This window comes from Flavimaribacter sediminis, from assembly GCF_019492055.1.
GTDB lineage: Bacteria > Pseudomonadota > Alphaproteobacteria > Rhizobiales > Rhizobiaceae > Flavimaribacter > Flavimaribacter sediminis.
The window spans coordinates 567572-612028 of the sequence record NZ_JAICBX010000004.1 but is presented as its reverse complement, the minus strand read 5'-3'; the positions used below and the strand labels follow the sequence as shown (position 1 = coordinate 612028).

The following is a 44457-nucleotide window of genomic DNA, read 5'->3' as shown; positions in this document are numbered from 1 at the left end:
CCGGAAAACCGAAAATGGTCATCCGCATTGCGCTTGCACGCAAACTTCTCGTCATCCTCAACGCCAAAGCGCGCGATGCGAGAACAGAGTTTGCAAATGCAACTTGACAGCACAGATAGTCGCTCATTGCGGGCTTCACCCGCGATCCAGCGGCCACGCGTCTGCGTGGCCAGAGATGACAAGCCTAAAAACACAGAATCCCGAAACAAAGCCAAATCATACGGGAAAAAAGCATTCTTATTATTATTATTTATTTCAATATCTTACATTATTATCTTTCACCATAATCTCTCATCTGCAACCGAATGCGCCAAATCCATCCGTCAATACTCCAATCGCCCGAACAACTCGTCGAACGGAACCATGACGGCGTCGCGATAAGCCGAACGTTGCTTCAACCGCTCATACCAACGCACGATATTGGGGATATCCGGCCGATCGATATCGACCTCGAAATAGCGATAGAGGTGCGTGCCGATCGTAATGTCGGCGAGAGTCATCGCCTCTCCAAAAAGCCATGGCTTGTCGGCCATCACGGTGTCCAGCAGTCGAAAATGGTCGGCGCAGCGCGCGACGCTCCGCTCAATCGACTGCGTATCGCGCTGTGCTTCTGGCGTGCGGTAGTAGCCCCAGAAAACGCCCGTGAGAAAAGCCACCTGAAGCGTCGTCTGCGACCAGTCCATCCAGGAGTCGACATTAGCGCGTTCAGCGATGTCTTCGGGCCAGAGAGCGTGGTTCTTCGCATGAAGGGACGCCAAATATCTCAGAATGGCGTGGGATTCCCACAAAACAGTATCGCCGTCTTTGAGAACAGGAACCTTCCCGTGCGGATTCATCAATCGGAACTCGGGCGTATCCAGCCCGCCAAACGCGCCGCCAAGTTCTATGTGACGATGCGGCAGGTCAAGTTCCGCGAGCAGCCACGCGACCTTTTGAACGTTGAAAGAACTGCGCCGGCCGATAAGTGTAAGCATGGCGTCCTCCCCCTTGTTGCGCCCGGAGCTTCCGGACAGCAAAGATTCGATATTGCTTTTTCGCAAAAAACAATGGGAATATCGTGGACAGGACGGAGCACGCCGTCTCCAATCGCGTTTCGGCGCCAAAGACAAACTGCAGAATAAAAGGGAACTGACACATGCGTTTCTCCAAATATATCACTTTCGGGGCGGCCGCCCTCGTGGTCGCCGTCGGCATGGGCGCCGCTCAGGCGCAAATGAAGAAAATCAAGATCGGGACGGAAGGCGCCTACCCTCCGTTCAACAACCTGACGTCCGACGGCAAGCTCGAAGGCTTCGACATCGACATCGCCATCGCGCTCTGCGAAGAGATGAAGGTCGAATGCGAATTCGTGACCAATGACTGGGACGGCATGATCCCGTCGCTGATGGCAGGAAAATTCGACGCCATCATCGCGTCCATGTCGATCACGGACGAGCGTCTCGAGCAGGTCGATTTCAGCGAGAAGTATTACAACACGCCGCCGGCGATCGCCGTGCCGAAGGATTCCGACATCACCGACGCAACGGACGCTGGCCTCGACGGAAAGGTGCTCGGCGCGCAGAGCTCGACCACCCATTCCAACTACGCGGAAGAAAAGTTTCCTTCCACGGATCTGCGGCTCTATCCGACGCCTGACGAGTACAAGCTGGACCTTGCAAGCGGCCGCATCGACGCCGCCATTGACGACGTCGTCGTCCTCAGCGATTGGCTGAATTCGGACGACGGCGCCTGCTGCATGATCCTGAGCACGCTTCCGACCGACCTGGTGATCAATGGACCCGGCGCGGGCATTGCCGTCCGCAAGGGCGAGGAAGAACTGCGCGACGCCTTCACACAGGCAATCGCCGCTATCCGCGCAAACGGAAAATACGAGGAAATCAACGACAAGTACTTTGAATTTGATGTGTATGGCGACTAAGCCGCGCCTCAAGCGCCATTTGCTGCGGGATGCTTCATCCTGCAGCACAGGTTCTGCATGATCATTCAATCAGCGCCTCATCCGGTCTGACGTCATGGATCGGACCTTGACCCTTCTGAGTTTCGGGCCGAATGGCTGGATGGACCAGATCATGTATGGTTTTCTGGTCACCGGCGGCCTGGCGCTCGCCACTCTTCCATTCGGCTTGTTCATCGGATTTCTTCTCGCGCTCGCCAAGCAAAGCGAGGTGAAGCAGCTGCGGCTTGCCGCGGAAATCTTTACGACCATCTTCCGGGGATTGCCGGAACTCCTCACGCTGTTTCTGGTCTATTTCGGCCTGCAGATCGGCTTCAGACAAACGTTGTTGTTTTTTGGCGTCGAGGGCGGCATCGAAATCAATTCGTTTCTTGCCGGCATGATGGCGTTGGGCGTCGTCTTCTCAGCTTTCTCAAGCGAAGTCCTTTTGTCCGCCTTCAAGGCCATTCCGGTCGGGCAATATGAAGGCGCTTATGCACTTGGGCTCGGCAAGGTCCGCACGATGACGAAGGTCATCCTGCCTCAACTGGTGCGCATCGCTCTCCCCGGCCTCGGAAATCTGTGGATGATCCTGCTCAAGGACACCGCGCTCGTGTCGGTGATCGGCCTGCCGGACATCCTTCGCCAGGCGGGAATCGCCGCCCGCGTCAGCAAGGAGGCCTTTCTCTTTTTCGGCATCGCGTGCCTGCTCTACCTGCTGCTTGCAATCGTCTCCTCGATATTCATCAGCGCCGTCGAGCGACGCGTCAGGCGATCGGAGGTTCGGGTATGAGTTTCGCCGAGCAGATGATCCCGCCCCGCAGTCCGCCGCCGGCAGTCGCGCCGGGCTGGTCCGCCGCCAAGACAACCGGCGCCATCGCCATGGCGTTCTGGTTGATCGTTGGCGTAGGCCTGATCTACTTCCTCTTCAGCGCCTGGGATCCCGCCAAGGTCGCCCGATACGGCCCGAAATATCTGTCCGGTCTTGGCGTGACACTGACGCTTGTCAGCATCTCGATCGTTCTCGGCGCGCTTGTCTCGATACCGGTCGTCGCCGGGAGAATGAGCCGTAATCCGCTGTTTTCCGGCGTCGCCTACGGCTACGTATATTTCTTCCGCGGCACGCCGCTGATCGCGCAACTCTTCCTTTTCTACTACGGTCTCGGCGAGTTCCGGCACCAGCTTGAAGCCGTCGGTCTATGGGGATTCTTCCGCGAACCGTGGAACTGCGCAATTCTGGCCTTCACGCTGAACACCGCAGCCTATCAGGCCGAAATTCTAAGAGGCGCCATCCAGAGCGTTCCGAAAGGACAAGTCGAGGGCGGTCAGGCGCTGGGCCTTAACCGCGTCCAGATCTATCGAAAGGTCGTGTTGCCCCAGGCCATGATCGTGGCGTTAAGGCCCTATGGCAACGAGATCATCCTGATGATCAAGGGATCGGCTGTCGTAGCCATCATCACCGTTCTCGACCTGACAGGCGAAACAAGACGCGCCTATTCCCGCACATTTGATTTCCAGACCTACATCTGGGCGGCTATTTTTTATCTGTTGATTGTCGAAGTTCTTCGCAATGTCTGGAACTGGCTGGAACGCCGGCTGACGCGGCATTTGAAGCGGTAATGAAAAACCGGGCGCCCTGTGCAAACGCCCGGTTTTCCCCCAGCCGGCCGACATTTGCGGGTTTGGCCGGCCCTCTCCGGCGTTCAGATTGCAGTTTGAATCTGAACGCCGGATGAACAGCCGCCCGGCTGACGACGACGAAACATTCGCTGACGGATTCCTGTCATTGCACGCCTGCGTTTTTGTGCTTATTCATTGAACCAACACACTCATAACAAGGGAACACGGGTGGTTTTCATGATCTCGAAAAAAGTACTTCTCAGCGCCGGTGTCGCTTTTGCGATTCTGGCCATGGGCGCCAACGCCCAGGACCGGGTCGTCAACGTCTACAACTGGTCCGACTATATTGCCGAGGACACACTGGACAAGTTCACGGAAGCAACGGGCATCAAGGTCGTCTACGACGTTTACGACAGCAACGAGGTCCTGGAATCCAAGCTTCTGTCCGGCAATACGGGATATGATATCGTTGTTCCGACCGGCGACTTCCTGCAGCGGCAGATGCAGGCCGACGTCTACCAGCCGCTCGACAAGTCAAAGCTTCCCAATCTCGCCAACATGGACGCCGGCTTGATGAAACAGGCTGCCGAATACGACGCCGACAACGCGCATTCGGTGATCTACATGTGGGGCACGACGGGCCTCGGCTACAATGAGGACATGATCGCAGAGAGGCTTGGAGACGATTACGTTGTCGACTCCTGGGCCGTTCTTTTCGATCCGGAGGTTGTCTCCAAACTGCAAGACTGCGGCGTCGCCGTGCTTGACGCGCCGACGGAGCTTTTTCCCGCCGCCCTCAACTATCTCGGTTACGATCCGAATTCCTTCGACAAGAAGGAACTGGAGGAAGCAGCCGATTTGATGAAATCGGTTCGTCCCTACATCCGCTACTTCCACTCGTCGCAATATATCAACGACCTTGCCAACGGCGACATTTGCCTCGCCATGGGCTGGTCCGGCGACCTGTTTCAGTCACGCGACCGGGCGGACGAAGCCGATAACGGCGTCAGCATCGCCTATGTCATTCCGAAGGAAGGCGCGCTTCAGTGGTTCGACGTCCTCGCCATCCCGGCCGACGCCCCGCACCCGGAAGAAGCGCACGCCTTCATCAACTTCATCATGGATCCGCAGATCACGGCCGACATCACCAACTATGTCTGGTACGCCAGCGCCAACAAGGCGGCCATGCCGCTGATCGACGAGGAGATTACGTCCGATCCGGGCATATTCCCTCCGCAGGAAGTCCTCGACAACCTCTTCGCCGACAAGCCGCAGCCGCCTTCCGCCGATCGTCTGGTCAATCGTTTGTGGACATCGGTCAAGACCGGTCAGTGAAGCCCGCCCTGTCGCCGCCGGAGGATGGCAGGCATGAATGAGCGCCAGTCGCCTTCGGATATGCCGTGGCGCAACGGTTCGGAACCGTTCGTCCGTATCGTCGATGTCTCGCGAAGCTTCGGACCCGTTGTCGCGGTCAACAACGTTTCGCTCGACATATACAAGGGCGAATTGTTCTGCCTTCTCGGCAGTTCGGGCTGCGGCAAGACAACCTTGCTGAGGATGCTGGCCGGATTGGAAACTGTTTCCTCCGGCCGCATCGAAATCGACGGACAGGACATGGCCGGCATCTCGCCTTGGGACCGGCCGACCAACATCATGTTCCAGTCCTATGCGCTTTTTCCTCACATGAATGTCGAGCGAAACATCGCCTACGGCCTCTATCGCGACGGCATTCCCCGCTCCGAGGTCACAGACCGCGTTGCCGACATGATCAAGCTGGTCCAGTTGTCCGGGATGGAGCGGCGAAAGCCGGACCAGTTGTCCGGCGGGCAGCGCCAGCGTGTCGCGCTTGCGCGCTCCCTGATCAAGCGGCCCAAACTTCTGCTGCTTGACGAACCTCTTGCCGCGCTCGACAAGAAGCTGCGCGAAGAAACCCAGTTCGAACTGGTCAACATCCAGGAAAAGCTCGGCGTCACATTCGTAGTCGTCACGCATGACCAGGAAGAGGCAATGACGCTGGCGACGCGTATTGGCGTCATGCGCAACGGCGTCATCGAGCAAGTCGCAGAGCCCCGAGAGATCTACGAATATCCCCTCAACCGCTTCGTCGCGGATTTCATCGGCTCGGTGAACATGTTCGAGGGCGTCGTCGCCGAAACCGATCCGGACCGGACGCTCATCCGTTGCGAGGACGCGGACATGACGATCAATGTCTCCCACGGCGTGAGTTGCTCGCCCAGTCAGCGCCTGTGGTTTGCGCTCCGACCGGAAAAACCGGAGATCAGTCGCCATCGGCCCGACGGCGTCGACAACGTTGTCGAGGGCGTGGTCGAGGAGATTGCCTATCGCGGCAATCTGTCGATCTTTCGTGTGCGGCTGAAAACCGGAAAACAGATCGACCTGATACGCACGAACCAGGAGCGCTCGGCACAGGAACCGATAACCTGGGACGATCCTGTTTTCGTTTCATGGGACGCCGCGTCCGGCGTGGTGCTGACGTCATGACAGCGGCGGTCGGCAGTTTTTTCCTGAAGCACCGCCGCCTTCTGGTGATCGCGGTGCCGATGGTCTGGCTGCTGATCTTCTTTCTCGCCCCGTTCCTCGTCGTCTTCAAGATCTCGTTTTCCGAAGCCGCGATGGCTCGACCGCCTTATCTCCCCCTGACATCCTGGGAAGACGGTCGGTTGCTGATCACGCTCAACCTGGGCAACTACCAGTTCCTTCTGGAAGATCCGCTTTATCTGCTCTCGCTGATATCTTCCGTTCAAATAGCAGCGGTCTCGACCATATTCGCCCTGCTCATCGGCTATCCGATGGCATGGTATATCGCACGCTCTCCGGCCAGGCGACGCAATATACTTCTGATGCTCGTCATACTGCCTTTCTGGACTTCGTTTCTGTTGCGCGTATACGCCTGGATCGGGATCCTGAGAAGCACCGGCGTTATCAACAATACGCTGATTGCAATGGGGATCATCGACGAACCGCTGGTCATGCTGCAGACCAATTTCGCGGTCTATATCGGCATCGTCTACACATACCTTCCGTTCATGATCCTGCCGCTCTACGCCAATCTGTCGCGGCTTGATCCGGCGCTGCTGGAAGCCGCCGCGGATCTCGGCGCAAAGCCCGCAACCACATTCCTCACGGTGATTCTGCCAATGTCGCTGCCAGGCATTATCGCCGGCTCCATGCTCGTCTTCATTCCGGCGATCGGCGAATTCGTCATTCCCGCGCTGCTTGGCGGGCCCGATACGCTGATGATCGGTAAAATTCTGTGGACGGAATTCTTCAACAACCGCGACTGGCCGGTGGCGTCTGCTGTCGCCATGGTGCTGCTGGCGATCATTGTCCTGCCGCTCGTGCGCTTCCGCCGGGCGCGCGGATAAGGGGGGACGATGAAACGCAGCCCCCTTCTCTCGATCATGGCGCTCATCGGCTTCATCTTTCTCTATGCGCCGATCCTGTCGCTTGTCGTCTACAGTTTCAACGAGTCCCGCCTCGTCACCGTATGGAGCGGGTTCTCGACGAAATGGTACGGCGAATTGTTGCGTGATCCGCAAATCCTCGGCGCCGCGTGGATCAGTCTGAAAGTGGCTGTGGCGAGCGCGACCATTTCTCTCGTTCTGGGCACGATGGCCTCGCTGGCGCTCGTTCGATATGGCCGTTTCCGGTTTCGCGAACTCTTCAGCGGCATGACGACCGCCCCGCTGGTCATGCCGGACGTCATAACCGGCATTTCCCTGCTTCTGCTCTTCGTCACGATGGAATCGCTTTTCGGGTGGCCGGCGGGTCGAGGATTGCTCACGATCATCATTGCCCACACGACGTTCTGTATGGCTTATGTCGCCGTCGTTGTCGAAACGCGCCTCATCAATGTCGATCGCTCGGTCGAGGAAGCCGCCGCCGACCTTGGCGCCAAACCCTTGCGCATCTTCTTCGACGTGACACTGCCAAGCATCGCGCCGGCGCTCGTATCAGGCTGGCTTCTCGCCTTCACGCTGTCGCTGGACGATCTCGTTATTGCAAGCTTCGTCGCCGGGCCTGGATCGACCACCTTGCCCATGCTGATCTTTTCGAAGGTCCGCCTGGGGGTCAGTCCCGATGTCAACGCGCTCGCCACCATACTGATCGGACTGGTTGCAATAGGCATCGCAATTTCGGCGTTCGTTATGACCCGCAACGGCAGATCATCCGAATCCGGCGCGTGATGTCTCATCCGGATATTTGATCGCGAGAAACAGCCGTTTCTCCGCAATATGGTCATAGTTTCTTCCATTATGACAGTTCGGCGACACTGTCGGCGTCTTCGCCGAAGCTGGAGTAGTGCGTAGTGAGTTTGAGCGTATTGTTTGTCGGCGGAACCGGTGAAATTTCGTGGGCCTGTGTTCATGAAGCGGTCCGGAAGGGCTTCGACGTGACTGTCCTCAATCGCGGGCGATCCGGTGAACGGCTCCCCCTGCAAGTCAAGCACATTGACTGTGATTTTTCCGATGACGCAGCCTATCGCGCGGCGGTCGAGCAAGGCTTTGACATCGTTTGCCAGTTCCTGGTCTTCCATCCTGAACAGCTTCAACGCGACATTGACGTCTTCAGGGACAAGGTCGGTCAGTACGTTTTCATATCCACCGCCTCGGCCTACGCAAAACCGGTCAGCCGTGTCCCAATTGTCGAGACGACGCCTCTGGTAAATCCCTATTGGGAGTACAGCCGCCGGAAGGCGGCCTGCGAGCAGTTGTTGCAGGCGGAAAAAGCCCTTCCTTACACGATCGTTCGTCCCAGTCACACGATCAGGAAGCGATTTCCGACCGCCATGTCGGAGGGCGACACGGCTCTGCATCGCATGCTCGCCAACAAACCGATCATTGTGCCCGGTGACGGCGCAGCGCTTTGGACGCTAACCCGCAGCGAGGATTTCGCCGTTCCGTTCGTCCGTCTCTTCGGCAAATCCGCGGCGATCAACCGTGATTTCCACATCACCTCCGACCATGCCTGGCCGTGGGATATGATCTACACGACAATAGGAAGCCTGCTTGGCGTGCAGGTCGATCTCGTCCATGTTCCGACCGACACTCTGGTTCGGTTCCGGGAAGAATGGCGCGGCCCCCTTTTGGGCGACAGGGCCTATTCCGTGATGTTCGACAATTCCAAGGTGAAGTCTGTCGTCGGCGATTTCACTTGTGAACCGGACCTTTCCAAGATGCTCAGAAGTCCATTCGAGCACTTGCTGGACAAGGGCGGTCCTTCAGGCTTGCAGCCTTCGGAAGAACTCGGCGCCCTCTTTGACAGGCTTGTCGCCGCCCAGCGTAGGGTCAAGCCCAAGGTCCACGCTCTGTAGCCACCGGGCAAACGCCATGCAGCTACACCAGACTTGTGACCCAGCGCATGTCCGCCTATATCAGCGGCAGCTCAACCATAATCGTTAAAAAGCTAGAGGATTTGTCCCACCATGAGCGAAACGGCTGCTAAGGAAACATACTCGTTCCAGACCGAAGTCGGTCGGCTTCTCGATATCGTTGCGGGCTCGCTCTACTCCAATCGCGAGATCTTTCTTCGCGAACTGGTCTCCAACGCATCGGACGCATGCGACAGGCTGCGCTATCTGGCGATCACCGCGCCCTCTCTCGTCGAGGGCGATCAGCAATTCCGCATCGACATCAGCCTTGACGCGAAAGCCAAGACCATCACGATTCGAGACAATGGCGTCGGCATGAATCATGACGACCTGCTGGAAACACTGGGCACGATCGCCCGCTCCGGCACGGCCGCCTACCTTGAGACGCTGGACAAGGGCGACAAGAAGAACGGCAAAAGCGATCTCAGCCTTATCGGCCAGTTCGGCGTCGGCTTCTACTCCGCATTCATGGTTTCCGACCGGGTTGACGTCGTCACCAGAAAGGCAGGCGAGCAGGAGGCCTGGCTCTGGTCGTCGGACGGTAAAGGCGAATTCTCGATTGAACCTGCAGAGCGAGACGAACGCGGCACGACTGTAACGCTTCACATCAAGAAGGACGCCAAGGAGTTCCTTGAAGAGACGCGCATCCGCCACATCATCAAGACCTATTCCGATCACATCGGCTTTCCGGTCAAACTCGGCGACGAGACCCTCAACGAGGCCTCGGCGATCTGGACCAGGCAGCCGAAGGAAATCACCGAAGAGCAACACAGGGAATTCTATCATCACATCGCTCACGCCTTCGATGATCCGTGGATGACGATCCACAATCGCGTGGAAGGCGTGGTAAGCTACATCAACCTGCTCTACATCCCCTCCACCCAGCCTTTCGATCTGTTCGAGCCTGAACGCAAAGGTCACGTAAAGCTTTATGTAAACCGGGTCTTCATCACCGAGGATACAAGCGGCCTGTTGCCGACCTGGCTGCGCTTCCTGCGCGGCGTCGTGGATTCGGAGGATCTCACCCTGAACATCTCGCGCGAGATGCTGCAGACCGATCCGAAACTGGCGAAGATCCGGACAGGTCTGACGAAGAAGGTCCTCACCGAGATCAAGAAGAAGGCCGAGAAGAAACCGGACGAGTACGAAACGTTCTGGAGCAATTTCGGCGCCGTCGTGAAGGAAGGCCTGATCGAGGACGCAACCCTGCGCGACCGGATACTGGAAATCTGCCGGTTCACCTCGACGCAAGGTAGCGGGCAGGTCAGCCTCGCAGACTATGTGGGTCGAATGAAGGAAGGCCAGGAGGCGATCTACTACATCGCCGGCGAAGACGCTGCAAAGATCGCCCATTCGCCGCATCTCGAAGGCTTCAAGGCAAAGGGCATCGAGGTTCTGTTGCTCTCAGATCCAGTCGACGAATTCTGGATGCAGCACGTCACGGAGTATGAAGGCAAGCCATTCAAGTCGATCACGAGAGGCGCTGCGGATCTCGACGCGATCAAGGGCGAAGAGACTGCGGATGAAAAAAAGGAAGACGACGACGCGGCGTCGATCGACAGCCTGATCGCTGCGATCAGACAGGAACTCGGCGCCGAAGTGAAGGATGTCCGTTCGTCCAAGCGTCTGACCGAAAGCCCTGTCTGCCTGATTGCCGATGAAGGCGACATGGACGTCAACCTTGAGCGTCTGCTCAAGCGTCACGGCCGGCTGCAGGGCGGCGGCATGCCGCGCATTCTGGAGATAAACCCGGGCCACGCTATGGTGAAAAAGCTTGCGAACCGGGCCGGACAGGCTGATGCCGAAAACGATTCCCTGCTCAAGGACGCCGCGCACCTCCTTTTCGATCAGGCGCGTATCGCCGATGGCGAATCGCCGGCCGATCCGGTCGAATTCGGCCGGCGTTTAACGGCTGTCATGGAAAGCGCACTGTAGACTGCAAGGCCGGCGGCTACACCGGCCTACATCAGCTGCACGAACATCATGATCAGGCCGGCAATTGAAATCAACCAAAGGCCGGTGCGCAGGAATTTTACGCCGGCCAGATAGGCTGGAAAGTAAAGTATCCGCGCGATGATCCAGATCGTAGCGCCCATGCCGCCGACGTTGCCAACAGCAATCAGCGCCAGATCGAGCGCTACAAAAGGAACAAGGTTCTGGACATAGTTCTCCAGAGCCCGGCTGGCGCGCCCGCACACTGTTCCCTTCGGCTGCTTCTGTTCGTCGCGTGACGAAAACAGATAGTCGTCACCGAACTCCGAGCGTGCGACGAGAACCTGGACAAGCACATGAGCCAGCCAGAGGGCCATAGCAATTTGAAGGCAAATCAACTCACTCATTCGTCTCCCCTCCTCTGAGATAGACGCAGGTGTCTGAACACAACGAGTGTTACGTGCCAAGAATACTTCACCACGCCAAATGATACAAACTGGCGGTCTATGGACCGAGCATCGCTTTACTGTCAGGCCGCAAGCGAATTGGAAGCCGAAAGACTAGGCATTGGCCGCTTTTCGGGTTTTGCGATCCGGCAATCCCGCTTTCAGAATGCGATTGATCGTGCGCGCGCAGGCAATCGCGCGCTTCTCTTCAAAAGCCATGTGATTAGCTTCGAGCTGTTCGAGATCGTAGAGATAGTTGGCCATGACGCCACAGGATTGGCGGATACCGTTGGCCGAAATATCGGCCATGGGCAGAATGTCGTGAATGAGCGCACCGTTTCCAAGATGAAAGCGCGCGACGGGGTCGAACGGGAGGCCATTGGCTCGTTTCTCCTCCACCAGATACAATGCGGCGAGGTAGCGCAGGCTGTTTGACACCGGTTCAAGAGGCTTTGCGCCCTCTTCGCCCTCCGCCGCTTCCACTGCTGCAAGGATTTCGGAAATGCGCGAACCTTGTTCCGCGCTTACCTGCCTTTCCAGCCATGCGCGGAAACCCGGAAGCGGCGAAAGCGTCACATAGGTATTCAAATTCGGAAGGTCCCGGGAAAGGCTCTCGATGACCTGCTTGATCAGCAAATTCCCGAACGAAATTCCGCCGAGCCCCTGCTGAGAATTGGAAATGGAATAGAAGACCGCGGTATCAGCCTCGGATTCTGCGAGGATCCGCCGTTCCTTGGCAAGGATGTCCTGAACCGAAGCAGGTATCCCTTTACACAGGGCGATTTCCACGAAAATCAATGGTTCGTCAGGCGCCATGGGATGGAAGAATCCAAAGCACAGCCGGTCTTCCGGCTCAATGCGCCGTCGAAGATCATCCCAACCGTCGATCGCGTGGACAGCCTCATATTCAATGATTTTTTCCAGGATGTTGGTCGGCGCTTCCCAGTCAATTCTGCGGAGCACGAAAAATCCCCTCATGAACCAGGATACAAAGCGTTGAAAGAAATAAATGTCGATCCCGCCGCGCGACGAAGTTTCCTTCATGGCTCGGTAAAGATCAAGTCACATCATGTCAGGTTTGAAGGTGCGCCTATGCGTAGCGGCGCCGAAAATGGTTGGCGGCGCACCGGACAAAAATGTGTTTGCAGTGGAAACAGGTATCCGCCTCACCGCAAACGGTGAGGCGAAGTTGTCGCAGGTTACAGCGAGGGAAGCGGCGGAAGCTTCTGGCCCAGCCACTTTTGCGAGAGTTCGTCCAGTTGGCCGCCAAGCTTCTTGTGCAGAATGAAGACATTGACCCACTGGAGAAGATCGAGGTTCCCCTTCTTCACACCGATGAACGCCGGCGATTCCTTGATGATGAACTTGGTTTCGATATCGAGATCCGGATTGTCGGCGGAAAGTTGCGCGGCGACGGTGTTGCCTGTCACGAGTACGTCAACCTGCTTTGAGAGATAGGCCGACAGCGTCGCTGCATTGTCGCCGAAGCGGACGATCTCAAGCCCTTCCGGACCATTCTCTGTCAACTCGAGGTCCTCAAGCGTGCCGCCAGTTACGCCGATCTTCTTGCCGGCAAGATCGTCCATGGATGCAATCGTCATGTCTGAAGCGGCAAATGCGCCCGAGAAAAACGGGGCGTAAGCACTCGAAAACCAGATGGACTTGGCGCGTTCCGGATTGGCGCCCATGGAAGAAATAACCAGATCGACGCGATCCGTTTCGAGGAACGGGATGCGCTGCTTGGAGGTCACCGGCACCAGTTCGAGTTCGACGCCGAGATCCTCTGCGATGAGATTGGACACATCGACATCGTATCCGACGTGTTCGCCTTCATCCCCCAGCGATCCGAATGGCGGGAAATTTTCCGGTACTGCGATCTTGATCGTTCCGGCGCTCAGGATGTCCGAAAGATCGGCGTGAGCCACGCCAACCTGCATCATCATTGACGCCAGCAATCCGACCGCTGCGGCCTTGAGTTTGTTCGTCATGTCTTTTCCTTTCCTCTTCACATAATATTCTGCGTTTAGGCGACTGCCGGCTTGTCCCTGGCCTTGACGGCGCCGAGCTTGCGTTCGAGATGACGCGACCAGGCCGAAAGCGGAAAACAAAGGCAGAAATAGATGAGCGCCATCAGCGGATAGATGACGAAGGGCTCCGTGTCGGCCACCGGCGCGTTCGCCCAGCGACGTCCGACGGCCATGAGATCGTGAAAGCCGATAATGTAGGCCAGCGAAGTTCCTTTGATAATCTGCACCATGAAGCCCACGGTCGGCGCAAGCGACAACCGAAAAGCCTGCGGGACGATGATGAGACGAACAATCTTCAGAAAACGCAGTCCGAGCGCCCTGCCGCCTTCCCACTGCCCTTCCGGGATGGCCTCCACTGCTCCGCGCCAGACATCGGAAAGATAGGCGCTTGCATACAGTGTCAACGCGACGCCGGCTGCGATCCAGGAATTGATGTCGACGCCAAGCAGCCGCGGCACGCCCAACCCGAGCAGGAAGAGGAGCATAAGCAGCGGGATAGACTGAAACAGCCAGATATAGGCGCTCGCGGCCGCCTTGGCCCGCTTCGATGGCGCGATCCGCACCAGCATGACGGCGAGCCCGATCAGACCTCCCCCGATAAAGGCAATCGCAGACAGGTAGATTGTGAATTGCGTGGCGTCGAGCAGTTGGAAAATGACGATGCCAAACGGTTTGCCGAGTATGGATACGAAGAAGTCTTTCATCGCACTGTCCGCCACTTGAAAGCTGAGCGGTAGATGGCGTTCAACACGGCTTTGAAGCTCAGCGCCATTACTATGTAAATCACCGTCAGCGCGGTAAATACCTCGAAACTGCGGAATGTTCTGCTGTCGATGTAAAGGCCCGCATGGGTCAAATCCGTCACACCGATTTCGGCGATCACCCCGGTCGTCAGGAACAGAAAGATAAACTGGCTGTTCAAAGACGGATACATGGCGGCCACGGCCTGGGGGAATACGACCTTGCGAAAGATCGTCGCCTTTCGAATGCCTAGAGCTGCGCCCGCCTCCAATTGTCCCGAAGGGATTGAACTGAATCCGGCGCGCAGTATTTCAGCGAAATATGCGGAAAAATTCAGGGTTAGCGCGAGGAGCGCGTGCGCCCAGAATGGCCAACTGTAACCGAGCAGCAGCGGCAACCCAAAGGCTACGAAGAACAGTTGAACGATCAGCGGTGTGTTTCGGATGAACTCGACATAGGCCGCGGATATCCTGCCAAGAACGGGAACCTCGGCATAGCGGCTGACGGCAAGAAGCGTCGCGAGCAGAAATCCCACCAAACCGCCGCCAATTGCAAGCGATGCGCTGACGCCGGCGCCCTTTGCAAGCAGCAACAGATATTCGCTGCTTCGGTAGATTTCGAAGAACCTGAATTCCAAGCCTTATTCCTCTGGCGATGAAAATTGCCATGCAAAAAAGGCGCCATACGATTTAATGCTCTAGGCCGGAGTCCGTGATTGTCAGGCTTCCGAAGGCGCCCAATTCTTCAGCAATGGCGCCTTTATTTACTCCGCCGAGCCTGGAACAACCAGATTGCGAAGGCAGTCACAGCCGCAATCGCGAACAATGATACAATCGTGTGAAACGGGGACGCGGTGATGTGACTGGCCAGCTTTCCCACCGGCAGATGGTCATGATTGCCTGGATGCGCAAACGCCTGTCCGCTCGACACCAGAACCATGGCTGAGACGACGGTTCGATTGATCATGAGTTTATCCTTTCTCTGAATGAAAACGCGCTTTTAAAAGCGTGACGAGATCCACGTCGTCCCGTTCGGTCAACGAGACATAGGTAAATGTCATGTTCTCGCGCTCGCTGATCATTTCACCGGGAAACGGCATGTAGACGAGTTCGCGCGATGCAAAAGCCGGAGACGCGGTTCCGATCTGCCAGTTCGAGACGATCGAGGCGTCGACAAGGTTCAGCGTCAGCCCGTCGGACCCCTTCCTGGTAAATGGTATTCCCGAAAGCCTGAGATACGAGCTCTTGTCGTCCGCCTTTCTGAATGCATCGATGAAACTTGCGGCCAAGGCCTGTAATTCATCCATCCGCTCGCGGTCCGGCGTGCCATGAACGTGCGAATGCAAGTGGTCGACAGGATGATTATGCCCGGCGCCATGATGATGATGATGGTGGTGGTGGTGGTGGTGGTCGTGGTCGTGGTCGTGGTCGTGGTCGTGGTGATGATGGTGTCCCATGAGCTCTACTCCAAATCCGGTCCGGCCGGAATTGTGACGGGCTTGTCTATGATCGCCTTGTGCGATCCCATCTTGCCGTGGGAAACGAGTGTGCCCAGCACGTCGACGATGACGCGCGTCGCCAGCAGCGCAGTGATGTCGGACGTGTCGTATGGCGGCGAAACCTCTACGACCTCGAGACCGCAAATGCCCTCAGCGGCGACCAGTGAAACGAGTTCAAGCGCTTCTCTCGGCAGAAAACCGCCAGGCTCCGGCCAGCCGGTTCCGGGCACGAAGCCGCAGTCGACACTGTCGATATCGAACGAGATATAGACGGCGTCGGCGTCCTTCCAGGCAAGCTCCAGCGCCCGGGCGGCGGTTTCCGCCAGACCCAGTTCCTCGACATCGCGCATGGTAAAGATATTGGTGTTTCGCTTTCGGGCTATCTCGACGCCCTCGCGCGGCACCTGCCAGCCGCCGATGCCGACCTGCACAAGGTTGACGGCCGGCACATTGACGAGGTCCGTCGCATGGAACCACGGCGTGGTGTGCATGCGCTCGTCGAGATCCTTCTCCTGGATATCGATGTGGCGGTCGAAATGGACAATGCCAATCCTCTTCGATGTGCACTCCGCAATGCCGCGCACGCATGGAAAGCCGATTGAATGATCGCCACCGATCATGATTGGCAGCGCGCCGGAAGACACGACGTGACTGACGGCCCGGGTGATCTGGTCGAATGTTTTTTCGATATTGGCGGGAATCGTGAACACGTCGCCAACGTCGCAGAGCGTCATCTGCTCGCGCAGATCGATGCCCATCTCATAATTGTAAGGCGTGTAGAGCGCCGAGATCCGGCGCACGCCCTGCGGGCCGAAACGCGTGCCCGGTCGATAGGTCGTGCCGCCATCGAACGGAATGCCGATAACAGCTGCGTCATAGGCGCCAACCATGGTGACGTCTTCAATATAGGGAGCCTTCAGAAAGGTGTTGATGCCGGCGTAGTGGGGCAGTTCGCCCCGCGCGAATGTGGGGATCGATTTGTCCTCAAGGCTGTCCGATCCGGTGAGCCCCATGCGCAACGCCCACTGCTTTTCCTTTTCCCACGCCGCCGTTGGCAGCGTTCCTTCCTTTTCGGCTGCCTTCCATCCACGCAATTGCAGTTTGTCGAAGTCGGGATGATGGTGGCGCACAGGCGCGCCCCGGCAGACCGTTCCCGCTGCCCTTTGCTTGCGGGCAGGTCCTGTCGCAAATATGTCCTTCATGCGCTTGCTCCTGTGCTTGTGTCGGCGTTCATCGCCAGTCCGGCCAGTTCCGGCGGCGGTCCCGCGTCTTTTCTGGTTAGTGGAAGGTCGTAGGTGATCGTCGCGCCATAGGCGTCCGGCGCCTGGGGATCATGCCTGATCTTGTCGAAGACGAGAATCCGCGTTCCCAGTTTGAAGGCTTCCCGAATGTCATGCGTGACCATGAAGACGGTCATTTGGAGCTCTTCCCAGAGACCAAGAAGCAGGTCGTGCATATCGGCGCGAATGCCCGGGTCCAGCGCCCCGAAAGGTTCGTCGAGCAGCAGCACCTTCGGGCGCTTCAATAGCGCCTGAGCGATTGCGAGGCGCTGCTGCATGCCGCCAGACAATTGAGCCGGATATTTCAGGCGCGCCGAGCCAAGGCCGATCTTTTCCAATGTGTCGTCGATTTCGGCGCGCGCCGCCTTTCGCGATGAGCCGAAGGAGCGTCCGAAAAGGCGAGACCTCTCGAACTCCCGGGCGAGAATGAGATTGTCCTCGACCGTCAGATGCGGAAACACCGAATATTTCTGAAATACGATGCCACGGTCCGAGGTCGGTTCGCCCGGCAATGGCGCGCCGTCGAGCTCGATGCGTCCACGTGAGGGCGTTTCTTGCGACAGCAGCATGCGAAGAAAAGTCGACTTGCCGCAGCCCGAGGCTCCGACAATCGTGCAGAACGCGCCCTCCTCCACGTCCAGATTGAGACGCTCAAGCACAGTCATGTCGCCATATGTCTTCGCCACATTGCGTGCGGAAATCTTTGGCCCCGCGCTCACAGGCTTTCCCCGCCGAGATGATGCCAGGGGAATGCGCGCTTCGACAAAAGCAGGAGGAGCCGGTCGATGATGAAAGCAAGCAGCGTGATCCAGACGACATAGGGAAGGATCACGTCCATGGCGAGATAGCGTCGTACGAGAAATATCCTGTATCCGAGACCGGAAGTCGATGCGATCGCTTCCGCCGAGATCAGGAAGATCCAGGCTGGAACCAGTCCCAGCCGCATGGCGTTGACCAGCTTGGGAAGAGTTTGCGGCAAGACCACCCGGAAAATCATCTGCAGGACGCTCGCGCCGAGCGTCTCGGCCTTGATGATCAATTCGCGAGGGATGTTCATTACCTCCTGCGAAACCGATCGGATCATGACGGGCGCCGTCCCTACAACGATCAGCATGATCTTCGATGTTTCCCCCAGACCGAAGATGATGAACAGGATCGGCAGGATGGTGATCGGCGGAATCAGCGAGAAAGTGGCGATGTAGGGCGCAAGAGTGCTGCGCGCGTGTGGAATGAAACCAATCAGAATGCCGAGCGACAGCGCAAGGATCGTCGCCGCGCCCATGCCCATCCCGAGCCGACAGAGGCTGTCATAGGTATCGAGCCACAGCAGCAGATCGCCGGATCGCTTATCCGGCACAAAGGCCATGCGCCAGAACGTTTCGCCCATCTGCTGGAGCGACGGCAAAAGCTTGTCTGCGGGATTATCGAGCCGGCGATAATGGCTCGCCAGCGCGTAGGCGCCGATCGTCGCCACGAAGGGCAGCGCCGTCAAAGTGATGCTCGTTACGCGCGATGGCTTGCGATTGATGATGCGCACGAAGAATACCTCGGTGCGACCGTCCGGCGGAAACATCCCGCCGGACGATCGATTGCCGTGGTTAGAGTTTGTCGCCGGCGGCCATCTCCATGTAGGAGGTGTCGAAGCGCAGCTTCACATTGTTCGCGTCGCCATAGACGCTCCCATCGGGAAACTCGACCCCAACGAATTCAGGACTTGGCGCGCCTTCACCGAGAATTCCGTTATCGAACAGAAATTCTGCGACGAATTTGGAAGTCTCCGCAAGTTCCGGAGATTTGGTGAACTCGACGGCTGCATCCGGCGTGTAGAACATCTTGGTCGTAGCCAGCTGTGCGTCATATCCGGGGAGATCGGTGCCGGAAGCTTCGGCCATCGCCGTGCGCGCCGCTTTGCCCTCTTCGCTGTCGGAAGACATGATGCCCATCAGTTCGTACCAGGCGCCGACAAGCGCTTTGCCGAAATCCGGATTGTCCGCCAGCGTTTCGGTGTTGACCATCATGATGTCGATGATCTCGCCCGGAATGCCGGAGCTGTTGAATACTTCGGTGGCGTTCGGCTGTGCGACAATCTCCGACAGCAGCGGATTCCACGTAACAACCGCCGTTACGTCCGGCGTCGCATAGGCCGCAATCATGTCGGCGTCCGAGGTGTTTACGACAGTAATGTCCTTTTCGGACATGCCGACGCTGTCGAGAGCGCGCGCCAGCAAATAGTGCGAAACTGACAGCTCAACCAGATTGACGTTCTGGCCCTTGATCTCGTCCAGCTTCGTCTTGTCCTTGAGGACAATGCCGTCATTTCCGTTTGAATAATCGCCGACGATCAGAGCCGTCGTGTCGACGCCGCCGCCAGCGGGTATCGACAGTCCGTCCATATTCGTCATCGAGCAGCCGTCATAGGCGCCGGCCGTATACTGATTGATCGATTCGACATAGTCGTTGATCTGAACGATATCGACCGTGATGTCGTATTTGTCGGCCCATTTCTTCATGAGGCCTGAATCCTGCAGGTAGCCCCAGGGCATCCAGCCGACATAGATCGACCAGCATACTTTGAAGTCCTTTTTTTCTTCGGCATTGGCAATCGTCGCGGCAGACAACGCGGCGGCTAGCAGCGCGGTCATTCCAAGAGCTTTGATGGGTGTTCGTATCATGTCTGTACGCCTTCCTGATTTGCGCCAATCGATGACTGGCTTTCAAAACCTGGGCTCTGCGCACAAACCGGGAGAAGGTCTGCGCGCGCAAACCTGTGCAGTTGTCTCCCGGGATTTTTTCCCGCCGTGTCACCGGCTATGAATGTCGCCGGCTTGCGCCTCTTGGACCAGCGTTCCGCAATTTTTGGTCGAATCGCGGAACCGGAACCCTAGGCGCGCTGCACATCATTCAGGAAAGCAAGGGTTGTGCCAGTCAATTCACGATACAGGGAATCGAAAATAAAACAGCGCGTTTTCTGTTGTTTAGCGAAAACTTCGGAGAAACAGAATCCAGTCGCGCGCCAACTGCCTTTTGGCGTAAAGAAGCAAGTTTAGGCCATTTGCATAATTATTGGTCAGCGTTCGGCTGCTGATCAGCAAGAAATGGCCAAATCGTATCGGCCAGTTTATCGGGGGCGCTCAGTTGCGGTGCATGCCCCGTTTCAAGCGTCCGGACTTTAGCGCCCGGCACCAGTTCCTGCATCCTTCTTTGCAACGAAACGTCGATCGACCGGTCCATGGAACACTCCACATACAGACGCGGCGCAGTCCCGTAGCGTTCCTCGGTCCAGTTCGCTGCGACTGCGCGCCCGGACTCCGGTTGCGGCGTCAGTTTGTCTGCGGCCTTGCGCGCGGCTGCGGGCTCCGCGTCATGGTAGAAAATCTCAATCGCCGCATCAGCAGGCACGCTGCTCATCAATCCGTCGGAGGACCAAAGGAGATGGTCGCCAATCCCGATCAGGCCTCTGTCCCGCGCATATTCCTGTGCCAGCAGGTCACCGAACGACATCCCCGACGGCAGCATCATTCCTGCAAGGTAAACGATGCGGGCGACACGGTCCGGGCGCGCCTCCGCCACCGCGGTCGCGACATTTCCCCCGCCGGAATGCGCTACAAGGCTGACGGGCCTATCGAGACCGTCAATGAAATCCTCGACATGGCGCGCGTAAAGCTCGAGGGTGACACTTTCCGGAGGCGTGGCGTCCGTTCCGTTTCCGGGCAGATCGACGGCGTGACACGCCAGCCCCCTCGCCTGCAGCAGTCCGATCAGATCCCGCCAGGCCCAGCTTCCCTGCCAGGCGCCGTGTATGAGAATAACCGGATCGAACATCGTGACAGCAAGTCTCCCGCGCGAGGTCCCCCGGGGTGGGCGACAGTTTACTTTGACAGGCAAAACGTCTAATCGGTGAGCCGCATCGGTGCAACGGTGCAGAACCAACGTGGCGCCCGATCCGGATGCGGAATAGCGGCGCATGCCAGCAGACCCTAGTTGCGTCATGAGAATATTGCTGATCAATCTGGATCGGTCGCCGGATCGGCTGACCTGGATGCAAAAGGAAATGGACGAACGCGGACTGACCTTCGACAGGATCAGCGCCGTTGATTTCCAGTCATTATCTCAGGAAGAGATAAGCCGACATCAGATCGATCGTGAAATCATCATGACGATCAGCCCGGGCGACGTTGCCTGCTTCCTCAGTCATCGCAAATGCTGGAATGACATGATCGAGCATGGCGACGATTATGTCTGCATTCTTGAAGACGACATCTATCTCAGCCGGGACGCTGCACAATATGTTTCTTCTGCAGACTGGATTCCAGACGGCGTCGACATCGTCAAGCTGGAGACCTTCCGCGACAAGGTCGGATATCTCGCAAAGGACCCGATCGAGGTCGGCGACCGGATTCTGGCGCCTCTTCTCGGCCGTCATATCGGCGCCGGCGGCTATATCATTTCACGCGACTGCGCCGAACGCCTGCTGAAAACAACTGAAGATTTCCACGACCCCGTGGACGAAATGATGTTTAACCCGAAACTTGGTTTGTTTCAGACCCTGGATATCCTGCAGATGGTTCCGGCGATCTGTATTCAGACCATGCACTATTATGCAGAAGCGTCCGATCCGCTTCCTGGCAGCACGATCCATACGGTGCGTCTGGAGATGCTGAAGCCGAGACAGGGATGGAAGAAGTTCAAACGTGAGGTGACGCGGCCCTTCATCAATTTCGGCGAATGGCTGCGGATGACCTATGTTCGATTGACGACCCCCAGCGTGTGGGGCGAAATCCCCTTCAGGGAATGATCATGCGTCTTCTGGTCATCAATCTGGAACGGTCCCTTGAACGGCGAAAATGGATAACTGACAGCTTCGCCGCCCAGACGCTCGTCCCTGAGTTCGTGCCGGCGATAGACGCCAATGAAATGAAACCAGTCGAGATCGACGCCTGGAATGAATCCAGCGACGGGCCTCCCATGATGGCTGCAGAAATCGCGGTCTTCAAAAGTCATCGCAAGTGCTGGGAGGCCGCAGCCTCCGGCGACAACGATTACGTATGCGTATTCGAAGACGACGTCCATCTGTCCAGCGACGCGCATCTTTTCCTGAAAGACGACAGCTGGATTCCGGACGGCGCCGATATCATCAAGATCGAGACATTCAGAAACAGCGTGCTTTGCTCCAGGCCACCGTTGCCGCCGGTTCACGGACATCAGCTCCTGCGGCTTCATACGCTGCATTGGGGCGCAGCCGGTTACATCCTGTCGAAATCCTGCGCAGCGCGTCTTCTTGAACTCTCCAAGACCCGGCTATACGCTGCGGACGAATTTCTGTTTTCGCCCACGTTCAGTATTTTCCGGGGTCTCGACCTGTACCAGGTCAGTCCGGCCCTGTGCATCCAGGATATGCAGCTCGAAGAAATCAACAGGGCGGGCAATCTTCAGAGCGTCAAGGGCGTGCGCGACGACCATCACCTGATGCAGCAGCCCCAGGCGCCCGTTCGCGGCTGGAAAAAAGCTCGAAGAGAAATCGAAAGGCCCTTTCGGAAACTTGCCTCGTCCATCGATCGCAAGGTCAAAGGCAAATTCAGCACAGTGATCGACTTCGAGGCCTGACAGCCTCACCCATTATAGGTTCTGCGATACATTTCCTGCAGATGATCTTCCACCTTGACCGGAGCGTATTTGGGCGTCTGACCGTCGCTCAGGCAAGTCGGAATGCACGACACCTCGAAATCGGGGTTCCCGGTGAAGAAGAACGGAACCGAATATCGCTCGCGTCCGGAATGATTGATCACGCGGTGCAGGGTGGAGCGATAGGCATCATTCGTCCAGCGGGCGATCATGTCCCCGAGATTGATGACGAATGTTCCGGGAATCGGCGTCGCCCGTATCCAGATTTTATTATCCTGATCGTAGACCTGCAGACCACCATTGTCGTCCTGCAGGAGAAGCGTCAAGCCGCCGAAATCCGTGTGGGCGCCTGCGCCAAGCTCGTCCGGGTCCGATTGGGGTTGTTGCGGCGGATAATGCAGCAGGCGCAGAATGGCGAGCGGATCCCGCACGAAACCGTTGAAGTAGTTCTCGTCCAGATCCAGCGACAGCGCCATGCCGCGCATCAGCCGCTCCGCGAGATCGAGCATGGCCGCATAGTAGGCGCGCATGGCCGGCTTGAAGCCTGGCAGATCCGCAGGCCACTGGTTCGGACCGTGATTGAACTTGCCGGCCAGGACGCGCGGATCATCCTCCGGCAGTTCGTAGCCTATGTAATAGCCTTCCTTGCGATCCGGCTTGGCGCCGGCCTGCAAGGTCTGTCCGCCCAGATGCTCGTAACCACGATTGCAGGGTGAATGCGCCTTGTCCACTGCGAGCTTTGCCTCTTCGGGCAAGTCGAAGAATGCCTTCGTCTCCGCGAAAACGGCGTCGATCAGGCCTGAAGGAATTCCGTGCCCGGAACAATAGAAGAAACCCTTGTCGAGACAGGCGGCGCGCAACGCCTTGCCCACCCCACGGCGTTCATCCTCTTTCGAAGACGACATTCCGGAAATATCGATAACGGGAAGCTGCGCCTGATCGACCGCCACAGCGCTGAGTTCTCCGGGCATCTACTGGTCCTTTGTGAAAAATTGACCACGCTACTATGCGGACATTTTCCGGCGCCGACAAGTTGAATGCCGCTGGCGACAATGCGGCGGAATCTCGCAGATCGAATCAGAAATCAGCGCCATTGATCTGAAGCAGAAGGCTAATCGGTTTCGTAATTTTCCGAAAAGGCGTTCGAAAGCTGATCAACGAAGCGCGCCGCCGCGACAGGCAGCGTGCGACCGCGGAGATGTCCCATATAAATCATCCCCGCTGGAATATCGCGTGTATCGATCGGCCGATGCACGAGATCGGCGTCGAGACTGTCAGTCGGCAATCCGATCGGGATCTGCAGGCCGATCCCGGAACTCACTCGGGCGAAGCTTCGCAGAAACTCGAAGCTGTCTGACTCGATCGACGGCAGCGCCTTGAGCGTCGAACGCTCCGTGCCGGCCTCAAGCAGCGCGCGCACGCCGTATGGCGCCGTTGGCAAAGCCAATGGCCAGGCCGCACAATCGCGCAGCCGAAGCACCTTATGCGAGGCGAGCGGATGCCCCGCGCGCATCACGGCGTGCACCGGCTGCTTGATCCGCAATATCGTCTGGAAGTCGGCGAACCGCACCGGCTCGAAAACCAGCGCCAGATCGACGCTGTAATCCATCAGGGCTTCTTCCGCCGTCCGGCGATCGCGGACATATACGCCGAAAGTGACGCCGGGATGTTCGTCCCGGTAGATCGAAATCTGACGCGGCAGAAAATATGGAACCAGGGCCTGGCTGCAGGCGACATTCACGTTTCCGCGCCGGATGCCGGTCAAATCGGAAATCTGCGACCGCACGCGTTCGAGATCGAAAATCTGGTTGCGAATGTGATTGATCAGAATTTCGCCGGCCGCATTCAGTCGAACGCCACGCGGCAGACGTTCGAAAATGGGTTCGCCCAGTTCTTCCTCGAAGGCAAGGATGCGCCTGTTGAGCGCCGATGACGTAATCGAGAGGGCTTCCGCCGCGCTTCGGATGGAACCGACGCGCGCGACCGTGTCGATGTACCGGAATGTCTGGAACATCCGCATGAAGACATACTCCAGTGGTGCAAAAAGTGCAGCGATGCGATGAAAAGATAACAGATGACCGAATATGTCACCACGACTAATAGTCACGCGTCCGGACGTGTATAGTGGAGCTGCGCGACAAGCGGGAATGAAATGATACAGGACTTGCCTTTCGATATCGCCAGGCTTCGGGAAGCCTATCAAAATGGTGAGGCTGCGGAAAACGTCGTCTCAGAATGTTACCGCAGGATCCGCCTCGCCGACGATCCCGGAATTTTTATAAGCCTGAGAGACGAAGCCGACGTCGTCGCCGAGGCGCGTGCTCTTGGACCTTTCGATCCTGAGGAAAAGCCGCTCTATGGCGTTCCCTTTGCAGTCAAGGACAATATTGATGTCGCCGGCGTTCCAACGACGGCGGCATGCCCCGCATTTTCCTATAATCCACAGTCCGACGCCTTTTGCGTCAAGAAGCTTCGCGAGGCCGGAGCGCTGGTGATCGGCAAGACCAATCTCGACCAGTTCGCGACAGGTCTCGTTGGCGTAAGATCCCCCTACCCGATACCTCGAAACGCCATCGATCCGGAGATCGTGCCGGGCGGCTCGAGCTCGGGGTCGGCGGTCGCCGTGTCGCGCGGCATCGTCAGTTTCGCGCTCGGAACGGATACGGCCGGATCGGGCCGTGTGCCGGCCGCGCTCAACAACATTGTCGGACTCAAGCCAACGCTGGGCGGAATATCGTCGTTCGGCGTCGTTCCGGCCTGCCGTTCTCTGGACACGGTGTCGATCTTTTCGCTGACGGTCGACGACGCGTGGTCCGTCTATCGAACCGTCTGCGCCTACGACGCGGAAGACGCATATTCGCGGGAGCTGGCGTCGCCCGGGCTTTCCGAAATGCCGCCATCACTCACCGTGGGAATCCCCGACAGTTCTTCCATCGAGTTTTTCGGCGACGCTCTGCAGGCCAAATCCTTCGCCGCCTCAGTAGAGACTTTGCGACGGAAGGGAATGGAGATCGTGGAACTCGACTTCACGCCATTCTATGACATTGCGAAACTGCTCTACGAAGGCCCGTGGGTGGCTGAGCGTTACGCCGCGATCCGCCGGGTCATCGAAACGCAACCGGACGCTCTGCTACCGGTAACGCGCGGAATTATCTCCAAGGCGGAGGCTTTCAGCGCGGCGAATGCTTTCGAAGGCGCTTACCGCCTGAAGGAACTCGAAAGAAAAGCCCGCGCATTACTGGGTTTGGCGGACATGCTCTGTGTGCCGACGGTTCCGACATTCTACAGCGTCAGCGATCTCAAAAATGATCCCGTCGGGCCGAACTCCAATCTCGGGACTTACACCAACTTCGTCAATCTGCTCGACCTTTGCGGGATCGCTGTTCCGATGACGGCGCGACAGGACGGGCGACCGGGCAGCGTCACGCTGCTCGGAGGCGCGGGACGTGATGCGTTCCTGGCGTCAATCGGCGCCTGGCTCCACCACGACGCCAAGGTTTCTCTGGGCGCTACAGGCTGGGGACTACCGGAGCCCGCAAAGCGCCTCCCCGCCGCGCAGACAGATGAAATCGCTGTCGCCATGGTTGGGGCGCATATGTCGGGATTGCCGCTCAATGGCGAAGTTACGCGGCTTGGCGGCCGGTTTCTCTCCGCTACCAGAACTGCCCCGAGCTACCGCTTTTACAGCCTTGCAGGCGGCCCGCCGGCGAGGCCGGGCCTCGTGCGCAGCGAAGAAGGCGGATCTATCGACCTCGAAATCTGGGCTCTGCCGATATCCTCTTTTGGCGCGTTCATGGCCGGCATTCCCCAGCCGCTTGGCATTGGCACGATCGATCTTGTCGACGGGACGTCGGTCAAGGGTTTTCTGTGTGAACCCGCAGGACTTGAAGGCGCGGAGGAGATCACCGGCTTCGGGGGCTGGCGCGCTTATCTCGCGAGCCTGAACTGATCAAAATGCTGCTTGCTGGCGCGCCGGGTTTGCAGAGGTCGTCCTATTCGATGAACTCCACCGGTTTTTCCCACTGGATCAGGACGACGCATCCATCCTCCGACCACACGCGATGGTCGGAGCCCTTCCTGTTTACGACGAGCGAACCGGCGGCGTAACGGCCGTGGTCGTCACTTTGCGATCCTTCGAGAACGAGGATTGACTCCATGCCATGGTGGATGTGACGCGGCGCTTTCGCGCCTGCTTCGTAGCGAAGCAAGGCGACTTCGGGATCCCCCTCGACCAGCCGGCATATCTCGATGCCTTCGTGAAAAGGACCGAACGTCACATTCTTCCAGCCGCCTCCAAGAAGGGCTGTGAACTCGAACGGTTTAGGCATGAAGCGCATCCACAATTTTTGAAGTCGGCGCGGTCCAGCCGACGATCGCTCCCTGCGCGCGGATCATGTTGAGCACCGCCTGCTTGAATTCCGGGAAGTAGCTCTCGGTCGCGTCCTCCGCGAGAAGACAATGATAGCCGCGATCATTGGCTTCGCGCATCGAGGTCTGCACGCAGACTTCCGTGGTCACGCCCGCAAACACGAGATGACTGATGTCGCGTTCCTCCAGCCATCCCGACAGGGGTGTGGCGTAGAACGCTCCCTTCCCCGGCTTGTCGATGACGAGTTCGCCGGGATGCGGAGCAAGTTCGGGAACGATCTCCGCGCCGGGCTCGCCGGACACCAGAATACGGCCCATCGGACCGTAATCTCCGATGCGCAGCGCCGGATTTCCACGCTCGCGCTTGGCCGGCGGACAATCCGAAAGGTCCGGCTTGTGGCACTCGCGCGTGTGAACGATCGTCAGACCCGCTGCGCGAAAACCGTCAATCAGATTTCTGACGGTGGGTACGATTTTCTGAAGCAGTTCGACATTGTTGCCGAGGCTGGCCCCGAAGCCCCCCGGCTCGACGAAATCACGCTGCATGTCGATGACGACAAGCGCGATCTTTTCCCGATGGAAGGGAAAATGAAAGGGATCTGCATCAAGCAATTTCATGCGTGACCTGCCATGTGTTTTCCGATATCGACGACACTCGCCTGTTCGATTGACGCCTGATATACAATCGCGCCCTCTGACATTACCAGAACACGATCCGACAATTCGAGAATTTCGTCCAGATCCTCACTGATCAGAAGCACCGCGGCGCCGGCGTTGCGCGCGGCCATGATGCGCGCCCGGATTTCGGCCACAGCGGAGAAATCCAGCCCGAAACAGGGGTTCGAGATGATCAGAAGATCCACCTCGCCTGTAAGTTCCCTGGCGAGCACTGCGCGCTGCACATTGCCGCCGGACAGCGAATCGATGGGGCTCGCCGGAGACGCCGTCTTGACCTTGAAGGCTGCGATCAGTTCACTGGCCGCCTCGCCCATTCGGCCGCGGTCGATCCAGAAACGTGTCTTGCCGGCGTCGTTGACGTCAAATGTGCGGAAGGCGAGATTTTCGGTGACGCTCATGCGCGGCGCGCAGGCGTTGCGCAGCGGCTCCTCGGGCAGATACCGCACGTGAAATTCACGCGCCTCGGCGCGGGTCGCGGAAAACGGTTCGTTCTCGACCCGTATCTCGCCCGCCGAATAGGGCCGCTGGCCAGCGAGAATCTCCATCAACTCCATCTGCCCGTTGCCCGACACGCCCGCAATGCCGACGATCTCCCCGGCGCGAATGGTCAGGTCCTCGATCCGGATCGACTTCAGTCCTGACCGGTCGCTGGCGTAAACCTTGTCGACCGTGAGGATTGGCTCGCCGACTGTGCCGGACCGCTCAGCCGTCTTTTGCAACTCTTTCTCCCCGATCATCATCGCGGCCATAGCCGCGTGATCCAGATCCGAAACCTTGCCGCCTCCGACGAAGGATCCGCGCCGCAGCACCGAAACGTCATCGGCGAAGGCGGTGACCTCGCGGAACTTGTGGGAGATCATCAGGACCGTCAGCGCGCCGGCCTCTGTCAGACCGCGAACCATACCGAGAAGTTCGTCGGCTTCCGACGGAGTCAGCACCGAGGTCGGCTCGTCGAGGATGAGGAAGCGGCGCCCGAGATAGAGCTGCTTCAGCAACTCCAGCTTCTGCTTTTCGCCTGCAGCAAGCCGGTTCACAGGCTGATTCAACGGAACTCGGAAAGGCATTGTTTCCATGAAGGATTCCAATTTTCCGTTCTCTCTGCGCCAGTCGATCATCTCCGGCGCATCAGAGCGACTGATGACCAGGTTCTCAGCCGCTGTAAGCGACGGCACGAGGGTGAAATGCTGATAAACCATGCCAAGGCCTTGCGCGTGGGCGGTCTTCGGATCCCGTATCTCCACCTCGTGATCGTCGATCATGACCTGGCCGGAGGTCGGCTGATAGAAACCCATGATGCACTTCACCAGCGTCGATTTTCCGGCGCCGTTCTCCCCCAGGAGTGCGTGGAAACTCCCCGCCTTCACCTTGATGGAGACATTGTCGAGCGCTGTGAAGGCGCCGAACCGCATCGTCATACCGACCGTCTCGACGCCGATCGCAGCTTTGTCCTTGCGCCCCGACGTCATGGCAGTGATTCAACGAAGGCTTCGGAATTGCTGACGGATCCGAAGACACCGCCCTGCATCTTGATCATCTTCACCGCCGCATCGTGATTACCCCTGTCCGTCGCGGCGCAACAGTCTTCAAGAAGCAGGCATTCGAAGCCGCGATCGTTGGCCTCTCTCATCGTGGTGTGGACGCACACATCCGTCGTCACGCCGGTCAGAACGATGTTGTGAATGCCGCGCGTACGCAAAAGCAATTCGAGATCCGTCGCGTAGAAACTGCCCTTGCCCGGCTTGTCGATGATCGGCTCGCCATGTTGCGGGGTGAGTTCCTCGATGATTTCCCAGCCCGGTTCGCCGCGCACGAGAATTTTTCCGAAAGGTCCCTCATCGCCGATGCCCGCGCCTATCTGACGGGACCGCCATCGCTTGTTATGCGGCAGGTCGGCGAGATCCGGCCGGTGCCCCTCACGCGTGTGCATGATGTGATAGCCCCTCCTGCGCATCGCCTCGAGCACCTTCCTGATCGGCTCGATCGGCGCACGCGTGAGACTGAGGTCATAGCCCATCCGGTCGACATAGCCGCCCACGCCGCAGAAATCCTTCTGCATGTCGATAACGATCAGCGTCGTGTTTTCAGGGCGCATATCGCCATGATGAGGCCAGTCATAAGGGTCGGATGCGATAATGGTCATTTACGCAGCTCCTTGGTCGACAGACATGTTTCTTTCATATCGCTTCCTACTTCGTTATCGAGAGTGCGCCGGGTGCGCCCGCCATGTCCCGCGTTGTCGAACTGGTTGCGATCAGGACGCCCAGCGTCAGGACGTAGGGCGCGGCGTAGAACAGATAATAGCCCTGCGTGACGCCGATGGACTGTAAAGCCGGGCCGAGCGCCCCTGCCCCACCGAACAGCAGCGCCGCCCATATGCAGCTTACCGGGTTCCAGCGGGCGAATATCACCAGCGCCACGGCCATCAAGCCCTGGCCGGATGAAATCCCCTCGTTCCAGCTTCCCGGATAATAAAGCGACAGATAGGCGCCGCCGACGCCGGCTAGCGCGCCGCCAACGGCAGTTGAATAAAGGCGCACTCGGTCAGGATGGAAACCGAGTGCGCGCGCGGCGTCGGTGCTGTCGCCGACGACGCGAACCATGAGACCGATGCGCGTGGAGCGGAACATGCGCGCCATCAGGATTGCGACGATGATCGCAAGCAGGAACAGGACGTTGATCCTGAGAGCCGCCTGCACCTGCGGAAGGTCGGACCACCAGCCGAAAGGTATGGAGGGCAGATCCGGGGCCACCGGCTGGATGTACGGTTTGCCGAAGAAGAAGGCGAGCCCCATGCCAAGGATCATCAGGGAGATGCCGATGGCGATGTCATTAACTCTGGGAAGCTTGCACATCCAGCCATGGGCAAGGCCGAAGGCGGCGCCGGCAATCGCCGCGGCGATGACGCCGAGCCAGGGCGAGCCTGTTTGGTACGCGATGGCGTATCCGCTCATCGCGCCGAAGACCAGCGTGCCCTCGAGCCCGAGATTGATGCGGCCCGATCGTTCCGTCAGACACTCTCCGACGCTTACCAGAAGGAAAGGCGTGGAAACCCGAATGGCGCCGCCGAGAATGGCGAGCGGTACGCCCCAAAGGCCGATATCGGTCTCGTTCATGCGCGCCTCCACAATTCAGGTTGAAACAGCTTGAAGCGGCCATAGAGCGCATCGCTGAGCAGGATCGCGACGAATACAAAGCCCTGCAACACGAGCACGGTGGCGTCAGGCAGATCCATTCGACGTTGCACCAGACCGCTCGAGGCCTCGAAACCGGCGAGCAGAATGGCGACCGGGATGATGGCGAGCGGATTGTGCCGGGCGAGAAAGGCGATCAGAATGCCGGTATAGCCGTAGCCGGCGGCCAGTGAGCCGTTGGCCGAGCCATGGACAGCGGCGACTTCGATCATGCCGGCGATCCCGGCGAAAGCGCCGCCAAGCGCTGTAAAGCCGATGATCAACCACCCAACGGGCAGGCCCTGAATTTGCGCAGCGCGCACATTGCCGCCTGCGATTCTCGCGGCGAAACCCCAGCTCGTGCGCTCGATCAGAACCCAGGACACAATGCATGCGACGACGCCGACGGCCAGTCCCCAATGCACGTCGAAACCCGGCATCGATCCGATCCGCCAGCTTTCTGCGAGCGGCGCTGTCGACGGTTTGTTGAGACTGGCGGGATCGCGGAACGGGCCCTCGACCAGATGGTTCATGATGGCGATGGCGATATAGGCCATCAGAAGGCTGGATATGGTTTCGTTGACGCCGCGCAAATGGCGAAGCGCGCCGACGAGACCAATCCAGATCCCGCCGGCGCAAGCCGCGAAGAGCGCCATGCCCGCCATGCCGGCCGGGCCGGGCAAACCCGGCGCGAACATCGCGAATGCGCCTGCCGCGACGCCTCCCAGCACGATCGCCCCCTCTCCACCAATGACGACAAGTCCGAGTCGGGCCGGCAGCGCAACGCACAGGGCCGCCAGCAGCAGAGGCGCAGTGCGCGACAGCGTATTCTCCCATGAGAATGCGGTGCCGAAACCGGCCTTGTACACCAACGCGTAGAAGTCGAAGGGCGACTTGCCGAGAAACAGAAGAAACAGTCCGAATACCGCGAGGCCCGCCACCAGCGCGCCAACGGGGATGACGAAACCTTCCGCGTTACGAGCGGCCTTCTCCAGCCACTCGCGAACCGCTGTTTCCGATCCCGCGCCCGATGCCAGATCGACGCTCATTGATGGTCTCCTTCAACAGTAGGCCCGGCCATCGGCCGGGCCAGACCGCGGGAATGCTCAGCTTGTGGAGCCGACCACCCCTTCGACCAGGTAATCCATGCTCTCCAGCTCGACATCCGTCTCGGCGAAGCTCTGGCCTTCCGTGGCGATTACGTTGCCCTTGTTGTCCTTCATCGGACCCTTGATGACGGCGTAGTCGCCCTTGAGGATCTCTGCCTTCGTCGCCTCGAACTGGTTGCGGGCCGCATCCGACACCGCCGGCCCGAGCGGACTCATCTTGATGAAGCCTTCGGCCAGTCCGCCGCGAACGAAATTGTCGATCTTTTCGCCAGCCAGCGTCTTGTTGATCATGTCCGTATAGACGTTGCCCCAGGCCCATTCGGCGCCCGTGAGGTATTTGTCCCCGGCGAGCGGTTGCTGGTTTGCGTGGTAACCGCAAACGAAAGCGTCGCGGCCAGCCGCCGTTTCCATGACAACCTTCGGACCGTCAACGTGACAGGTAATGACGTCGACACCCTGGTCAGCGAGGGCGTTCACCGCCTCGGCTTCCTTGACGGCGAGCGACCATTCGCCGGTGAAGATCACCTGGCAGGTGATTTCCGGATCGACCGAGCGCGCGCCCAGCAGGAAGGAATTGATGTTGATAAGAACCTGCGGGATTGGCTTTGCAGCGACGAAGCCGATCTTTTTCGTCTTCGTGGCGTGCCCGGCGGCGATGCCGTTCAGGAACTGGCCCATGCCGATATAACCGAAATAGGATCCTGCATTGGCCGGATGCTTGTCAGCGCTCCACAGACCGCCGCAATGCTCAAAGCGGACGTCCGGATTGTCCGGCGCAAGCGTCAGGATATGCGGATCAAAATAACCGAAGGACGTCGGAAACAGCAGCGACGCTCCGTCAAAATTGATCATGCTCTCCATGGACTTCTGGACGTCCACGGTCTCGGCGACGTTTTCCTCTTCAACGATCGTCACCCCTTCGATGCCCTTGACCACCGCAGCCCCTTCGGCGTGCGCCTGGTTGTAGCCGAAGTCGTCTTTCGGTCCGACATAGATGAAGCCGACCGTCAGGTCCGCGGCGCGCGCAGACGTCAGCGGCAATGAGGCGCCGAGCGTCGCAAGACCGGCCAAGCCTGCGGTCGATTTGAGAAAGTCACGACGCGATGTGTTCTTGATGATAGCCATATTCGCAATCCACCTCTGAAATTTCCAACCGGCAATAAGGCCGGTCTCTTCTGCCGCCTCAGCCCCGATGATCGGCATCCCGAAGATGGTATGACGCGCTACCGCTTCTGTCTTGTGCTCAATTTTTGGCACAGCGCTGCAAAAACTGCAGCATAAGAAATGCTCTTTATTCGTGTGATACTAGCCGCACCCCACGTCATTGTGGCATGATCTCTCCGAAAATGCGGAGGAGAATGCATGACAAACGCCGGGCCCGACCACATCATGCGCGTCGCCATCGGCTACGGCGTGTCCAAGGCGCTGCTGACCGCCGTCGGCCTCGGGCTCTACACGCGGCTCGCCGAAAACCCGATGACCCTTGACGAGATCATGGCGGAATACGGCCTGCGCCGGCGACCCGCCATGGACTTCCTCGACCTGCTTGTTTCCGTCGAAATGCTCGGACGGGACGGAGACGGACCGGACGCGCGTTACTGCAACACGACGACCACCGGCGCCTATCTCGACCGGAACAAGCCGGACTATATGGGCGGCATTCTCGAACTGTGGGAAGCGCGCAACTACCGTTTCTGGGCCGATATCGGAGAGGCCTTCAAGACCGGCGAACCGCAGAACGAATCGAAAGCGGCTGGCACGCCTTTCTTCCAGACGCTCTATTCCGAACCGGCCCGGCTCGAAGCCTTCATGGATGCGATGAACGGCTCGTCCCGCCACAATTTCGAGAAACTCGCGGAGGTTTTTCCGTTTGAATATTATAAAACCCTTTCGGACATTGGCGGTGCTGACGGGTTGCTGTCGCGATGTGTCGCCGCAAAGCATCCCCACATCTCATGCACGAGCTTCGACCTGCCCAATGTGACTGAGATCGCAAGGAAGAAGATCGCGGCAGACGGCCTTTCGGACCGAATCGAAGCCGTTTCCGGCGACTTCTTTGCCGACCCTCTGCCGCCGGCCGATATCATAACGATGGGCATGATCCTGCACGACTGGAACCTCGAACAAAAAAAGGCTCTGGTGAAGAAGGCCTATGACGCGCTTCCCGAAGGCGGCGTTTTTATCGCCGTCGAGGCCCTCATCGACGACGCGCGCCGCGAAAACACCTTCGGTCTCTTCATGTCGCTGACCATGCTGATGGAATTCGGCGACCGGGCTTTCGACTTCACCGGCGCCGAATTTCGCGCGTGGTGCGGCGAAGCCGGGTTCAGGCGTTTCGAGGTCATCCCGCTTGTCGGACCTTCCAGCGCAGCCATCGCCTATAAGTGAATTGATCTAACATTCTCTTCTAAATTGCTGTTATTACTTATATATTTTCAATTCGACAAATTCCGTTGCAAATCTGGCTTCGTTTCGGGAAATGAGGTCTCGGGCCGTTTGGGTTTGTTTCGGTAAACCGGGTTCGTTTCGGGAATTCGCCTTTTCACACGTTTGGCTTCGTTTCGGGAATTCGGTAACTGCGGCAATTCAGAGCGGTTCTGCGGCAGTCAATCAAATCTGGCTTTGTTTCGGGAAATTGCCTTTTCTTCAATCTGGCTTTGTTTCGGGAATCTGCGTTTTCCGGCCCCCCGCGCTCGACGGCAGGTGGATTTCAATGCGCTTTTATAGCACAGATCAGAGTAAAAATCAGCAATCTGTTCTTCTTTTGTTCCAATCGTGTTCCCAGCCCGATGCTTGGCCCCCGATTCCGGCTCATGTACCCTTCCAACCAGCGGACTACATGAACAGGAACCTATCCATGGACAAGCAGCGAATCCGTATTGAACAGCACGGCGGTCTCGGCCTGATCTGGTTGGCGGGCTGGCTTTTCACCATCGGCTATCTCGACCTTGGTTTTTGGCGCGGCGTGCTCGCGCTGATCGTCTGGCCGTATTTTCTCGGCGTCGACATGGCGGCGATTGATCCACCCGCCTGAGCATCCGGCGCTTTCGCCTGACCCTAATTCTGCTATGAATTCGACGTTGAAGCGACGCCCAACTGGACACAACATTTGATCTGGATCGATACGGATATGGGATTCGACGACATGCTCGCCGTGATGATGGTGGAGCAGTCGCTGGTCGACATCGCAGGCGTTTCCCTTGTCTATGGAAATACGAGGCTGGAACAGGTCGTCCGCAACGCATTTGACGCCTCAAGCTTCCTTGGCTGGACCATGCCTCTGTTTGCAGGCGCTTCCCGTTCGATCCTCGGATCTGTCGAGACTGCTGAACGGATCCTCGGCCCGACCGGCATGCCGACGCTCGGCAAGCGGCTTCCGAAGAATGCGACCACCGATATTCCCTCCGCCCTCAGCGGCCTGACGAAATGGCTTGAAGGCCTTGATGATGCGGAACCTGTGCTTGCGCTCGGACCGCTCACCAATATCGCCATCCTGCTGCTGGCACGCCCCGATCTTGCCCCGCAAATCAGCCATGTCCTGTGGATGGGCGGCGGCTCCGGTCCGGGCAACCACACCGCCTCGGCGGAGTTCAACGCCTTCAGCGATCCCGAGGCGGTCGCCATCGTTCTTGCAAGCGGCGTCGAACTGCGGATGGTCGATCTGGAGTGCTGCAGGCAGGTGCTGGTCGGTCCTGATTTTGCTGCGCGCCTGGACGCGGGAGGCGATGAGAAAACTTCCGTTCTGAAGGATCTCCTGGGCGGCTACATCGATATCGCGATACAAAGGGGCCGTCCCGCCATGGCGCTCTACGATCCCGTCGCGGCGGCGATCGCAATCGAAGACAGCGTTGCGACGCTCGAGGCGGTTTGGATCGACGTAGAGTTGGCTGGCGGCCTGACGCGCGGCCGGACAGTCGTCGACCGCCGCACCTCAGCAGGCGCAAACGCCAGGATCGCCGTTCGACCGGACGCCGATCGCATCCGGTCCATGACGCTCGACGCCCTCGAAAAGGCCACACGACAATGACTTCTGCCGCCCTCGAACCGGATGATCTGAACGACAGAACGCTGCGCGATCGCGCCGTGGCGGCGGCGCGCGGCGATGCGCCTTTCGATCTTTTGATCGTCAATGGCGACATGCTCAGTTCCGCGACCGGCGAAATCCGCAAGGCCGATATCGGCATCACAGGTCCGATGATCGCCAGCGTGCATGCGCCGGCAAGCAGAACGGACGCGGCAGAAGTCATTGACGCCACGGGGAAGATCCTCACGGCTGGTCTGATCGACGCCCATATGCATGTCGAAAGCTCGATGATCACGCCCGCGACCTACGCCGAAACAATCCTGCCGCGTGGGGTGACGACGGTTGTCTGGGACCCGCATGAGTTCGGTAATGTCCACGGTCTCGCCGGCGTCGACTGGGCTGTCGAAGCAACGTCCAGCCTGCCGATGCGCTTCATTGTCCTGGCGCCGTCCTGTGTTCCGTCCGCGCCGGGTTTCGAATGCGCGGGCGCGGCGTTCGGCGGAACAGAGATGGAGGCGATGCTCGCCAATCCCGGGATCGGCGGCGTTGCGGAAGTGATGAACATGGCCGGCGTGGTCAGTCGTGACGCACTGATGACGGATATCGTCCAGGCGGGACTTGCGAGCCGAAAGCCGGTGTTCGGACATGCGCGGGGCCTGAGCGGGCGGGATCTGAACGCCTTCATGGCCGCCGGCGTCACGTCGGACCATGAACTTACCTCCGCAGAAGACTTTCTTGAAAAACTCCGCGCGGGATTGACGATCGAGATCCGCGGTTCGCACGATCACCTGCTTCCCGAGATCGTCGAGGCTTTGAACAGGATTGGGCATCTGCCGCCGACCGTAACGCTTTGCACCGACGATGTCTTTCCCGACGATCTGGACAGAAATGGCGGTCTCGACGATGTGATCCGCAGGCTCGTGCGGTATGGCATGCCGCCTGTTTGGGCGATCCGCGCGGCGACGCTCAATGCCGCCATGCGCCTGGGGCGCAGCGATCTTGGCCTGATCGCAGCCGGTCGCCGCGCCGATCTGGCGGCTTTCGACAACCTGCAGTCACTGAAGGCGGATTTTGTGATCGGCAATGGCGAGGTTGTGGCCCGCAATAATCGACTGAATTCGCCGCCTCACCGGATCAAAACCGATTTGCTTGAGAACTCCGTCAAGGCGCCTCAATTCAAACCGGATGATTTCAGAATAAAGTCGCGCGGCAATCGCGTGCGTGTAGCGACTATCGACCGGCCGCGCTTTACGCGCTGGCGCGAAACGGAAACGGAGGTCAGGGATGGCCATGTTGTTCCGCCTGAAGGCGCAACCCTGATCGGCGTTTGTCATCGTCACGGACGCCTACCGGCCGAAATGAAAGTCGGCTATCTCACGGAATGGGGCGCGTGGGACGGCGCTGTCTGCACGACGGTTTCCCACGACAGCCATAATCTGACTGTGTTCGGAGGCAACGAGGCGGACATGGCGCTTGCGGCGAATACCGTCTGCGCCATGGGCGGCGGCCTGGCCGTTGTCTCGGGAGGCGTGGTTCTGGCCAGCCTGCCGCTGCCGCTTTCAGGCCTTGTCAGCGAAGCGCCGATCGCCGATGTCGGCGCGGGCTTCACCGCGATCAAACAGGCGATGGACAAAGTCGTCGCATGGCAACCACCCTATCTTGTCTTCAAGGCCTGTTTCGGCGCAACGCTTGCCTGCAACGCCGGCCCGCACCAGACCGACCTCGGCCTCTCCGACCTTACCCTGGACGGTCCGCTCGAAAGCCCGATTCTCGAAGTCACAGGTTGAGGGTTCTCGAGGAAGCGGGAGCGCGTGGTATCAAAGAGCAAAAAAGGAACCGAAAGCCGCAGCCTCTGTTGTTCCACAGGCAGTCCTCCGCGTCGCCGCGGGAAACGCGCTCCCGAACAAATCCTATCCAACAAGCCCTAGCGGCGCAAGTTGCGCAACGCGACGAGAGAGACGAGTCCCATCTCCTCACGCAGACGCTTGGGCGGTATCTGGCGAAATCCCCTGTTTCCCGCACGGCCTGTAGCGGCCTGGACGATCTTTCTGGCGATCCTGAAATCCATATCCTTCAAGGCGCCGCGATTTGAGGCGACCCTTAGAACCGTCGCCAGACCCGGCGCGGCGAAAGGGTTTTCGATATCCAGCATCACATTGGTTGCCGAGACGAGAATTTGCGCCCTGTCCGAGGACGTTTCTCCGGCAAACCCCGCCGCCAGTCCGTCAATCCTGGAGCAGATGCGTTTGACGAAACGCGCCTGCAGATGTGGAGCAGGACTTAGTCCACCGTTGTAGGCAATCGAAATACCAAGAAAATCAATGCTGGCGCCACCTTCATAGGCCGGATCGGCTGTTGATGGCATTCCGTTTCCGCAAAGCGCCACACGGCGCTCCTTTTCCATCTTCCTGCTGACGCCAAGTCGGGCGAGGATCGGCTCCAGATCGGCGTCCACCTGCTTCAGCGTCTGCAAATCGGCATGGGCCAGAATGAAGTCGTCGTTGTAACGCGCATAGAAGAGGCCCTCGACTCCGTTCAGGTAGACGTCCATTTCATGAACCGACAGATTGGACACCAACGGCGTCAGCGGCGTGCCCATAGAGACGCCGTGCGTGCGCGTGAAGGACGATCCATCCGGAGTTTTAATGACCGGTCGAACCAGATCAACGATAAGGGACCAGGTTTGGTCATTGACGTCGCCGCGCGGATTTCCAAGATTGGCCACCTCTCGCATCGTCTTCCAGAGCGGCGCTGCTGGCCCCATGGGCAGGGACTCGCCAAACTTGCTGAAATCGGATTTGAGAACGTGGAGCGCCGGCGGTCTTGGACCCGCCTGCTTGCGAAACCGATGGATAAAGTTTGAAAATCCAATCGCTGCGGAGAGATTGCTGCGTCCTGGCAGATAGGAATGTACGCCAGGCAGGCCATAGGCGCGGGCGTTGCGGGTCAGCAACTGGAACAGCACCGCCCCGACAACCTGATCGACGAAAACAGGCCGATGCGCGGGCCGAACCTTGCCGTGGCGCTCCAGGAACCAGAGCGCCACCGGGCTTATGCGATACTCTCCGGCGGCAATGGTCTTTGCGATCCGGGACGCCAGCGCCCGACGGTCGGCGGCCGCGCGATAGTAGCTCACGCCGGGCGCCGCGTCCGCAGCTATTCGACCGCTTCGCACGCGCTTGGAAAACATCTTCAGTATTTCCGCCTCATAGACGGATCGGTCCTGAAGACTTGCCTCGATATCGACCGGCTCAACCATCGGCGCTGACCGTTTGCTTCTGTTCTGCGACAGTGGCGCTCGCGCGCTGCGCCAGGGATTGTCGCCATCTCTTCAAGGCGTCCCGGCCCGCTTCCGGGGGCAGCACGAGCAGTAAGCGCAGCGCGCCCTGGCAAAGCACAGGGACCAGCACATGATCGCGGATCATGGCGGCGTGCTTTCCATATCTGTAACTTTTCAAACCGGTTGTCAGCGCAAGCCGTGTGATACCGGGATCGAGGCGTTTCATGCCGACGCTGCCCTCCCCGGTCGCCAGATCGACGAAGCCGCCATTTTCGAACATCGCTGTGAAGAGCGATTTCTGTTCATCAATCGGGCGTCGCGCGACCTGTTGCTGCATGTCAGGCCAGCGCGACAGCAGGACGGTTGCGGCCGACACGCCGTCGGAAAAAACCGGATCGCCGTGGCGCGTCGCGGCTGTTGCGCCGCCCGACATCACGGAAAGATCGATATCCAGATCTTGCGCCTTCACCACATCGCGGTGAAAGAAAAGGAGTGAGTCCTGATTTCGGAACGCGTAATGACCGTGTCCGGAAAGCCGCGCGCGAACGGCGCTGATCACCTGACGACGCTGTATCTCGGGAATGTGCGGCGCAAACCGCAATTCGCCGACGAAGACAGGTCGCTCAACCGCCCGCAGCGTTTCGAACCATGCCGCCAGATCGAGCTGGACGGGCAAGACCTGCCTGCGGTTTCTGAAGTGATGCAGATTGATGAGGGCCACCAGCACGACGATCATGACCGCAGTGACTTCCAGCAAATCGGAAGCCGGCTGCGGATCAAGCCATACCAGCCACAAACCGAGAGCGAAGAGGCCCACGCTGCCAACCACGGAAAGGAGTCGCTCGTCCGCAAACATGCGGAACTGGTAAACGCCGATCAAGGAGCGCAGCAGAAATAGCGGCAACAGCGCCAACTGCAATGTGAACGAGAAATCAATCATTTGCAGCACACCAAGCGAGAAGCCCAGAAGCCAGAACCAGGTTGCAATCATCATTGCCGTGATGATGACGCGCTTGAAGAAAGAGCGACGTAACGCGTGATATTCCTCCGTCCGGCGCAATCGCACGAAATCGAAATAGAAAACCCTTGCCCAGCTATAGCTGCCGGTCAGGGCCGGAAGCAGGAGATAGAAGAAGGCGAACGCATTGATTATGTGCCAAGCCGGATCGGCGGCGGTGAAATCTATCTCGCGCGCGCTTCCCGACACGGAACCGAGGAGAATCAGCACAAAGATCGCGTCGAGCTGGAGACACAAACCCGCGAGCAGGGAAAGCGCCGCCCGCCCCGCAGGCAGGCCTTTGAGGAATGTCGAAAAACCGACCGGTTTCAGGACCGACCCCAACGTGCGACCGGACAGTTCATAGACTCTCAGCGTATAGCGCAGACCGAGCACGATTGAGGCTACCGACGCGGCGAGGATGGAGAGGAGCAAAGCCGCGGTGGGCAAAATGGCGTATCCGATCGCAAGAATTGCGATCTGGATGACAAGCGGCGCAAAGATCGACCAGCTAGGACGAAATATGCGCCGTGTCGCGTACATGCCGGAATGAATCGTGGTGACCGGCAATTTGGCGACCGTCTGCAGGAAGATGAAGAAACTGTAGATCGCAACGATGGCGCCGCCTTCCAACGGCAATATCTCGATAACGATGAAGAGGATCGCCGCGCACAGGAACGTTGCCGCCACCAGGCCCGTCAGGGCTATCCAGTTGCCGACCTCCTGATCTCTTTCCTGCGACCGCCCCTCTTCGGTGAGATCGCGCAGGCGCTCGCGCATGACTTCCAGAAATCCCCACCAGGCCCCGTCGACCAGAAGCGAGCCGACCCGGAGCGCGAGAACGATAAAGGCGTCGACATGACCGAGAAGCCGGTAGACAAGGAGAAATTCGGCCGCCCGGGCCACAAACATCAACGTGTCGAGAATGACCACATTGCGCAACCGGTACAGGAAGTAGCGTCCCATGGAACCGGTCACCACGCACTGGAAGAAGGAAACCAGCTTGTCTTCGCTTTTTGCCGCCCGCTCGAACCAGGGGTCGATGCGCTTCATGAGCCGCCTCGCAAATCAGGATCTCCCGTTTCACCCTCTTTAGCACCTGGTTGTAGCGCAAAGAAAGCAACACGTCCCTCATATCAGCATAGCGCAGAGCTTGTTTTATTTCGGGACCTCGCCGATAGTATGTGCCTTGACGACCACGCGGAGACAAGGCGCTGACACGCCAGGATTTGACAGTTTTGGGCCTATCGGCGGGGCTTCTGACGGTGGCCGCCGCCTGCGTGATTTTCAGCGTATTTGTCGTCGACACGCAGTCGAGCGCGACTATGCGCCGGTCGGAGGAAGCAGCGCTCAGCAAAAGCAGCGTGTTCACGCTGAACTGGGCGCCGGCTTTCTGCAAGACCGATCCGGAGAATGAAGGCTGCAGCAGCGGGCGCCTCGCCCGACTGGGCGACCAGTTGATCATTCACGGTCTGTGGCCGCAGCCCTACGAAAACGACTATTGCGAAGTTCCCGAAAAGGAAAAGCTGGCGGCCGAGCACGGCCACCTCGATCAATTGCCGCCGGTCGATATCGCTCAGCCCATGTTTGACCGGCTATTGCCGCATTATTCGCGAAAAGAAAACCTGGCCTATGAGTGGCTCAAGCACGGCAGTTGCTCGGGCGTTGGCCAGGACGAGTATTTCGAGGACATCGAAGATCTGTTTGGACAGGTCAGCGGTGTCCTCGAACCGTTGTTCCGGGACGCGGCTGGCGGAATGCTGAAGGTGGAAACCATCCAAGAAAAACTGGATGCGACGCTGGGCCATCGCGCCGGTTCGCGCTTCAAGCTCGTATGCGGCAAGGCGCATGGAATATCCGGAGACGTCATCGTGGAAGCGGAACTGTCGCTACCGCGCGTCGAGGATCTGCGGCGGGACGGCGCGCTGAAGCCGCTGAAGGACCTCTTGACGCATGCGCCGCGAATTGAGGCGGGATGTCCGGAAGGCCTCGTAGTCGCGTCCGAAAGCTGACCGGCGCGCTGGACCGGTTTCAGGCCGGAAGCCGCCGCTCCACCAGCCGCGCCCAGAAGCTTGCGCCGGTGATGATGGCCTCGTCGTTGAAATCGTATCGGGTGTTGTGGTGCAATGCGCCGTCTTTTGCAGGCCCGTTGCCGAGCCACACATAGGCGCCTGGAACTTCGCCCGAAAAAAACGCGAAATCATCACCGGCGGTGGATGGGGGAAACTGCGTGCGCACCGAACCGCAGACGTCCCGCGCCGCATCCAGCGCTACCTCGGCGGCGCTCGCATTGTTGACCACCGGCGGTATGCGCCGCTGAAAATCGTAATCCGCCTCGACGCCGTAAGCCATGGCGACGCCCCGGGCCAGCCGTCCGATTTCCTCCTCGAGCTGATCGCGAACCTGGGGCGTGTAGGCGCGCGCGGTGCCGCCGATATCGACGATATCCGGTATGACGTTGAGCGCTTCCGGATCGCCCGCCTGCACCGAACAGGCGCTCACGACAGCCGGCTGCAGCGGATCGACCACCCGGCCGACAATCGTCTGGAGCGACGTGATGAACTGACCGGCGGCGGTCACCGGATCGCGGCCGAGATGCGGCTTCGCCCCATGCGTGCCGATACCTTTGAACGTGACGCGCCAACTGTCGGAGGACGCCAGTTGCGGACCGGCCACGACGGCCATCTCGTCGACAGCCAAGCCCGGCATATTGTGCAGACCGAAAACCGCGTCACAGGGAAACTGACGGAAAAAGCCTTCGTCGACCATGCGTTTGGCGCCGCCTCTTCCCTCTTCGGCCGGCTGGAAGATGAAATGCACCGTGCCGGAGAATTTGCGCGTTCTCGCCAGATGGCGCGCGGCCCCGAGCAGCAGCACCGTGTGCCCGTCATGCCCACAGGCGTGCATCTTGCCGTTTATCGTCGACTTGTAAGGTCGGTCCGCCTTTTCCGGCATGGCGAGCGCATCCATGTCGGCGCGCAAGCCGATTGCGCCGTTGCCTTCGCCGACCTGAAGCGACCCGACGACGCCGGTTTTGGCGAGCCCGCGATGAACGGTGACGCCTGCCTCCTCCAGAATGTCGGCGACGATGGCGCTCGTGCGCTCCTCCTCGAAGCCCAGTTCGGGATGGGCGTGCAAATCACGCCGCAGGTCGATAAGAAACGGCAGGTCATCGCGTATGGCGTCAATGGTCGGCATGTATCACTCCGTAGGAATAGTCCCGAAAACATAGTATCGGAAATGAGCGACGAACAGGACCTTGAACCACTCATGCACGCCATAGATTTCTGGCAGACAATCGAGCCACCGGGGACATGGGACTGCTCGCGGCAGGCCCGGTTCGACGATCTCTATCCCGCAGCGTTGCCCGATGGACGCCAGATCGCCTTGCCGGTGCGCGTTCGTTCAGGCGGAGAGGAGGCCCTGCCCTCCCTCATCCTGAACCAGGCCGCCTTTGCAGTCGTGGATGCGCTTTCCGAAGCCCTGGCTGATCGTCTGAAAGTCCACCGACCGGAGGTGATCGTCGGAATGCCGACGCTGGGTCTGACGCTCGCCGCCGAAACGGCGCGCAAACTCGGCCATGACCGCTATGTGCCGCTCGGCACGTCAAGAAAGTTCTGGTACGACATTGCCCTGTCGGTCCCTTTGAACTCGATCACCAGCCCCGGACAGGAAAAACGGCTCTATATCGATCCGCGCATGCTGCCGCTTCTGGAAAACAGGCGCTTCGTGCTCGTCGACGACGTCATCAGCACCGGCGCATCGATGGCCTCCGGCTATCGTCTTTTGCAAAAAAGCGCGGGCGAACCGGTCGTTCTGGCTGCAGCCATGCTGCAGACCCGTCGCTGGGTCGATTGTCTGGACTCTGCCCGAACAGGGCTTTCGCAGAAAGTCTGCAGCGTGTTCGAGGTCCCCCGGCTGGTTCCCGATGGCGCCGGAAAATGGATGGCGGACGCTTGAATGATTTGGGCGGCGCGTTACGGCGCCGCCCAAAAGACAGTCCCGTTCAAAGACGGATCATTTGGGCTGCGCGACGACCCTCAAGTAAGGTTTCAGGGTCTTCCAGCCATCCGGGTATTTGGCTTTCGCTTCCTCGTCCGACACGGCCGGCACGATGATGACGTCTTCGCCATTTTCCCAGTTGGCCGGCGTCGCCACCTTGTGCGCCGCCGTGAGTTGCATGGAATCGATCACGCGCAGGATCTCGTTGAAATTGCGTCCCGTGGTCATCGGGTAAATCAGCATCAGCTTGATCTTCTTGTCCGGCCCGATGATGAAGACGGTGCGGACCGTCTGGTTATCGGCGGCTGTCCGGCCTTCCGACGTGGAGCCTTCCTCTG

The 44457-nt window shown here is 58.9% G+C and carries 44 protein-coding genes, 1 pseudogene and 1 riboswitch (1 of these 46 running past the window's edge); of the genes and pseudogenes, 19 read left to right on the top strand and 26 right to left on the bottom strand.

Features of this window, described 5'->3' with window-relative positions; all coding sequences use genetic code 11:
• A pseudogene (locus K1W69_RS21955) lies at window positions 1-107 on the top strand (IS110 family transposase); the annotation flags it as partial.
• Window positions 108-323: 216 nt separating this feature from the next.
• Here the strand turns inward: K1W69_RS21955 and K1W69_RS21950 are convergent.
• Entirely contained in the window at window positions 324-974 is a 651-nt protein-coding gene (locus tag K1W69_RS21950) for a glutathione S-transferase family protein (protein ID WP_220230572.1), read from the bottom strand.
• Between the two features lie 161 nt (window positions 975-1135).
• Here K1W69_RS21950 and K1W69_RS21945 point away from each other — a divergent pair, with 161 nt between their 5' ends.
• The 9 genes from K1W69_RS21945 (at window position 1136) to htpG (ending at window position 10880) form a co-directional block, all read left to right on the top strand.
• Window positions 1136-1918: an ABC transporter substrate-binding protein gene (locus K1W69_RS21945; protein WP_220230571.1), complete on the top strand. Its 783-nt coding sequence runs from the start codon at window positions 1136-1138 to the stop codon at window positions 1916-1918.
• Window positions 1919-2012: 94 nt separating this feature from the next.
• A complete protein-coding gene (locus K1W69_RS21940) occupies window positions 2013-2726 on the top strand; it encodes an ABC transporter permease (protein WP_220230570.1) in 714 nt (237 codons plus the stop codon).
• Window positions 2723-3553 (top strand): ABC transporter permease, encoded by an 831-nt coding sequence (locus K1W69_RS21935; protein ID WP_220230569.1) that lies wholly within the window; start codon window positions 2723-2725, stop codon window positions 3551-3553. Before K1W69_RS21940 ends, K1W69_RS21935 begins: the two co-directional genes overlap by 4 nt.
• Before the next feature lie 237 nt (window positions 3554-3790).
• A complete protein-coding gene (locus tag K1W69_RS21930; protein WP_220230568.1) occupies window positions 3791-4888 on the top strand; it encodes a polyamine ABC transporter substrate-binding protein in 1098 nt (365 codons plus the stop codon).
• A 33-nt stretch (window positions 4889-4921) separates the two neighbouring features.
• A complete protein-coding gene (locus K1W69_RS21925; RefSeq protein WP_220230567.1) occupies window positions 4922-6055 on the top strand; it encodes an ABC transporter ATP-binding protein in 1134 nt (377 codons plus the stop codon).
• Window positions 6052-6939, top strand: coding sequence for an ABC transporter permease subunit (locus tag K1W69_RS21920; protein ID WP_220230566.1), 888 nt, complete (start codon window positions 6052-6054; stop codon window positions 6937-6939). Before K1W69_RS21925 ends, K1W69_RS21920 begins: the two co-directional genes overlap by 4 nt.
• Before the next feature lie 9 nt (window positions 6940-6948).
• Window positions 6949-7761, top strand: coding sequence for an ABC transporter permease subunit (locus K1W69_RS21915; RefSeq protein WP_220230565.1), 813 nt, complete (start codon window positions 6949-6951; stop codon window positions 7759-7761).
• Window positions 7762-7883: 122 nt separating this feature from the next.
• Window positions 7884-8888 (top strand): NAD-dependent epimerase/dehydratase family protein, encoded by a 1005-nt coding sequence (locus K1W69_RS21910; protein WP_220230564.1) that lies wholly within the window; start codon window positions 7884-7886, stop codon window positions 8886-8888.
• 111 nt (window positions 8889-8999) lie between these two features.
• Window positions 9000-10880: a molecular chaperone HtpG gene (htpG, locus tag K1W69_RS21905; RefSeq protein ID WP_220230563.1), complete on the top strand. Its 1881-nt coding sequence runs from the start codon at window positions 9000-9002 to the stop codon at window positions 10878-10880.
• Between the two features lie 26 nt (window positions 10881-10906).
• Here htpG and K1W69_RS21900 read toward each other — a convergent pair whose 3' ends face one another.
• The 12 genes from K1W69_RS21900 to K1W69_RS21845 form a co-directional block, all read right to left on the bottom strand.
• A complete protein-coding gene (locus tag K1W69_RS21900; RefSeq protein WP_220230562.1) occupies window positions 10907-11284 on the bottom strand; it encodes an MAPEG family protein in 378 nt (125 codons plus the stop codon).
• Between the two features lie 153 nt (window positions 11285-11437).
• On the bottom strand, window positions 11438-12286 hold the full coding sequence (locus tag K1W69_RS21895; protein WP_370688287.1) for a malonyl-CoA decarboxylase domain-containing protein: 849 nt from the start codon (window positions 12284-12286) through the stop codon (window positions 11438-11440).
• A gap of 236 nt (window positions 12287-12522) precedes the next feature.
• Window positions 12523-13311, bottom strand: coding sequence for a transporter substrate-binding domain-containing protein (locus K1W69_RS21890; RefSeq protein WP_220230560.1), 789 nt, complete (start codon window positions 13309-13311; stop codon window positions 12523-12525).
• A 35-nt stretch (window positions 13312-13346) separates the two neighbouring features.
• On the bottom strand, window positions 13347-14054 hold the full coding sequence (locus K1W69_RS21885; RefSeq protein ID WP_220230559.1) for an amino acid ABC transporter permease: 708 nt from the start codon (window positions 14052-14054) through the stop codon (window positions 13347-13349).
• Window positions 14051-14728 (bottom strand): amino acid ABC transporter permease, encoded by a 678-nt coding sequence (locus tag K1W69_RS21880; protein WP_220230558.1) that lies wholly within the window; start codon window positions 14726-14728, stop codon window positions 14051-14053. The genes K1W69_RS21885 and K1W69_RS21880 overlap by 4 nt, the downstream gene beginning before the upstream one ends.
• A gap of 122 nt (window positions 14729-14850) precedes the next feature.
• On the bottom strand, window positions 14851-15057 hold the full coding sequence (locus K1W69_RS21875) for a hypothetical protein (RefSeq protein WP_220230557.1): 207 nt from the start codon (window positions 15055-15057) through the stop codon (window positions 14851-14853).
• Window positions 15058-15061: 4 nt separating this feature from the next.
• Complete coding sequence (locus K1W69_RS21870) at window positions 15062-15547, bottom strand: hypothetical protein (RefSeq protein ID WP_258571258.1); 486 nt, start codon at window positions 15545-15547, stop codon at window positions 15062-15064.
• Between the two features lie 5 nt (window positions 15548-15552).
• A complete protein-coding gene (locus K1W69_RS21865) occupies window positions 15553-16791 on the bottom strand; it encodes an agmatinase family protein (RefSeq protein ID WP_258571257.1) in 1239 nt (412 codons plus the stop codon).
• Window positions 16788-17588 carry an ABC transporter ATP-binding protein gene (locus tag K1W69_RS21860; RefSeq protein WP_370688286.1) on the bottom strand — a complete coding sequence of 267 codons (801 nt, stop codon included), beginning with the start codon at window positions 17586-17588 and terminating at the stop codon, window positions 16788-16790. Before K1W69_RS21860 ends, K1W69_RS21865 begins: the two co-directional genes overlap by 4 nt.
• Window positions 17585-18406, bottom strand: a complete 822-nt coding sequence (locus K1W69_RS21855) for an ABC transporter permease (RefSeq protein ID WP_220230611.1) — start codon at window positions 18404-18406, stop codon at window positions 17585-17587. The genes K1W69_RS21860 and K1W69_RS21855 overlap by 4 nt, the downstream gene beginning before the upstream one ends.
• A gap of 61 nt (window positions 18407-18467) precedes the next feature.
• Window positions 18468-19538 (bottom strand): putative urea ABC transporter substrate-binding protein, encoded by a 1071-nt coding sequence (locus tag K1W69_RS21850; protein ID WP_220230610.1) that lies wholly within the window; start codon window positions 19536-19538, stop codon window positions 18468-18470.
• Window positions 19539-19644: 106 nt separating this feature from the next.
• A riboswitch (guanidine-I (ykkC/yxkD leader) is annotated at window positions 19645-19765 on the bottom strand.
• A 164-nt stretch (window positions 19766-19929) separates the two neighbouring features.
• Window positions 19930-20691, bottom strand: a complete 762-nt coding sequence (locus tag K1W69_RS21845) for an alpha/beta fold hydrolase (RefSeq protein WP_220230556.1) — start codon at window positions 20689-20691, stop codon at window positions 19930-19932.
• A gap of 142 nt (window positions 20692-20833) precedes the next feature.
• On the opposite strand from K1W69_RS21845, the gene K1W69_RS21840 reads away from it, so the two are divergent.
• Window positions 20834-21664, top strand: a complete 831-nt coding sequence (locus K1W69_RS21840; RefSeq protein WP_220230555.1) for a glycosyltransferase family 25 protein — start codon at window positions 20834-20836, stop codon at window positions 21662-21664.
• 2 nt (window positions 21665-21666) lie between these two features.
• Window positions 21667-22473, top strand: coding sequence for a glycosyltransferase family 25 protein (locus K1W69_RS21835; protein WP_220230554.1), 807 nt, complete (start codon window positions 21667-21669; stop codon window positions 22471-22473).
• A 5-nt stretch (window positions 22474-22478) separates the two neighbouring features.
• On the opposite strand, the gene K1W69_RS21830 is transcribed toward K1W69_RS21835, so the two are convergent.
• Both K1W69_RS21830 and K1W69_RS21825 read right to left on the bottom strand, forming a co-directional pair.
• Window positions 22479-23462, bottom strand: coding sequence for an isopenicillin N synthase family dioxygenase (locus K1W69_RS21830; protein WP_220230553.1), 984 nt, complete (start codon window positions 23460-23462; stop codon window positions 22479-22481).
• A gap of 140 nt (window positions 23463-23602) precedes the next feature.
• Window positions 23603-24511, bottom strand: a complete 909-nt coding sequence (locus K1W69_RS21825) for a LysR family transcriptional regulator (RefSeq protein ID WP_220230552.1) — start codon at window positions 24509-24511, stop codon at window positions 23603-23605.
• A 132-nt stretch (window positions 24512-24643) separates the two neighbouring features.
• Here K1W69_RS21825 and atzF point away from each other — a divergent pair, with 132 nt between their 5' ends.
• Window positions 24644-26440, top strand: a complete 1797-nt coding sequence (gene atzF / locus K1W69_RS21820) for an allophanate hydrolase (protein WP_220230551.1) — start codon at window positions 24644-24646, stop codon at window positions 26438-26440.
• A 43-nt stretch (window positions 26441-26483) separates the two neighbouring features.
• Here the strand turns inward: atzF and K1W69_RS21815 are convergent, their stop codons facing one another.
• From K1W69_RS21815 to K1W69_RS21785, 7 genes are read right to left on the bottom strand one after another with little or no spacing between them, the layout of a single operon-like run.
• Window positions 26484-26819 carry a cupin domain-containing protein gene (locus K1W69_RS21815; RefSeq protein ID WP_220230550.1) on the bottom strand — a complete coding sequence of 112 codons (336 nt, stop codon included), beginning with the start codon at window positions 26817-26819 and terminating at the stop codon, window positions 26484-26486.
• A complete protein-coding gene (locus K1W69_RS21810) occupies window positions 26812-27477 on the bottom strand; it encodes a cysteine hydrolase family protein (protein ID WP_220230549.1) in 666 nt (221 codons plus the stop codon). The genes K1W69_RS21815 and K1W69_RS21810 overlap by 8 nt, the downstream gene beginning before the upstream one ends.
• Entirely contained in the window at window positions 27474-29003 is a 1530-nt protein-coding gene (locus tag K1W69_RS21805; protein ID WP_220230548.1) for an ABC transporter ATP-binding protein, read from the bottom strand. Before K1W69_RS21805 ends, K1W69_RS21810 begins: the two co-directional genes overlap by 4 nt.
• Entirely contained in the window at window positions 29000-29677 is a 678-nt protein-coding gene (gene biuH / locus K1W69_RS21800; protein WP_220230547.1) for a biuret amidohydrolase, read from the bottom strand. Before biuH ends, K1W69_RS21805 begins: the two co-directional genes overlap by 4 nt.
• 46 nt (window positions 29678-29723) lie before the next feature.
• Window positions 29724-30650 carry an ABC transporter permease gene (locus K1W69_RS21795; RefSeq protein WP_220230546.1) on the bottom strand — a complete coding sequence of 309 codons (927 nt, stop codon included), beginning with the start codon at window positions 30648-30650 and terminating at the stop codon, window positions 29724-29726.
• A complete protein-coding gene (locus K1W69_RS21790) occupies window positions 30647-31756 on the bottom strand; it encodes an ABC transporter permease (RefSeq protein ID WP_220230545.1) in 1110 nt (369 codons plus the stop codon). The genes K1W69_RS21795 and K1W69_RS21790 overlap by 4 nt, the downstream gene beginning before the upstream one ends.
• A gap of 57 nt (window positions 31757-31813) precedes the next feature.
• Window positions 31814-32941, bottom strand: coding sequence for a BMP family ABC transporter substrate-binding protein (locus K1W69_RS21785; protein WP_220230544.1), 1128 nt, complete (start codon window positions 32939-32941; stop codon window positions 31814-31816).
• A gap of 237 nt (window positions 32942-33178) precedes the next feature.
• On the opposite strand from K1W69_RS21785, the gene K1W69_RS21780 reads away from it, so the two are divergent.
• From K1W69_RS21780 to K1W69_RS21765, 4 genes are all read left to right on the top strand, one after another.
• Window positions 33179-34204 carry a methyltransferase gene (locus K1W69_RS21780; RefSeq protein ID WP_220230543.1) on the top strand — a complete coding sequence of 342 codons (1026 nt, stop codon included), beginning with the start codon at window positions 33179-33181 and terminating at the stop codon, window positions 34202-34204.
• Window positions 34205-34673: 469 nt separating this feature from the next.
• Window positions 34674-34850 (top strand): hypothetical protein, encoded by a 177-nt coding sequence (locus K1W69_RS21775; protein ID WP_220230542.1) that lies wholly within the window; start codon window positions 34674-34676, stop codon window positions 34848-34850.
• Window positions 34851-34925: 75 nt separating this feature from the next.
• Entirely contained in the window at window positions 34926-35843 is a 918-nt protein-coding gene (locus K1W69_RS21770) for a nucleoside hydrolase (RefSeq protein ID WP_220230541.1), read from the top strand.
• Window positions 35840-37627: an adenine deaminase gene (locus K1W69_RS21765; RefSeq protein WP_220230540.1), complete on the top strand. Its 1788-nt coding sequence runs from the start codon at window positions 35840-35842 to the stop codon at window positions 37625-37627. The genes K1W69_RS21770 and K1W69_RS21765 overlap by 4 nt, the downstream gene beginning before the upstream one ends.
• A gap of 137 nt (window positions 37628-37764) precedes the next feature.
• On the opposite strand, the gene K1W69_RS21760 is transcribed toward K1W69_RS21765, so the two are convergent.
• Window positions 37765-39099, bottom strand: coding sequence for an RNA-dependent RNA polymerase family protein (locus K1W69_RS21760; protein WP_220230539.1), 1335 nt, complete (start codon window positions 39097-39099; stop codon window positions 37765-37767).
• Window positions 39092-41170 carry a hypothetical protein gene (locus K1W69_RS21755; protein WP_220230538.1) on the bottom strand — a complete coding sequence of 693 codons (2079 nt, stop codon included), beginning with the start codon at window positions 41168-41170 and terminating at the stop codon, window positions 39092-39094. Before K1W69_RS21755 ends, K1W69_RS21760 begins: the two co-directional genes overlap by 8 nt.
• Window positions 41171-41355: 185 nt before the next feature.
• On the opposite strand from K1W69_RS21755, the gene K1W69_RS21750 reads away from it, so the two are divergent.
• The gene (locus K1W69_RS21750; RefSeq protein ID WP_220230537.1) at window positions 41356-42129 is read left to right on the top strand and encodes a ribonuclease T2 family protein; all 774 of its coding nucleotides are present in this window, start codon (window positions 41356-41358) and stop codon (window positions 42127-42129) included.
• A gap of 19 nt (window positions 42130-42148) precedes the next feature.
• Here the strand turns inward: K1W69_RS21750 and K1W69_RS21745 are convergent, their stop codons facing one another.
• The gene (locus K1W69_RS21745) at window positions 42149-43315 is read right to left on the bottom strand and encodes a M20 aminoacylase family protein (RefSeq protein WP_220230536.1); all 1167 of its coding nucleotides are present in this window, start codon (window positions 43313-43315) and stop codon (window positions 42149-42151) included.
• A gap of 42 nt (window positions 43316-43357) precedes the next feature.
• Between K1W69_RS21745 and K1W69_RS21740 the strand changes: the two genes are divergently transcribed.
• Complete coding sequence (locus K1W69_RS21740; RefSeq protein WP_220230535.1) at window positions 43358-44077, top strand: phosphoribosyltransferase; 720 nt, start codon at window positions 43358-43360, stop codon at window positions 44075-44077.
• A gap of 57 nt (window positions 44078-44134) precedes the next feature.
• On the opposite strand, the gene K1W69_RS21735 is transcribed toward K1W69_RS21740, so the two are convergent.
• A protein-coding gene (locus K1W69_RS21735; protein ID WP_220230534.1) for a peroxiredoxin crosses the window boundary here: on the bottom strand, window positions 44135-44457 show its final stretch. It continues 340 nt past the right edge of the window; only the last 323 of its 663 coding nucleotides appear in the window; its start codon lies beyond the right edge, outside the window; the stop codon is at window positions 44135-44137.

Coding starts and splice junctions, on each gene's coding strand:
- K1W69_RS21825 (WP_220230552.1), bottom strand. CDS start 24,511: ATGCGGATGTTCCAGACATTCCGGTACATCGACACGGTCGCGCGCGTC.
- K1W69_RS21890 (WP_220230560.1), bottom strand. CDS start 13,311: ATGACGAACAAACTCAAGGCCGCAGCGGTCGGATTGCTGGCGTCAATG.
- K1W69_RS21945 (WP_220230571.1), top strand. CDS start 1,136: ATGCGTTTCTCCAAATATATCACTTTCGGGGCGGCCGCCCTCGTGGTC.
- K1W69_RS21835 (WP_220230554.1), top strand. CDS start 21,667: ATGCGTCTTCTGGTCATCAATCTGGAACGGTCCCTTGAACGGCGAAAA.
- K1W69_RS21755 (WP_220230538.1), bottom strand. CDS start 41,170: ATGAAGCGCATCGACCCCTGGTTCGAGCGGGCGGCAAAAAGCGAAGAC.
- K1W69_RS21765 (WP_220230540.1), top strand. CDS start 35,840: ATGACTTCTGCCGCCCTCGAACCGGATGATCTGAACGACAGAACGCTG.
- K1W69_RS21845 (WP_220230556.1), bottom strand. CDS start 20,691: ATGTTCGATCCGGTTATTCTCATACACGGCGCCTGGCAGGGAAGCTGG.
- K1W69_RS21775 (WP_220230542.1), top strand. CDS start 34,674: ATGGACAAGCAGCGAATCCGTATTGAACAGCACGGCGGTCTCGGCCTG.
- K1W69_RS21785 (WP_220230544.1), bottom strand. CDS start 32,941: ATGGCTATCATCAAGAACACATCGCGTCGTGACTTTCTCAAATCGACC.
- K1W69_RS21920 (WP_220230566.1), top strand. CDS start 6,052: ATGACAGCGGCGGTCGGCAGTTTTTTCCTGAAGCACCGCCGCCTTCTG.
- K1W69_RS21950 (WP_220230572.1), bottom strand. CDS start 974: ATGCTTACACTTATCGGCCGGCGCAGTTCTTTCAACGTTCAAAAGGTC.
- biuH (WP_220230547.1), bottom strand. CDS start 29,677: ATGACCATTATCGCATCCGACCCTTATGACTGGCCTCATCATGGCGAT.
- htpG (WP_220230563.1), top strand. CDS start 9,000: ATGAGCGAAACGGCTGCTAAGGAAACATACTCGTTCCAGACCGAAGTC.
- K1W69_RS21830 (WP_220230553.1), bottom strand. CDS start 23,462: ATGCCCGGAGAACTCAGCGCTGTGGCGGTCGATCAGGCGCAGCTTCCC.
- K1W69_RS21840 (WP_220230555.1), top strand. CDS start 20,834: ATGCCAGCAGACCCTAGTTGCGTCATGAGAATATTGCTGATCAATCTG.
- K1W69_RS21805 (WP_220230548.1), bottom strand. CDS start 29,003: ATGACGTCGGGGCGCAAGGACAAAGCTGCGATCGGCGTCGAGACGGTC.
- K1W69_RS21930 (WP_220230568.1), top strand. CDS start 3,791: ATGATCTCGAAAAAAGTACTTCTCAGCGCCGGTGTCGCTTTTGCGATT.
- K1W69_RS21925 (WP_220230567.1), top strand. CDS start 4,922: ATGAATGAGCGCCAGTCGCCTTCGGATATGCCGTGGCGCAACGGTTCG.
- K1W69_RS21815 (WP_220230550.1), bottom strand. CDS start 26,819: ATGCCTAAACCGTTCGAGTTCACAGCCCTTCTTGGAGGCGGCTGGAAG.
- atzF (WP_220230551.1), top strand. CDS start 24,644: ATGATACAGGACTTGCCTTTCGATATCGCCAGGCTTCGGGAAGCCTAT.
- K1W69_RS21935 (WP_220230569.1), top strand. CDS start 2,723: ATGAGTTTCGCCGAGCAGATGATCCCGCCCCGCAGTCCGCCGCCGGCA.
- K1W69_RS21780 (WP_220230543.1), top strand. CDS start 33,179: ATGACAAACGCCGGGCCCGACCACATCATGCGCGTCGCCATCGGCTAC.
- K1W69_RS21810 (WP_220230549.1), bottom strand. CDS start 27,477: ATGAAATTGCTTGATGCAGATCCCTTTCATTTTCCCTTCCATCGGGAA.
- K1W69_RS21745 (WP_220230536.1), bottom strand. CDS start 43,315: ATGCCGACCATTGACGCCATACGCGATGACCTGCCGTTTCTTATCGAC.
- K1W69_RS21865 (WP_258571257.1), bottom strand. CDS start 16,791: ATGAAGGACATATTTGCGACAGGACCTGCCCGCAAGCAAAGGGCAGCG.
- K1W69_RS21915 (WP_220230565.1), top strand. CDS start 6,949: ATGAAACGCAGCCCCCTTCTCTCGATCATGGCGCTCATCGGCTTCATC.
- K1W69_RS21875 (WP_220230557.1), bottom strand. CDS start 15,057: ATGATCAATCGAACCGTCGTCTCAGCCATGGTTCTGGTGTCGAGCGGA.
- K1W69_RS21900 (WP_220230562.1), bottom strand. CDS start 11,284: ATGAGTGAGTTGATTTGCCTTCAAATTGCTATGGCCCTCTGGCTGGCT.
- K1W69_RS21885 (WP_220230559.1), bottom strand. CDS start 14,054: ATGAAAGACTTCTTCGTATCCATACTCGGCAAACCGTTTGGCATCGTC.
- K1W69_RS21760 (WP_220230539.1), bottom strand. CDS start 39,099: ATGGTTGAGCCGGTCGATATCGAGGCAAGTCTTCAGGACCGATCCGTC.
- K1W69_RS21940 (WP_220230570.1), top strand. CDS start 2,013: ATGGATCGGACCTTGACCCTTCTGAGTTTCGGGCCGAATGGCTGGATG.
- K1W69_RS21795 (WP_220230546.1), bottom strand. CDS start 30,650: ATGAACGAGACCGATATCGGCCTTTGGGGCGTACCGCTCGCCATTCTC.
- K1W69_RS21790 (WP_220230545.1), bottom strand. CDS start 31,756: ATGAGCGTCGATCTGGCATCGGGCGCGGGATCGGAAACAGCGGTTCGC.
- K1W69_RS21740 (WP_220230535.1), top strand. CDS start 43,358: ATGAGCGACGAACAGGACCTTGAACCACTCATGCACGCCATAGATTTC.
- K1W69_RS21870 (WP_258571258.1), bottom strand. CDS start 15,547: ATGGGACACCATCATCACCACGACCACGACCACGACCACGACCACGAC.